This is a genomic window from Catenovulum agarivorans DS-2 (assembly GCF_000568405.1).
GTDB lineage: Bacteria > Pseudomonadota > Gammaproteobacteria > Enterobacterales > Alteromonadaceae > Catenovulum > Catenovulum agarivorans_A.
This window is the reverse complement of record NZ_ARZY01000014.1, coordinates 57,672-101,737: the sequence shown is the minus strand read 5'-3', so window position 1 is coordinate 101,737 and position 44,066 is coordinate 57,672. Positions and strand designations below refer to the sequence as shown.

Sequence of the window (44,066 nt, the reverse complement as noted above, 5' to 3'; positions counted from 1 at the left end):
TCAATTTAGTGGTGGCTTAACCAGATCTCAGATTAACCATGAGCCAAAGCGCTACTAAGATAAATGCACGAATTTCACTTATTTAATTAATTCGAGTACGCAAAATTTGCATCAGTCGTGCTACTTGTTGCGTTTGTTTGGTCGCAACATTGGTTGATTCTGCTGGGTCGACTCTGTGGTCGTATAATTCAACATAAAACGGTTCGGCACTTTTGTCTTGGCTATTCATCCAAGCAATTAAGCGATAGTCATCGGTGCGCAGTGAATAACCCATGACATTTTGCTCGAAGGTTTCTTTATCCCAAAGGTGTGGAAATTGTTGTTCAATGCTTTGTTCCACTTGCACAATTAATTCACCAAAGTAGGTTTCGCGCATGCCCGGACGCAGCGGAAATGCTCCCCATTCACGTAAAGCTGGGGTAGGGAATTGGCTTAATGCTGACTCTTTCCATTTGGTATTTGGGTTGTCTAACAAAGGTTTTAAGCTTGTACCCTCGGTATGGGTTGGCATTGGGATATTGGCCAGTTCAGCCGCAGTTGGGTAGATATCTAATAATTCAACCAAAGCATCTGTTTTTAGAGCTTGGCCTTGCGCACGTGTTTCTGGCGTTGAGATGATAAAAGGTACGCGGGTGGCAATTTCATAGTTGCTTGCTTTACCCCAAATGCCCATGTCACCTAAATGGAAACCATGATCGCTCCACAAAATAATCACTGTATTGTCGTAAACGCCTTGATCTTTTAATGCTTGAATTATTCGGCCTATTTGTTCGTCGACATAACTAACACAAGCAAGATATGAATGTTTAAGTTGCAATGCTAATTCATCTGGAATTGCCTCAGTGTTTGGTACATCAGAAAAGGTTCTTAATTCAAAAGATGCGTGTAAGCCCATGGCTGCGCCATCTTTAGGAGCAACTTGGCGCGTTTGTGCTAACGTCGCCTTCACCGCTTCTTCATCATACATATCCCAATATTTTTTAGGCGCTATCCAAGGTAGGTGAGGTTTGTTCATCCCAAAACCAAAGAAGAAAGGTTTGCCAGCTTTAACTAACTCAGCCAAAGTTCGCTCGCCAAGTTCTGCATTATAGCCGTCAATGTATTCGTAGTCGGGTACATCAGCACCTTCAGTTGCAGGGCCGCGGCCTAAACCATATTTAGCTTGTTCACCATATTTAGCAAACATAAGCTTTTTATATTCATCGCGAAGTTTGTTGTTAGATTCCAATGCATAAATAGGTGGGCTTTGCATATCTTCTGGCATCAAGTGGGTTGCTTGCGGAAAATTCCATGAATTCTCTTCATCTTTATCACCATGATGAAAAATTTTGCCAACATAACTTGCGTTGTAACCATTTTGCATAAAGTGCTGCGGTATGGTTTTTACGTCACGAAACTTGTGGCGAAATTTCACATAGTTGTGAGTGACTTCAAGTGTATCTGGGCGTAGGCCCGTCATAATACTGGCACGCGATGGCCCACAAATAGCTTGTTGCGCATAGGCTCTAGTAAAAGTAATGCCTTTGCTAGCAAGTGCGTCTATATTCGGTGTTTTTGCGATTGGGCTGCCGTACGCACCAATTTCTGGGCGTAAGTCGTCTATTGAAATAAACAGGACGTTGCGGGGTTGTGTTTGCTCAACTGTTTGTTTAACTTCCGCGTCTTGCTTGGATGCTTGTTGTTGGCAGCCAGCAACCAAAGACATACCGACTACTATTGCAATTAACTTACTCAAGTTGTGTTTCATAAAAGCTTTAATCCCAATTATTGGTTTATATTGCTAATATAGCAATATAAACCAATTTATACCTCAGGAAAAGCTTAGTATTGAATTTTTGTTATTCAAACATTAACAGTTGTTGAGCAATACGGCGCCAAGTTGTGTTAGATAATTGAGGTAGCTATATCAAAAATGTTTTTATTATGTTCCGAGGGTGTTCCTTTTATCATTTAAACGTAATATGAATAAAAAGGTAATTTGTTGTTGATCTTTCAATCTAATGCGGTTAGTCTTGTTTTCGAGCTAGAGGGCTCATTAGTCATGTTTTGTATGAACTTGGGGCATGGATGCTCGTTTTATGTGTGTGTTTATCGTGAAGTAAGTTTGCTGGGGTACTCTGTTACCCCGGCTTTTTTGTTTTTATAACCTGCCGTGGTATCTACCGTCTTTCCGTGCAAAAATCTATTTATTGTTAATAAACGAGTAAAAAATAGACTTGATTATTAAATATGTCATGAATGTTAATGTTTTTGATACAAATATACTTGAATATCAAACATGCCATGTTTATATTGTCAATGATATGCACAATACAACTAAACAAAACATGACTAGGTTATAAAAAATGAGCGAAATGGTGTATTACGACCTGAAAAAAGCGGCGAAAATGACGCCAAGCTTGCCAGTTCAGGTTGCTAGAGAATTGGGTCGACGTATTGTTGCTGGCACTTTTGAGCCAGGTACATTAATTGATGATGAAAATAAGTTAGCCGAGCGTTACCAAGTAAGCCGTGTTGTCATCCGTGATGCGGTAAAAATATTGGTTGGCAAAGGTTTACTTGATGTGCGTCGTGGTATCGGTACTAAAGTTCGACCACGTGATCAATGGGTTTTGTGGGACGATGATGTGTTGGCTTGGCATATTACCGCGCCAGCAAATCCACAGTTTTTGCGTCAATTAATGGATATTCGATTAGCGTTTGAACCTAAAGCTTCTCGCTGGGCTGCAGAGCGTGCAACTGACAAAGACATCGTGGAAATTGAGTCTGCCATATTAAAGATGGAAGCCGAAAAAGGTTCGATAGAAAAGTTCATTGTTGCCGACGCCATGTTCCATAAAGCGGTTTTACATGCTGCGCATAACGAGTTTTTAACTGCAATGGAAGGGGTTATTTATTCTGCGTTATTAGTTAGTGTTAAAATTACTAACCAAGACCCACGCGAAAATGAAGATTCTATTCCATTCCATCGCGAAGTATTTGAAGCGATCGCAGCGAGAGACGGTAAAAAAGCAGAGGAGCTAACCGAAGTATTACTGCGTGACGCATGCGAACGTCTAGATAAAGAATTTGACCAATAGCTTCTAGTTTATTTAATCGACAACGTTAAGCATATAACCTGTTTATATGCTTAACGTTTTTCAATTTATATTTATTAATTTAACCTTTCTTTAAACTTCTAGTCTCACCAAAGTTAGCTGATATATATTTAAGTTATTGTTTTTAAATACTAATTTAAAGTCTCTTTATTTATTATTAAATATCCACTGAAACATTTCGGAAACATGTTGCAACTTCAAACATAATATGTTTAAATTTTTCCATCCTATAACATCATATGTTTGAGAGTATGCATGAGTGAACTTGTTTATTACGATTTAAAAAGCAGCGCTTCAATGGCGCCTAGTTTACCTGTGCAGGTTGCCCGGGAATTGGGCCGACGAATTGTAGCTGGCACTTTTGAAGTGGGCAGTTTAATGGATGAAGAAGGCAAGTTGTCTGAGCGCTTTCAGGTGAGTCGGGTTGTTATTCGTGACGCCATTAAAATTTTAGTCAGTAAAGGTTTGTTGGATGTGCGCCGCGGTATTGGCACTAAAGTTCGTCCGCGTGATCAGTGGATATTGTGGGATGACGATGTGTTGGCCTGGCATATAGCCGCTTCGCCTAACCCAGAGTTTTTAAAACAACTTATGGATATCCGCATTGCCTTTGAACCCAAAGCTGCTCGTTGGGCTGCGCAGCGCGGTTCGATGGAAGCCATTTTGAATATTGAAAAAGCAGTTATCAAAATGGAGTTGGAAAAAAATACCACTGAAAAATTTATTGTTGCTGATGCACTCTTTCATAAAGCTGTTCTGTGTGCCGCCAACAATGAGTTTTTGAACTCTATGGAAGGGGTTATCTATTCTGCGCTGTTAATGAGTGTAAATGTAACCAATCGAGACACCCAGCAAAATGAGGCAACAATTGCTATTCACAGGCAGGTATTTGAAGCAATTCAAAAAAGTGATGGTGATTTAGCCGAAAAGCTAACCGAGCAACTATTAAGTGAAGCTGCTGGGCGATTGTGTAAAGATAAAAAATAACATCAGATTAACTAGCTAGAGACTACACTTGGAGCAAGTTGCTAGGCTTTAGTTTTTAAAGGTTCCTCTTTGAGAACTGCTTGGCGTCAGACGAATTTATTCCCGCCTGACGCATTTTTTTAGATTTAGTATGAGGCTATACATGTCGACAACACAAAGCAATGTCACAAGATACTCGCTAATAGCGGCGTTTGGTGGATTTGTATTTGGCTTAGATTTGCTCAATATATCCGGTGCAATACGTTTTATCAGTGCTCAATTTGGTTTAACAGATAACCAGCAAGGTATGGTTATTGGTGCAACCTTTTGGGGGGTAATGGGGGTGCTATTTTTTGCAGGTACCTTATGCGAAAAGTTTGGCCGCAAAAGAGTATTGTTGAGTATTGCGCTTGCCTATACAGTTTCAACACTCATGTCGGCATTTGCCACCAGCTACGAAATGTTATTAGTTGGGCGTTTTATCGGCGGTGCGGCATTTGCGTCGTTAACCGTTTCGGCTATGTATATAGGAGAGGTTGCTCCGGCAGACCAACGTGGCAAATTTGTTTCAGTTAACCAGTTGATGATTGCTTTGGGCATTTTTGTGACCTCGGTGGTTAACTATTATTTGTTACAGTACCTATCGCAAATTGAGTTTATAACCGAAGCTAACGTCTGGCGTTTTATGCTCGGTTCAGAATTGATTGCCAATGTAATTTGGGTTGCTTTGTTGCTAGGTGTGCCTGAATCACCACGTTGGTTGTTGAAAAAAGGCAAAGATGAGCAGGCAAAATTAGCACTAAATAAAATGATGCCTGCAGAGCAAATAGATGCTTTTGTCGTCCAAGTTAAAGAGAGCTTCCACAATCAATCAGACAGCAGCACTTTAACTCAACTTAAAAATCTATTTTGCGGTCGTATGTCTTGGATTATTGCAATTGCGGTTGTTTATGCGGTCGTGCAAGGTGGTACGGGGATGAACGCTGTGTTGTCGTTTGCACCTATGGTATTCGAGCAAGTAGGCATGTCGACTCAAGACAGCTTTATGCAAACCGTAATCATGGCTGTGGTTAATTTAGCCGCGGTGTTTATAGCAATATTTACAGTCGAAAAGTTAGGCCGACGCAAACTGACTCTAGGTGGTTTGGCGTTAGTTGTATTAGCTCACAGCTCTATTTGGTTTGGCTTTAAAGATACAACTTATGTCTTTGATCAAGCGGCATACCAGCGCATTCAAACTGAATTAACTGGCCAAGCAGTAGATTTAACCAAATTAGCTAATATGGTCGGACAAACCTATCAAAACGATGTCGCATTAAAAGCTGCTTTGGCGGAGCGTTTAACTAACAATGAGCTGCCGCTCGCATCTGGTTCAGTGATTAATCAAACAATTAATGGTATCAAACCACTGGCGGTTGTATTTGGCATATTTGCTTTTATCGCTGCGTTCAATTTATCGATTGGCCCAATTATGTGGGTTATTTTCTCAGAAATTTTCCCGAATAACGTTCGAAGTATAGGTCTTGCGTTTGCCGCGCTCGTTCAAACAGTTTCTTCTTGGGCGGTTAGTCAATTATTCCCTTGGAGCTTAAGCAACTTTGGTGCTGCAAACGTATTTTTGATGTACGCGTTTATCGGTTTGGGTGGGTTGATCATCATGTTCTTAATTTTGCCTGAAACCAAAGGTAAATCGATTGAACAGCTTGAAAAAGATTTAGTAAAAAAGGGTAAAGACGAATGCAGCATGCAAACGCAGAATATCTAGTTGTTGATTGGGGCACCACAAACTTTAGAGCGTTTGCGCTAGACGCAAACGGCCAAGTGGTTGAGCAAACTTCATCGAATCTTGGTTTGATGCAGGTTGAAGATGGTCAATTTGCTCAAGTTTTGGAGTCAGTGTTGAGCCAATGGTTGGACAACTTTAAGCATTTGCCAATTTACATGGCTGGTATGGTAGGTTCAGCTCAAGGTTGGGTAAATGTTGATTATGTAGCGACGCCCGTTGATTCGGAAGCACTTGCCGCTAAAACCCATAAATTTGAATTACCATGGGGCGCAAACGGTTACATTATTCCTGGCGTTAACCATCAGAATTCTGCTGGTATATTTGATGTGATGCGTGGTGAAGAGGTTCAACTATTTGGCTTAGCTCAACTTTTAAACAGCGCAAATTTTGATGCGGTTTTTCCCGGTACACACAGTAAACACATTAAGTTTGCCGATGGCAAAATCCAGTCATTTGCTTCGTTCATGACAGGCGAAGTGTTTGGCTTGTTACTTAACAATAGCATTTTAGGACGTGGCTTGCCGAAACAGCAAGATGACGAATCGGCCTTTATGAAAGGGGTTATTGAGAGTCAAACGAGTTGTTTAACCAATCGTATTTTTGCAGCGCGCACGCATAGATTATTTCAGCAAGTTGCGGATGAACATATCGCAGACTATTTATCAGGTCTGTTAATTGGTCACGAAATTCGCCAGCTTAGTGCACATAATGTTCTCCTAGTTGGAGGTGGTACTTTGTGCAAGAGATATCAAACAGCTTGTGAAACTTTAAATAAATCAGCGACAGTTTACTCAGGTGATGAGTGTTTCTTGTCGGGAATGCAACAACTTATTCAGGAATTAGCGAATGCCAAGTAGTTCTTTCAATGTAAATAATCACCTACCCCTTATAGCCATTATCCGAGGCGTGCAACCCGACAATGTGTTGGAGGTTGCAGAGGTTTTAGTCGATGCAGGTTTTAGTTTAATTGAAGTACCGCTCAACAGCCCAGACGCTTTAACCAGTATTAAATTATTGGTTGAAAAGTACCAAGCTGAATTGGGTAAATCTATCTATGTAGGTGCAGGCACTGTTACCACACCCGCGCAGGCACAAGCTGTAATTGATACAGGCGCTAACTTGGTTGTCACCCCCAATTTAAACTTAGAGGTACTTGAGTTAGCTCATCAAGCTAATTGTATTACGTTCCCTGGGGTTGTCACGCCTACTGAAGCTTTTTCAGCTGTGGCAGCGGGCGCAACTGGTATCAAATTATTCCCCATATCTATGGTGGGGTTAGATGGCTATAAAGCGCTTAAATCTGTCCTACCAAAAGACGTTTTATCTTTCCCTGTTGGCGGTGTTGAACCAACAGTTGACAGTATGTTGCCTTACTTAAAAATCGGTGCCAACGGTTTTGGTTTAGGCTCAGCTTTGTACAAGGCTGATATGAGTATTGAACAAATTTCAGATATTGCTAAAGCCTTTGTCAAAGCTTACGAGCAATGTTTGCAACAAATCTAAACTAGCGAAGTCTGTTTCTGGAGTATCACATGAGTAATTTACACAATAAAGCTATCGTGGCGAATGAAAAAAGCCCACATGTTAAACTAAAAGCGATTAATTTTGGTGATTGTACTTGGAGCCAAGGTTTTTGGGCCGATAAAACCAAAAAAGCCATCGATGTAATGATCCCTTATATGGGCGACGTGCTGTGTGGTGATGTTGGCCACGCTTTAAATAATTTTAAAATTGCTGCAGGCTTAAAAGAAGGCAAACACCAAGGCATGTATTGGCATGATGGTGACTTCTACAAATTTGTTGAAGCGAAAATTTATGCTTATGGTTTAACTAAAAATGAAAGCTTATTAAAAGAACTTGATGAATACATTGATATCATAGGTAAAGCTCAAGAGCCAGATGGATACTTACAGACTCAGATTCAATTAAAAGTTGAACCTGAAGCAGAACGTTATGCAAATCGTAAATATCACGAAATGTATAATACAGGTCACTTGCTTATTACAGCATGTGCGCATCACCGTATTACAGGTCAAAACAACTTTTTAGATATCGCAATCAAACATGCTGATTTGCTGTATACCTATTTTTATCCAGATACAAAACATTTCCAACGTTTTGGTTTCAACCAAACTCAAATAATGGGTCTAGTTGAATTATTTAGAACGGTTGGAGATGATAAATATTTGAAACTTGCACAAAAATTTATTGACCGTCGTGGTACCTATGCAATTGAACACGATTCAACTACCGTTGGTTATCCAATTGGTGATATGGTTCAAGAGCGCACTCCACTGCGTGAAGCAGACGAGCCAGTAGGCCATGCTGTATTAGCCTTATACTACTATGCAGGTGCGGCAGATGTTTATGCTGAAACGGGTGAAAAAGCATTAGTCACAGCGTTAGATCGTTTGTGGGAAAGCGTTACCCAAAAGAAAATGTATGCAACTGGTGCGGTTGGTCAAACACACTATGGTGCATCTAGCAACCGTGACATGATTGAAGAAGGTTTCATTGACGACTACATGATGCCGAACTTAACAGCCTACAACGAAACATGTGCAAACTTATGTAATGCGATGTTTAGTTGGAGAATGTTAGGTATTCATGGTGAAGCTAAATATGCTGATATCATTGAATTAGTTATGCATAACAGTGCATTATCAGGTATTGGCCTTGAAGGCAAAGACTATTTCTATGCAAATCCTTTACGTATGTTACATGGTACACGTGATTATGATGCACACGCTGATGTGACTGAAACCCCTAATCGTGAAGGCTATTTAAGCTGTTTTTGTTGTCCACCAAATATCGTCCGCACTATTTCCAACTTGTCAGGTTGGGCTTACAGCTTGGCGGATAATGGTGTATATGTGAACTTATACGGTGGCAACACCTTGCAAACAACCATGTTAGACGGTTCTAGCATTAAGTTAACTCAAGATACAGATTACCCTTGGAAAGGCATCGTTAAATTCACCGTAGAAGAGTGTAAAGCTGAAGCATTTGATATCGCGTTGCGTGTCCCTGGCTGGGCAACTGGTGCTGAAATCACTATCAACGGTGAAAAAGCAACTGTTGAAGCAGTACCTGGTACCTATGCAGTGATCAACCGTAGCTGGCAGGCAGGAGATGTTGTTGTTATCGATATTCCAATGGAAACAACTTACATCGAAGGTCACCCGCGTATCGAAGAAGTGCGTAACCAAGTTGCATTAAAACGTGGTCCGGTTGTGTATTGTGTCGAAACACCTGACTTGCCAGAAAATGCAGGTGTGTTAGATGTCTATTTACCAAGTGATCAAATTCCTCAAGCAGAGCATAAAGACGACTTCTTGGGCGGAGTAACTGTGTTACGTGGTGACGCTTTGGTTCGTAAAGCGGATGGCGAAGGTATGTATCGCAAAATCAACAAATTGGATTGGCAAACACATCAAGTTCAGTTTGTGCCATATTTTACATGGAGTAACCGTGGATTAGCTGAGATGACTGTATTTATGCCAATTGTTTGGAAATAAATCTAAATCTTTACTAATTGGTTGTTATGGTCTTTATTTAAAAGGCTTCAACCGACTAACGGTAAAATGAGTTCTGGTTAAAAAGGCAAATTCTATTTGCCTTTTTTTGTAAATGAAGTGTAAATAATTATATAAAATAAGACTACATATGTTATATTTAAACATCATATGAAGGTGTTGTGGAGTGCTCTTACAGTGAATATTCTTAATCAAGTTAAAATACGCACGCGTATTATCTTACTTGCGCTTATTCCTACGGTTATTGTAGCTATCTTGTCTTTAAAACAAGTTTGGCTTGCGCAAGACAAATTGAGCCAGTTGGAAGATTTGTCGGTGGCAATGGAAGTGGCACGTGAGACAGGCAAGTTAGTTAGGAATATTCAATCTGAACGTGACTACACCTATGGGTATGTGCGTGGTGAACCTTTTGGCAGTGCAGGGGGTAAATACAAAAAGCCTTTATTTGAACAGCGGACACAAACAGATCGAGCAATTCAACAATACCAATCTTTTGTTAGAACAAACCAGGAAAAGATTGCCAAATTAGAAGGTATGGCAGGCGAGATCAAGCAGTTGCTTGATATTGTACCTAACATGCTAGAAACCAGAGACTATATTAACCGCTCTCAATTGCAAGATGAAAGTAAAGCTTGGGTGGTTAATAGATACGGTGCCGGAATTCGCCGTGCGTTAGATGTTATTAATGCGGTTGTTCCATTTGCTGCAAATAACAAAGAACTATCGCTTATTATTGGCGCTTACGCGTCACTATTGCAAATGGATTATATTTATTCATTTGAACGTAGTACTAAGTTGCGAACTTTCTCGCAAGACGAGATGGACTACACCAGTATCGGTAATAACAAAGGTGATTTCCGCCAGATCCAAGATGCGCAAACACGGCTATATGCTTACGCTACCCCAGATATTCGACAAAAATATGCCAAGCATTTAGACAGTGAAAATCAACAAAGGATCAATCAAATTCGTCGCAAGCTATTGGGAATGGGGGGGAATAAGTTTCCGCTTCAACCAGATGATTGGTTTGAATTGTCGACCGACAATATGAACGATTTACGTAAAATCATCAACTATACTGAGCAGCGAATCGAAACTATCAGCTCTGAAGAGGCGGCTGACGCTCAAGACGTTGTATTTGGTCAACTTATTACATTTTTTGTTACTGTTGCACTGATTATAGTGGTTTCGGTATTTATTATTTTATCTATTAATAAGCCGCTAAAATCTCTACTTGATGAGATGAAGTATGTTGCAAAAAGTAAAGATGTTGGCACAACCATTAACGCAGAAGGCTCAGACGAATTAAGTGAACTGACACAAGCTTTCAATTCTTTACAAGCCAGCTTTAATCAAGCCCTTTTAGGCGTTAAATCTGAAGTTAGTGCAATTACTAACTCGACTAATTCAGTCAGCAACGCAACAGACGAAAGTCAAAAGCGGGCTGTCAGCCAAAACCAAGCGACCGACTCAGTTTCGGTTGCGGTGAATGAAATGACCTCAACCATTGAAGAGGTTGCGGGTATTTCTCAACAAACTGCCGATGCTGTTGAAGTCGCGCATACGACTTCGGTCGAAAGCAGCCGTAAGGCGTTAAATAGTCGCGATATCATGGAGAAATTAGTTGGTGAACTGTCTAATACTCAAGAGCAAGTAAATAAACTTAATTCGGAAACAGAAGTAATTGGTTCAGTGTTAGAGGTAATACAAGCTATTGCTGAACAAACTAATTTATTGGCATTAAATGCCGCGATAGAAGCTGCCCGAGCTGGTGATCAAGGCCGTGGGTTTGCAGTTGTTGCCGATGAAGTACGAAGCTTAGCTAGAAGAACTCAAGAATCAACTGAGCAAATTCGTGGACAAATTGAAGCACTGCAATCTGGTTCTCGTGCGACTACATCAAGTATGGAACATCTTAAGCAACAAGGTGAACATGCCGTTGAGGTTGTTGTGAGTAGTTTGCATGCGTTTGAGTCTTTGCAGAGTGAGCTAGATAAGATATCGGGCATGTCAACTCAAATAGCGACAGCATCAGAAGAGCAATCACAAGTTGCCGCTGAAATTAATCAAAGAGTGCATGAAATTAAGGACGACACAGACAATTTAACTCATCAAACTCAAGCAACGGCCGACGCATGTAAAGACTTAAAAACGACTGCGCAAAAATTAGCTGCGCATGTAGCTGATTTTCAAGTCAAAGCATAAAAAATATTGTGTACAAAGTGGCCAAGTGCCACTTTTTTTGCATTAGCTTAAACATATTATGAATATTTAAATGGTACCAATTATGCTTAAATCCTTCTTGATGGTGTTGTTATTGTATTGTCTGCCACATTGGCAGGCCATTGCACAATTGAATCATTCAAATGTGATTTCGATAAAAGCTGGGATATTTGTCGAAACTTTCAAGAAGTATCCGCATTTTATGCAATCGGATATATGCCAACAAGCGCTAGATATCAGCCAAATGCAAATAGATCGAACGTTATTAGACGCAATCTTAATGTGCAGAGCTTTTGAACATCAAAATACACGTTTGCAGATAGAGTTTGTCAGTATGCCAAATGAGCGCAGAGGTATGTTGTTAGTTGAGCAAGGCAAGATGGACACGATGACATCATCAGTGTGGTCGACTGAAACAAACGGAGCAGATGTGTATGTAACACAACCACTACTTGATGTAGGTGAATTTGAAAAAGGCGTTTATTTTGCTATGTCGCATCCGGTGTTTGATTTACCGCCTCAACAGGTCGCTTTAAGTAATTATACTGGTTTGTCGGTTAAAGACTGGACTCTAGACAATCAAGCGCTTTATCAACTGACTACACAATATATAAAAGTTGGCTACTCTCCTGCGATTTTCCAGTATATGAGAAAAGGTAGAGCCGATTTCATCCTATTGGAATTTCCTTCTAGTTATAACCTTAATTGGTGTCACGACGAGGTATGTTTAAAACCTTTGCCCAATGTAAAAGTTGCATTGAATGGTACGCGTCATTTGGTTGTTTCAAAATATTCTGAAAACGGTGCTCAGTTTTTTTATCGATTAGAGCGAGGTTTAACTCAATTGCGAGCTATGGGCGAAATTCGCAAGCTTTATCAACAATCTGGCTTGATTAATTCGCAGGTAGAAGACTGGAAGGTACTGAATTAATTATTGAAAAGTAACTGAAATCAAAAAAATTTATTAATAAATAACTCCCTTAAGTTATTCACTATAAAAAAGAGGCCAATAAATGAAACATATATTAATTACTTGCCTTATGTTTTTACTGCTTAGCAGTAAAGCATGGTCGGCTGTTAATGCTAAACAACCCAATATACTACTGATTTTAACCGATGACCAAGGTTATGCTGATGTTAGTTTTAACGGGTCGCAAGATATACGAACGCCGAATTTAGACAAACTCGCAAATGCAGGGACAACTTTCTCTTCAGCCTATGTTGTGCACCCTTTTTGTGGCCCTAGCCGAGCTGGGTTATTGACTGGGCGATATCCACATATGTTTGGGTCGCAATTTAACCTTCCGCGTCAAAAGCAGGCGGGTGGTTTAGGTGTACCTGTAGAAGAAACTTATATCTCGTCAGTATTGCAACAAGCAGGTTATTACACAGGTATTGTCGGCAAATGGCATTTAGGTGAAACTGCTAAATATCACCCAAATAACCGAGGTTTCGACGATTTTTGGGGATTTTTATATGGCGGGCACGATTATTTCCCAAAAGAGTATGAAAGAAAATACCAAGCTTTCAAAGAGCGCGGTTTAGATTACGCGATTCCCCAATACTTGGTTCCATTGGAACACAATGGTAAAGAAGTTCGCGCAAAAGAATATCTAACCGATGAATTATCGAAACAAGCACAACGTTTCATTAAATCAGCTAATGATAAACAAGAACCTTTCTTTTTATACTTGGCGTACAACGCACCGCATACGCCTTTGCAAGCTAAAGAAGAGGATATGGCTCAGTTCCCAAACATTAAAGATAAAAAACGCAAAACATATGCAGGTATGGTTTGGGCTGTAGACCGTGGTGTGGGGCAAATTGTTGAAACATTGAAAGAGACAGGTCAATACGAAAATACCTTAATCGTATTCCTGAGTGATAATGGGGGTAAAACCAGCCAAGGCGGCAATAACTATCCATTGAAAGAGGGTAAAGGCAGTACACATGAAGGTGGCTATCGTACGCCTATGTTTATGCATTGGCCGGAGCAGGTTAAACCTGGTCATAAATATCGTCACCCTGTATCAGCACTTGACCTATATCCAACTTTTGCAAATTTAGCGGGGGCTAAAATACCTGCCCAAAAGAAATTGGATGGTAAAGATTTATGGCCAGCGCTTAAAAGTAATCAAAGTGTTCGTCCAGGTGAGCCAATTTACGTAATGCGCCATAGATTAGGTTATTCTGATGTAGGTGTGCGTATCGATAACTTTAAAGCATTGCGAATTAACAATGGTCCTTGGCAATTATTCGACGTGGAAAATGACCCAGCAGAAGAGCGCGATCTGGCCAATAAATACCCTGATTTATTGCTAGAGTTAGTCGCCAATATGGAAGCTTGGAGCGTCGGCCATGCACAGCCCAAATGGTTTCATAATTTAGACACTGCAGTTGAATGGCGCACTCATTTTATGCCAAGGTTTAACGAAACTTTTAATTTGAGCCAAGGGTTACAATCACACTAGTTGTCACATTTGTTAATAAATCGGTCGCCCTTTGTGGGCGATTGATTATATTTAAACAAAAAATCTACATTCTAACTTTCTGATATTATTGAAAATAGCCGTTTTTTGTAGTTTTGTAGCCAATTTTAAAAGTCTTAAGTTTGTAAATTTGCGATAAAGCCCTATTGTTATCAATAAACAATATAGGGCACCTTAGGTGAAATTAAATTGTTCCGTTACAAGCATTATTAAACATACGTTTAAGCTATTTATCGTTTCGCTGGTTTGTCTACATACCAGCGTGCTTGCCAAACCCACAAACCAACAACCCAACATCTTATTTATTTTAGCTGATGATGCGGGCTATCAAGATTTTGGTTTTCATGGTAGCAACACCATGAAAACACCAAATTTAGACCAGCTTGCTAAGCAGGGAATTTTATTCAGCAACGCATATGTCAGTGCTGCTGTATGCGGACCGTCTAGAGCCGGTATTTTAACCGGAAAGTACCAACAAAAATTTGGTTATGAGGAAAACAACGTACCAGGTTATATGAGCAAATCAGGTATAACAGGTGACGATATGGGCCTGCCGCTCGACCAGAAAATCATGCCCCAATATCTCAAAGAGCTGGGTTATACCACTGCGCTCATAGGTAAATGGCATCAAGGTAATGCAGACAGGTTTCATCCGATTAAGCGTGGTTTTGACTATTTTTATGGTTTTCGCGGTGGCGCGCGTAGCTACTTTCCATTTGGCGAAGAAAATCCAAATCATAGACCCGAAGACTACTTAGAAGAAGGTTTTGCTAACTTTGCCGAAAGCCCAAAATATTTAACCGATGCTTTAGTAGATAAAACCATTGAATTTATGGAAAAAAATAAAGCGGCTAATCCATTTTTTGCGTTTTTATCACTAACAGCAGTGCATGCACCGATGGAAGCCGAAGAAGCTGATTTAGCACAATTTCCACAGTTGTCGGGCAACCGAAAAACCTTGGCAGCTATGACACTTTCAATGGACAGAGCGATAGGCCGTTTGTTGAATCGATTAGACCAGCTAGGGTTAAGCGACAATACAATTGTTGTTTTTACCAACGATAATGGTGGGCCGACTGATCAAAATGCTTCGAACAATGCGCCATTAAGTGGCACAAAAGCTAACCACTTGGAAGGCGGCATTAGAGTTCCTTTTATCATGCGTTGGCCGAACAAATTGCCAAGCAAAAAGATTTATAAGCAGCCAATTATTACACTCGATTTATTACCAACTTTTTATCAAGCCGCAGGTGGTGATTCTAATGGGCTAACTGATATTGACGGCGTTAATTTGCTACCGTATTTGACCGCTAAAGCGATCGAGCATCAAAATGCTAGACCACACCAAACTCTATACTGGAAAAAAGAAAACAGAGCAGCTATCCGTGATGGTGATTGGAAGCTTTTAAGATACCCTGATCGCCCCGCCGAACTATACAATTTAACACAAGATAAAGCTGAACAAGTTAACTTAGCGTCGGCCCAACCACAAAAAGTCGCAGAGCTATACAAAAAGCTATTTGCATGGGAGCTGACATTGGAAAGGCCTTTGTGGCAATTAAAGCGTCAATACGAAGGCGCTGCGATGCAGCGCATGGATACGTACCGAACCCATATTCCTGATTAATACGTTCTTATAATAAGGTTAATAAAATGAAGCAGTTACATTTTAAGAAAATTTGTTTGGCTTGGTTGTTTTTATTGAGCTGTTTTGGCTTAGCGCATGCGCAACAACAGCCAAACATTGTGGTTATTTTAGCGGATGACTTAGGTTATCGTGATGTTGGTTTTACCGGTGCAAAAGATATCAAAACACCGAATATAGACAAACTTGCGCACAATGGGGTGATATTTAATAACGGCTATGTCACTCACCCTTATTGCGGACCTTCGCGCGCCGGTTTATTAACTGGTCGTCACCAAGCGCGTTTTGGTATGGAGAACAATGTTTCGTATTCGCCAGACGACAAACACATGGGCCTGCCACTGACTGAAAAAACTTTCGCAAAGCGTTTACAGCAAGTGGGTTATAAAACAGCTATTTTTGGCAAATGGCATTTGGGGGGTGCTCCACATTTTCAGCCAAATAAAAGAGGGTTTGATTATTTTTATGGGTTTTTAGATGGTGGTCACCAATATATGCCAGGCGAAGTACACATAGGTGCTGATGGCTACTGGTTGCCAATTATGCGCAATACTGGCGTGGCAGAATTCGACGAATATTTAACAACGGCATTGAGCAAAGATGCGGTTAAATTTATTGAGCGTGAACAAGATAATCCATTTATGATCTATATGTCCTACAACGCGCCGCACACGCCATTGCAAGCACCAGAAAAGACGATTGCTAAATATAAGCATATTGAAGATAAAGAGCGTCGCATATACGCCGCTATGGTAGGCGAAATGGATCAAGGTATTGGTTTATTGGTAGACGCTTTAAAACGTACAGGTCAATACGAAAACACCTTAATCTTCTTCTTATCTGACAATGGAGGTGTGTACCCTGAAGAATGGCTACCTACTTTCGATTGGTCAGACAACAGCCCATTCAGACGTGGCAAAGTTGCGTTGTTAGAAGGTGGTATTCATGTACCATTTGTCGCACATTGGCCAGCAAAAATAAAACAGGGTTTTGAGTTTGATGGGCTTGTTTCAGCACTTGATATTGCAGCAACATCGGTGGCAATTGCTGGGGCGGATAGCAGTGATGGTTTGCTAGAAGGGGTAAACTTAGTGCCTTATATGACACAGCAAAAAACAGATTCACCGCATAAAGCGTTATTTTGGCGTTTAGAAGAAGCCGACCATATATGGGCAGTTAGAACTGAAAAAGCCAAATATATGCGTCAGCCTTTACCAAATGTAGGCCGCTCGTTCTTTGATATGGTTAACGACCCTTACGAGCGCAATAATATTGTTGATCAGAAACCTCAACAACAAGCTGAATTAGCCAAATTGTGGAATATTTGGAATAGCAAAAACATCAACAACATATTGCTGCAATCGTGGGAATACAAAAAAGCACGTAATGATTTTTATGACCAACTATTTGAACAAAATAAGCAGGAAGCAAAAGATAGGGCTGTTTATAAGATCGAATAGCATGTTCACTTCGAATTGGTGACTAACTTGGAGAAAAATGATACAAGTAGCAAGTATAGGGCGGGGATTAACCTTTCTTATACTCTATGGATACTTGTATAAACATGACGTCTACCTTAAAAGTGTTATTGATGCTGCTGGCAAGCTTTGCCAGCTTTTTTACTGCGGCAAATGCAAATGGTCGTGCTGCAGATGGAGATATAGCAACCCGCTATATAGGGTCTTGGCAAGGAGCATTTGACCTAAGCGGGAAACTTTATTCTGTTGACCTTACTATTCAGCGCAATGAGTTGGGACGCTATCGAGGGTTTATTCGATACCAGGGCTGCCAAGCCTTATTGGTAGCGGTACCAAGCATTGAAGCTGACGCGTTGTCTTTTGTAGAACACCGAGTGCGTGGCAAATGCATAAGAAGTGGTTTGTACTTGTATTCTCTGAAGGCGCAAAACAAGACCTTAGCTCTTTATAAGTATTATGTACCCAATTTTCTAACCGATAAAACACTCACCTTTGAGGCATCTCTTTCGCGCAACCCTGAACTGCAAGCAGAGTTAGGTGCTTTGTTGCAATCAAATGCGTATAAACCTGTGGCAACCTTACAAGCTTGGTCTACTAAGCCGGACACACGCTTTAGGTTTGCAAATCATATTGAAATTACTTCCTTTCAAAAGTACGCGAAGCGGTTCAATGGTCTAGTGGAATTTTCAACCAAAGAGGGCAGTTGTGTCGGTGAACTGAAATCAGATGTGGTCGAAACAGATATTTTGCGAGTTAATTTTATAGATGCTAAGTGCGCTGATTTGAATGCTGGTTATTTTTCAGGCTATTCGCCGGGGCGGTTTTTGAACTTGCACTGGAACATGCCAAAAGATAAACAGGCGCTTGCAGATCAATACTATAGTGGGTTGAGGTTAAAACCCGATAAAGTTAAGTATGCTCATAGGACTATGCATAGAAATATGAGCTTTAATGGTAGAATTATTCGCTCGCTTGTTGAGTCTTTTGAACATGAACGGAGTCAACGTCTAATTTTTGACCGTTATATTAATCAAATTGCTTCAGGCGATTATAGCGTGCGTTTTCAGTCAGCAGACATGGTTGGTGGTTGGTCGGGCGTACTCGCCATGGGCAATTATACATTTAGTGTGGAAGCTGCTTTGTGGCCAACTTCACTTTATAACACGAGACATGTTGCAGGTTTATTATGGTTTGTTGAAGCGCAGTGCCAGCTAGGATTTCTACTTAATTCGCCTAAAAAACCTGCCACAGCGAACTTGACGTTTGAATTTGTCCCGTCAAGCCAATGTCTGCTCGAAGATCTTGGCATGGATAGAAATACTTTATATGGTGGCTTGAAACTGAGTTCAGATAAAAACAATTTTATACTTAATCTTCAAGCAATGTCGTCTTCTGCATGCAGTAATCCAGCTTCGAATAAATGTCATCCTGTCGGTTTATTTAGCCGTTCTATACCTAGCTATTCTTTTCAAAAACTAATTAAACAAGCTCGTTATGAACTTATCGATGCTCCTTCATATTATGGTGAATTGGCGATACTAAAGGGAAAACCGTTGGCGCAAGCCGGAAGGAAAGAGCATAACTTGGCGTTGAATAAGTCGGAGCAATACAGGCAGAAACTATTGAAAATTCGTCAAGAGGCTGAAATGGCAGCTCGAAAACGAGAGCAGCGCATATTTGCAGAACGCGAGCGCTACCAGAAGATTCATAAAACAGCCGAGAATATGGTTAACACTGCAGGAGCGCCCCCTAACAATAATAGCTTTGCAGATGAAGAGCAGGTGATAATCAATTTTTTGCAAGTTGCTGCCGCAGTATTAGTGCTGGATAAACTAACTCCTCATGTTACTGAAGCTGATAGGCGACTGCCACAGCAAGTTAGCTCAGGAGATTCAGCCTATGATGCCTGTTATTCAAAGGTCGTCGACCGTCTAAATTTTTGTACTGTTAGTGTGCCCTTTGACGCATGTGATGCGAGTGGTTGTAGTCATCAAACCCAGTGTGATGGAGAAGCAGGTGTTCGTGACCGCTGTGAATACGCAATAGATTCGGATCAGTTTGGCGATATGGGCGCGCCACATTGGTGCGACCCTGAAACAAGCGTATTTAGTAGCGATTACAGAGAGGTGGTAAACGCATTTTGTCGATAAATGTATTCAAGTCGCGGTTTTCGAATTTACCTCGGCTTGATATTCCTTAGGTGTAAACCCAGTTTGTTTTTTAAACACGGTAGAGAAATACGCCGAGTTGTTAAAGCCAACTTCGTAAGCCGTTTCTGTAACACTTTTGCTTTGTAGTAATGATTTTGCCTTATGTACTCTTACATCAACCAAGTATTGCAGTATGGTTTGTGCGGTAACGTTTTTAAACACCTTAGTTGCATGTGAGCGACTGCAGCCTGCATTGTTAGCAACATCATTTAGTCCAATGTCGGTGTCATAGTGAGTTAAAATGTAGGTTTTAATCGACTCAACAAGTTGTTTATCTGCACTGCTTTCATGTTCGTTTTCTCTGGCTGATGCAAGCATAGTTGCTTCATCTAACAATAATTGACTTATTTCAGCCCAACCCGTTGCCTTATCAATTTCAGCTCCTGCTTGCTGAAGACGCTTAATTAAACTTTGTGAATGTCCACAATCAAAAATGGCTGCGTCAAACATCATAAAGAGCAGCTCTTTGGTTCTAACTTTAAAGGTATCTAGGTTGTTTTGGGCAAAGTTGGCTAATGCAGCTGTCAACTTGTTAACTTTGTCATTGATGATGCCTATATGGCCATTAGCAACTGCATCTAATAAAGCTTCTCTTTCTTTAAATGGATAATCTTCGTTAATTTGGTTTGGATAGTAATCAATAAAATTAGTTGGGTGAGGTGCTGTGTATTGTGCGAGTGCCATGGAGTTTTGGTGCAAATAATGTTGTTTAATTTTGCGATTGGTGAGTTGCACATCGTTATACACAGCAAGCATCCAAATAATAGCGGTAAAAGCAGAGCCGCCATAATAAACAGACCAGTTTTCAAAAACCAACCCGTAGGTCATGCAGCAAAATAGTATGAGTACGCCATAAATTAGCAACTGAACATGTTTTTTAATTGTTTGGGCTAACAATAGCAAACATGGTAGCAGTAACTGTGCCGCAATAAGCGCAATTTGAGAGTAATAAACATCGGTTTTGGTGACGCTAGTTAGCACATACCCCGCTCTAATATTGCCGATGTGGCTCATATAAAAAGGTGGAGCAAGTGCAAAGAATATGCTCCAGCTTAAGCCAAGTAAAACACAGGGTAGAACAAATCTATGTAACTTATCGACCTTAGCTTGAATGAGCAATCCGCATAATAGTGAAGGCATCCCAATCGAAAACAGTAAAATGTTCCTAGTCAAGTCAAACCATTTTTTCCCTTCGTCAACAGGCATTAAATTAACTAGTGGGCCAGATAAAAATAAGATAAAGCTGATTAAGAAAAGGGCATACCAAGAATAGGCCGCTCCAATTCTGTCGCGCACTATCGTGAAATAAACCAATACAATTAGGTAAATGTTTGCAGCTGAAAATGGAAGAACGGCTCTGACAAATACTACCCAGTTCAGTGTAATCTCGTTCATTAATAATGTTAACAGTTGTCTTTAAGCATGTGGCTACTTTAGCTTGTTGTGAATGTTACTCGCAACAAGTTTCTGCTTCCATGTAACAAACTAATATGTCATAAGAGATTGATACAAATAAGATAAATATTGTCATTTTTATCTGATACTAACTATAGTTAACTAATAGTTGGTTAGGGTCAATTCGGAAGGCGCGTTATCTGAACGAAATTCAGCAAGAGCAAACTGCAATACTCTCCAATATTCGGGCATTGCAAATTGGTTATTTAATCAATATTCCTCAACAAATCAGTGATACCAACCCAGTTATTTTGGCCTCTTATACTAATACAGATAGGCTATTAAATAAATTTAAACAGCACTACAACGGTGACAGTCGTTTAGTACAACAATACGAATCGCTGTTACAAGACTTTCATCAAAAAGCGAAAAATTTTGTCAATGAAATGAATGGGAATGCTGATCATGTTGCGTCACGGCAAACTTACGTTGAGTTTGTAGATGCAAATGCTGCGCTGTTAGGTTTCCAAAGCAAGTTTGTCACGCAAGGTGAACAAGCAGCAGAACAAACTAAAACTGATACACAGGCAAGCATAGAGCAGTCTAACATCATTTTTTATATTTCATTAGCGCTCGCAACAATCTTATCTGTTGGTTTTATTTTATTAATTTCTAATGGACTCATTCAGAATATTACCAAAGTGGGCCGCGCCGCACATGCGATGTCACAAGGTAATTTAACTGTACAGGCGCAAGTTAAAGGTTCGGATGAAATTGCTATCTTAGGCAACGAGCTAAACTCGAGTATTTCGAGTATGGCCGCTGTGATATCCGAAGTGGTTAATTCTTCAAATGTGGTCACCAGTAATAGTAAAAATGTCCTAAATTCAACTCAAGAGATGGAATCATTTACAAGTGATGTAACTGAAAATACCTTGCAAGTAGTAACCGCAATAGAAGAGATGGCCGTTACCAGTAAAGACATTGCGCAAAACACAACAGAAACAGCCCATGCCGCGGAAAATATGGCAAATCTAGCGGATGAAGGCATTAAAGAATCAGATGCGGCGATAGCTAGAGTAAACGAGCTTGTTGGAAGTTTAGAAAACTCAGCATCTGCCGTACAAAGGTTGCAAGTGGAAACTAAAAATATTGAAGGTATTCTGAACGTTATTCGCGGTATTTCTGAACAAACCAATTTATTGGCACTGAATGCTGCAATAGAAGCTGCGCGAGCGGGCGAGCAAGGGCGTGGTTTTGCCGTTGTCGCAGATGAAGTTAGAACACTAGCGCAGCGATCTTCAGAATCAGTCAATGAAATTGAAAAGCTTATCAATCAGATAGCTATGGTTGGTGAGGAGTCTTCAGGCAAAATGCAGCAAAGCCAGCAATTAGTGACCACAACTAAGGAGCAGATAGCTTCAAGCTTTGACAAAATACGTGTCATCCTAACCCATATAGACGACATTAATGGTAAAGCCCAGCAAATAGCGACCGCTGCTGAAGAGCAAAGTTTAGTTGCCGGCCAAATTAGTGAAAATACCCATGCAGTTCAAGAACTGACAGAAAAATCCGCGGAACTAGCTGGTAAAACTAGAGCATATAGCGATGAAATGGATTTTGTTAGCCAAGCATCTATAGAAAAATTGTCTTTTTTTAAGGTGTAGTTGGGACATCTAAGAAAGAGGCTATTTAACGAGATAATTGGCTTACTCGCCAAATGATTTTGTTTTATAATACAGTCGTTATGTTTAAACTTCGCCTGATTGTTATAATTTTTTCAATATTGTGCATTGCCTTTAACGGGCAAGCAATGGCGCCTATGGCGTATGAAAAATGTACTGAAGTACATTCAGACACTCAAAACCAGCAAAAGCTCAGTCAAGAAACTCATCAAGATATTCAAGACCAACAGCATAATTGTTGTGATATCGACTGCTGCGATACTAGCTGCACCTGTGCGAATGGTTCGTGCCAGTCAGCCGTTTATTTATTCGAGCAGATTAATTCATCCATTCAAGCTAACGCACCTAATCGATTTAATTTAGTCTCTTTGGTGCAATTCCCCAGTTATTCAACACTGCCGTTTCGACCTCCCATTTTGACCTCCTAAGGGTTTTTCTGCCCAAAATTCATCGAAAAATTTAAATATTGGATGTGCAACAGCTTGCTGTTGCAAAATAGCAACGCATATTTTGAGGTCAAAATGCGAAGAATATCAGTTAACGCAGCTATGTTTATGCTGCTGATTCCTAATTTAGTGGATGCAAATGAAGACGAACATCATGACGACCACCATCACCACCATGAAGAGTCGAGCATAGAAACAATACAGGTTCGAGCTTCTAGGCTAGGTCGAATTGTTACAGAATCAGCCACACGAATCGAATTAATTAATGGCGAAGAAATTCAAGAAAAAGCGCTGATGCGCCCAGGCAATATTTCAATGTTGGTCGCAGAAACCGGTGGAGTGCGTGTGCAAACAACTTCGCCGTCATTGGGCAGTGCGAATATTCGATTACAAGGATTGTACGGCCGCTATACCCAACTATTAAGTGATGGTTTGCCATTATACGGTGGGCAAACTGCATCCATTGGTTTATTACAAATACCACCGACCGACTTGGCCAATGTTGAAATAATTAAAGGTTCAGCGTCATCTTTATATGGTGGTTCAGCATTAGGTGGCGTAATTAACCTGATCTCGCGTACACCGTCAAAGCGGTTTGAAGGTGAAGTGTTGGCTAATTTAACTTCAAAAAACGGGCAAGATTTAACCACCTATCTAGCATCACCTGTAACTGACAATTTTAGTGCATCGTTAACAGGTGGTATTCATCATCAACAGATTCAAGATTTGGATGACGATGGTTGGATCGATATTGCGGGTTATGAAAGAGCAAGTATAAGACCAAGGTTTTATTGGCAAGGCGAGCATGATGACAGTTTGTATGTCACCCTTGGGGCCATGAACGAAAAAAGAAATTCGGGCACAACTAATAATGGTCAATTGCCCAACGGCGAACAATATCAATTAAACCAAGATAGCCAACGAACCGATATCGGTTTTGTTTACGACAGGCCCATTGGCGAAGATATGAATGTAAATGTGCGCGGTTCAGCAATGGATCAGCAGCATCAACACCAATATGGCACAGTTTACGAAGACGATGCACATCAAAGCTATTTAATTGAATCCAGCTTGGCTGGTTATACCAACAAAACCGCCTGGCTATTAGGGGTTGCTTATCAATCAGAACAGTTTAGTTCGCAAACTTTTCCTGAGTTTAACTACAACTATCAAGTACCAGGTTTGTTTTCACAAGTCGATTATGAAGCAACAGATGATATTTCTTTATCTTTAAGCGCTCGGTCAGATTGGCACAATGAATATGGTAACCAATTTAGCCCACGAATTTCAATTTTGTATAACCCAGATGATTGGACTTTTAGAGGGGCCTACGGCAAAGGCTTTTTTGCACCTAGTCCATTTATTGAAGACATTGACGAAGTGGGTTTATCTAAGTTGTCGCCACTTCAAGATTTAGATGAAGAGCGCGCTGAAACCGCATCGTTTGATGTCAGTTATGTGGTGGGCGGCAGCGAAGCGAGCATGACGTTATTTGCGTCTAATATAAGTCAAGTGACAGAACTGCAAGATACACAAATAGTGAACGCCAAGGGCGAAACTCAAATTCGTGGTGCCGAACTTTTGTTACGTTACAAGTGGCATGATATTAAATTTACCGGTAGCTACTTATATACAGATGCAACAAAATTATCATCTCATGGCGATGGGCGAATTCCGCTTACATTAACCCCACAACACTCAGCTGGAATGGTGGTTATGTGGGAAGAGCACGGCAGTCATTTATTAGGTTTTGAAGCATATTATACTGGCACACAGCACTTAGCTGACAACCCGTACCGTAATAAGAGTAAACCCTATTGGCATTTAGGTTTATTAGGGCAAATCACTATTGGCCATTTTAGCTGGTTTGTAAATGCGGAAAATTTATTGAACATTCGCCAAACCAAAGAGCATCCATTATTGTTGCCTGAACAAGCCGACAGCGGCCGATGGACGACAGATATATGGTCGCGTAACGATGGATTTACCGTCAATGCAGGTGTGCGATTTAAGTTTTAAGTATGAGTATTGCCGCAGTATTTATCGAACAGCCCTGATAATTTTTGCATGACTGGGTCATCGGTTAGCGAAAGCCTGAAGGTGAGTTGGAGCACTACTGAACGCGTAACGCCAGATTCGAGTTTCAGTGGTACCAGCTCATCGATATTTGCTGTTTCATTTATCAACCAATCTGGTAGCCAAGCAAATCCTAATTGATTTTTGACGCAGGTAGCAGCTTCCATGGCTGAAGATACGGTTAATCTATTTGTTGTTCCTAACCAACCAGAATTAACATTGCTGCGTAGTCCTGCATCTCTAATGACGACCTGTCTAAAGTTTTTAAGCTCACTCAACTTTATGTGTTCACGCGAAGCGAGTGGATGTGCTTTATGGGTTGTGGCATGCATTTCGACAATGTGGGTCCATTTGGTTATGTATCCTTTTGGTATTGTACTGGCAATGCCAAAGTCAACCGTGCCGTCTTCGAGCAATTCAGCGCACCTAGACAAAACCGTCTCGTACAATTGAATGTTTAAGTTTGGAAACTCAAGGGTTAGTTCGTTTAGAATTACTGCCAAAATGGCTCTAGGGAATAGGGTATCAACTGCAATATTTAACGACTTGCGCACTTCAATTTTTTGCGAGATCGCTTCATGTTCTAAATTATCAGCGTGAGTAATTAAACTTCGAGCGGCAGGTAGTAGGCTCTCGCCAAACTGGGTGACAACAGCTTTTCGTCCAATTACATCAAATAGAGGGTTGCCAACTGTCTTTTCTAATTTTTTTATGCTGTGGCTGATGGTCGACTGAGTTTTATACAAAGCATCACCTGCTTGAGCAAACCCACCATAATCAACTACCGCAATAAAGGCTCGCCATTGTTCAAGTGACACCTTGTGCATTTTATTCTCCCTGTTGGATAGTGCGATACATTATAATTTCACCTGAAACAGTAAAGCCAATTCTTTGATATAATTTTTTCGCCATATCTGAAGCTTGCAAACTAACATACTGATACCCCATACTTTTTGCGTAATTTAGGGCATGTAACATTAGAGAATTTGCAAAACCTAGCCCTCGATAGGTTTGCGGTACGGTCAGTTGATAGATGCCGAGCGTATCTGCTGTTGAATGTAAAAGTACAGTAGCAACATAGCACGAGTTTACCGTTAACAGCGCAAGTTCAACTTCTGTGCTTTTTACAACTTTTAGCAATACTTGCGGGTCAATTGAATAGCCAAACCCAGTGCTACATATCTTGACAAATTCTTCGACAAGATTTTTATTAAAGTCATCAATAAATGTTAGCTCTCCTACAGCAATGTCGTCATTGGGTAAACAATAGTCGTTTAGCTTAAGGTCCATCAATTGTAGTTTTGACACCAATGAAAGTCTGCGAGATAAAATATAATCCTTGCTAAGCGGGGTCGACACTACAAGCTTCTGATTCGGGCTTAAATCATGTTTGATTGCATCTATATGATGGTCTTGCGAACCCAGCGAGTCGCTCCAAACCCTGTTCGGCCAACTATTCGAGTACCAATAATTTTGTCGTTTGCTTGCACCATAAAGATGCCAGAGTTTTAGCATGTTGCTGATGTTATTTGCATATCTCGATTTCATCGTACTACCTGTTTAACAAAATGAGTCCAACAATCATAACTCCAGCACCGACTGCACGTTGCGCTGACATAGGGACTTCAGGAAAACCAAATAAGCCAAAATGACTGAAAATTACCGCCACTAACAATTGACCCGTTAGGGCAAAAGACATCATTGGGCCAACGCCCATTCTCGGTATAAGAAAATAGTACATACCGACACCCAAGGCACTTAAGATACCGCCAAACCAGTAATAGAATGGAATTTCTTTTACATTCAATTTACCCAAAAAATCTGTGCTGATGGCCAACATAGCCACTGCACACGCCAAAGCGGCTACACTAAATGCAAACGTGGTTGCGAGCATAGAGCTGCGCAACACAGTACCGAATTGACTATTTATACTGGCTTGCAGAGTAATGATGCCACCGGCCAAGATGGCAAGTACAATCATCATAGTTATAACCTTATACAGAATTGGTTTTGCGGCACTCGGGTTTTCACATATTTGGCACTGGCGTCGCTGCTCGATCTAACGCCCAAAGCGCATATAACGCTTGAAGAAAGTCCTTTGTGCTTTAAACCAAGCACATGGTCAAAACCTGCTTTGTTAAAACCAGCCATAGGACAAGCATCTACTTGCTCTATAGCGGCAACAGTGAGTAAATTTCCCAATGCAATATGCGCTTGGTTTTCTGCCCACTGACTCAATTCAAGTTGTGACATTGGTAGCATTGCCTCTTTTACATGATTTGAAAAACCTGCTAGAGCACCTGCCTGAAGTCCACGTTGATTCTCGACCATATTAAAATGATTATCGATGAACGCTTCGTTAATCTGGGTCTGTATAGCCAAGATAAATAGATGTGAGCTATCCCTAACTTTAGTTTGTCCGTAGGCATGTTGTAATAGCTGTTGGCGTGTAGCTGTGTCTCGTAAAATAATGAGCCGATAAGGTTGTAAACCATAAGATGAAGCAGATAAACGCGTCGCTTCTGCCAGCTTATCTATAGTTGCCGATTCGATAGTTTGCTCGGAGAATTCGCGTACTGCATATCTCCAGTTTAAGGCGGAAATTATCTCCATCATTTGCACTCCAGTATAGAGCCAGCAAATTCAGCATTAAGTAGTGCAATTAGCTGTTCGTAAGTAACTGTCTGCGATACCAAGTTTTTACCGTTAAACAGCAAAGCTGGAATTGTGTTTACCCCAAGTTCGGCGGCCCGTTTCATGTCCGCTTCAATGTCTTCAAGGTTTTGTGGTAACGCCATTAGTTGTTGAATTTTACTCAATGCAAAACCTAGCTGTTCAACTAACCCATCCAATACAATCGAATCATTAATATTTTGATTAAAGAACAGGTGCGCCTTTTGTACTGTGTCAAAAAAATCCCAGTGGCCTTTTTGCCCATATAAGCGCTCAACCGCTTTGGCATACCTTGCGGCTAAATGGCCTGTCGGGTAGTCAAAAGTGGTTGCTTCCATGCCTGCTATGTTGATTAATTCTGGGTTGTCTGAATGATTTTTGCACTGTTTCCAGTGCGTCAATATTTCATTTTTAGCTTTAGCCATTGAACCAAATCGGTCGATCATTTCTTGGTTGTTTCGTTGTAAAACAAATGAACGATGAATTACTTCAACAGGGAAGTTTTCGACAATCTTTCTTAATCTTGGTGATTGTATATAACACCAACCGCACACCGCGTCGTGGAAAAACTCAACTTGAATCATAAAAACCTCTATAGTAAATAACCTAAACTCTGGATAAATAAGTTAGAGTGAGTTTACGGTGCTGAACGGAAGAAAAATAATGATTTAAATTACTCAAACCAATGAAAAAAAATCATGGATCGAATTAGATGTCGGCAGTTATAGGTTTAGCTACAATGCCCAATAGCAAAAGCATTGAGCATTGCACCTTGCAATTATAGGTGGGCTAGTAGTTGATACTAAGCATTTGGAGCATGTAGTTCACCTTTACGTTCGACCAGAGCCATTTCTATCTCTAGCATAGTTTTATCTCTTAGCGGATAAAAATACATTATTACAACTTTTAAAAACGCTAAAAGTGCTGGAATCAGGCTAAAACATAGTAAAATTCCAAGCTTAGCTTGCTCATCTTGAGCTACATTTCCAACAAAACCATAAGCAGCGAGAATCCAGCCAGCCAATGCTCCGCCAACAGCCAGCCCTAGTTTCAAACCAAAAAGGGCAGCTGAAAAAATGACACCTGTATTTCTATGGTGATGCTTATATTCACCATAATCAGCAGTGTCGGCATACATTGACCACTGCAGCACTGGAATGAAACCAACAGCTATACCATTGATAGCTTGAAACACAAACAACAAGGTTAGACTGCTGTCTTTAATAAAATAAAAACTGGCCATGATAATGCAGTTCACTAATGCAGCATAAATGACTAACATGCGTTTATCGATATGTGCACTCAAAAATTTAGGTACTGCAGCGCCGATTACACTAAACAGCAACCCAACTGCTAAGAACAAGGTTGATAGATCAAAAGGACCTAAAACGGCTGTGCCATCATCACCAATCCAATATTTAAAGAAGTGGAGTGTTACAGCTCCGTTAATTGTGAAGTAAATCCCATGGACAATGTATGATAAGGTCAATAATTGCCATGGTCGGTTTTTAAGCAGGCTATTTATATCCTTTTTAATTGTCGGTTTATGTTCAAGTGCTGGTTTAACTCTTTCTTTGCAAAACAAGAAGGTGCACCAAAACAAGATGATTGAAATTATCGCAAACAGAGCCATTGTTAGTCTAAAACCTTCCGCTTCATTGTCTGCACCAAGTGCTGAAACTAATGGGCGAATTAGTAATGTCAAAAGCAAGCCTCCAGAAAATGCACCAACAAATCGATAACCAGATAGCGTTGTTCTTTCATATGAGGATGGGGTCATTACACCAGATAACGAAGCATAAGGAATGTTAATGGCGGTAAAAGCAAGCATCATCAGCGAATAGGTGACGAATGCATAAATGATTTTTCCTTCGTTTGACAAGTCGGGATTTAAGAACATTAAATAGCCGCAAACACCGTATGGAATCGCGACAAAAAGCAAATATGGTCGATAGCTCCCCCACCTGCTTTTCGTTCGATCAGCTATGGCTCCCATCGCCGGGTCTGTTACCATATCTAGTAACCGCGACAGTAAAAATATACTACCAACGACACCAGCAGAAAGCCCCACGGAATCGGTGTAGTAATAAAACAGAAAAAATTGAAAAAACTTAAAAAAGAAATTAACCGCCACATCTCCTGCGGCGTAGGCAATCTTCTCAGATATAGACAGATAAGTATTTTGAATATCTTTCATTATATTTATTTAAACCTCTAAGAAGTACTGGAAGTGATAAACTCCCGATGTTATTCGATACTGTTCAAGTGTATCTGGTCCACAAGCTGCGTTACCTAAACCACGTTGCTTGTAGTCAATATTTACTATTGTTTCTTGGCGTGGTTTTAAGTCAATTGTATGACGTGCATTTTCTAGGTCTTTGTCGGTGAAGTGACTTACTGAAACATTTAGAGGTTCAGGAAAGGTAAACTTCAGCCTAGAGCCATTTTCGTGAGTTAATTCAAGCCATCGGACATCAGTATGGTTACCATGTGATTGCGGTAAGATATAAGGGACATATTGCGCTGCCACAGAACTTGAAAAACGACTAATCCAATTGCCTGATTTACGGTCACAATAAGATTCATGGGGACCCATACCATACCATTCACAATTTTTTATTCCACTAGCCAACTGCATCTGAATACCAATCCTGGGCAGGTCGGTTATCTCAGGTCCAATCTTGACCACAGTGTCAACTTTAATCAAACCATCTTTCAAGAATGTCCAAATTGTTTGTTGGATAACAGAACTGCCACTATGCAATACAATTTCATGGTCAACGGTTATTGAATATATATTTTTTTCAGACGACTGCTTCAAGCCAACCAGTTTTACATCGTAATCGTCCAACCCTAGGCGGCGCCAGTTTGCCAATGGCTTGGGTCGAGTTTCATTTTTTAAGCGCAATCCATCATTGTCTATTGGGCAGCGCCACAGGTTTAAAATTGGCGCAGACGCAAGTAACTCAGTGCTATCTTTATACCAAGAACGCCACAAACCAGTGTTGAGATCCATTTGCAGTTTAGTTCCATTCCAGCAGATTTGACCGTCATTTTTAACTTGAATGGTAGAAGGCGCAATGGTGTGTGGCAATAGCTGATTTTTTGCTCGACATAATGCATGTTGCTCCCATGCGATTTCATCTCCAGTGTTACACCAACTGGTGTTGTGGCTGGCTGTGATGCTAAAGCGAATAAATGATTCTCTTGCGTTAGCATGAGCTTTCTCAAATACATGCTTAGGTAAAATGTATTCGATAGACTGTCTCGGGCCAATTTCAGCTATAGTAAAGCCAGAGTGTTCGCTGTTTGCAATTTCTACACCTTCAGACTCGACAACCCAACTAAACTTTAACCATCTAGTGGTTGTGAAATATTGTTTATTTGTAATTCTAAATACAGCTGGGTTAACTGGGTTCTGTTCAATTGTGACTGGTTGGGCTAACTTTTTGAATTCGAACAGAGCTGGGTGAGGTGTTCTATCTGGCCAAACTAGTCCGTCAATAACAAAGTTAATGTCATTTGGATTGTCATTGAAATCTCCCCCATACGCCCAATACTTTTCATTATTTGTGCTCTGCTTGACTATTCCATGGTCAATCCATTCCCAAATAAAGCCGCCTTGCAGACCAGGCATAGTCTCAAATAATTCGAAATATTCTTTTAAATTACCATTTGCATTACCCATGGCATGGCAATATTCACAGGGGATACAGGGACGAGGGTCGGTATACTCATTTGAAAATTTTATCAATTTTTCTAGTGACGGATACATTGGACAAATTAAATCCGTAGCTAAAAAATGATCTGGTCGATGAGATCTGTTTTCACTAAACTGAGTGTCAAAATTATCGTCCCAGTGCATATCTCTAGTCGCGCCCTCATAATGAATGATTCGAGAATCATCGTATTTTCGGATCCAAGCTGCCAAAGCATCATGGTTACAGCCGTATCCAGCTTCATTACCCAATGACCATGAAATTATGCTAGGGTGGTTCTTGTCTCTTTGTACCATTCGCATACCACGGTCAAGCCAAGCCGCTGCATATCTAGGCTCATCGCATAAGTTGAGTCGAAAGGCATGACTTTCGAGATCGGTTTCATCTATGACGTATAGACCATGTTTATCACAAAGCTGATAAAAATAGCTGTCGTTGGGGTAGTGTGCACAGCGTACTGCATTAACATTGAAGCGTTTCATTGTTAATACATCCAATTCCATAGTTTCGCGTGACAAAGCCTTGCCATCAGTATCGTGGTGGTCGTGGCGATTAACGCCGTTTATTATAACGCGTTGGCCATTAATCAATAATGAACGATCTTTAATCTCAACTTTCCTGAATCCAGTTGATTGACTGACAACTTCAACCACATCATCGTTGTCATCAATCAACTCGACAACTACTTTGTATAATGTTGGTGTTTCATGACTCCACAAGTTTGGCTGCGTTACAGTGCGTTCGGTTGATATCTGCCACCAAGCTTCACGCTCAATGTATGTTTTTGATTCAAAGTTCGTTATCCATTCGTCATCAAATACCGGTTTGTTGCAATAATCTAACAGTGAAACGCGTAAGCGCCAGTTGCCGAAGGGGGTACTAGGAAATTTCAGTCTTGCCTTTAGTGACAAAGTTGCTGACGTGAAATCATCATTCAAGACAGGCTTAATAAACAAGTCTTCGATATTAACTTTAGGTGTTGAGCGTAAAAAAACCTCTCTAAATATGCCTGCCATCCACCAATGATCTTGGTCTTCAATAAATGATGCGTCAGACCATTGGACAACCATTGCAGCTAAAATGTTTTCTCCCTTTTTTAATGCGTTTTCTAAATCGAACTCTGCGGGTAAGCGTGAGCATTTGTTTAAACCTATAAATGTACCATTTAACCAAATTGCCAATACACTTTCAGCAGCGCCAACATGCAGAATTGTTCTGCGTTTGTGCCATTCGTCATTAATGTTAAAAGTGGTGTAATAAAGTCCTGTTGGGTTGTGTTGGGGGACATTTGGGGGAAAGTCGGAAAAAGGCATTTGCACATTTGTGTAATGAGGTTTTCCATAGCCTTGCATTGTCCAATTTGATGGGACTTTTATTGTGTCCCAAGTTGAAAAATCGAAATGTTCGCTTGCGAACCCCTGCGGCGCATGGTTTGGGTTATCTATATAATTGAAATACCAATCTCCGTTTAATGGCATGTAAAAAGGCGAGTTTTCAGGAACTCCCGATATTGCTGACTCAATAGAGCTTTGTGAGATTAGCCTTGGCCTAGATGCAATTCTATGAATATTGATGAGTTCAGGTGCTTGCCAGAAATATGGCGGAATACTATTTGGTAGAGGCATGATGATTTCTTCGAATTAATGTTTAAATAGGATGTACATTTTTATTGGGCAGATCGCAGCACTAGTATCCATTAACTAGTGCTGCACTTATGCTTAATTTAGTAGCTGGCTCTTATGCCAAAGGTGTAGCGTGCGCCAGAGTCCACAAGTGATACAAAGTGATTGTCAAAACGTCCTTTTGATTTAACCTTTTCTCCGGTTACATTCAGACCTTCTAAAAATACCGTGATATTTTCACTAACGTCATAACTCGCGCTCATGTCTACTTGGCTATAATCTTCAACAAAAATTGGGTCGCCGCCTGTCGGGTTTCTCAATGTCTGTAAGAATTCGTCTCTTTGGTTTAAAGCGACACGCATTTGCAAAGCATCTTTCTCATAGAAAACAACAAAGTTACGAGAGTCGCCCAAGCCTGTTAATGCGAATGATTCTTCAAGGTTATTAACATCAATTTCAGTATCACTATCAACCATAGTTATATTGGCAAATACACCTAACCCGCTAAAAATACCTGGCAGCATGTCAAAAGTTTGCTGGTAGGACAGTTCTAGGCCGTCAACAGAAAGTGTTTCAGGAGAATTGACAAATCCAGCCACGTCCCATAACGCTTCGGACCCATCAGGCTCTGTGATATCTTCTCCTGTATTGGGGTTCTTAAAGATTTCTTTTCGAATGCCAGTAACAATAAAATTATCAACACTCTTTCTAAAATATGCAGCTGAAACATAACTTACGTCACTGAAATACCATTCCAAAGACAGATCAAAGTTTGTTGATTCGTATAGGTCTATTTCGGGATTGCCTGAACTAGCTCGAAGTGCACCTGGGCTTAACACATCATAACTTGTCCTTGGTGCAAGAGTGCGCATAGTCGGACGGGTGATCGTTTGTGAATAAGCGAATCGGCCAATTAAATCATCCGTGATGTCTAGCTGGAAATTAAATGCAGGCAATAAATTTGAGTATGAATTTGTTTTATTTACTGCTATTTCGTTTTCTGTGAATACCGCGGTCAATAGTGTTTCATCATTAGGAATTTCTTCCAGCGCAAGCAGGGCAATTTGGCGGCCTTTGGCTGTCATATCTGTTTCGGTGTAGCGCAATCCGAAATTGGCTCGCCAAAACATATCGGCCAATTCGCCGTCAAAGGCTAAGTCGACATACGCGGCTAATACACTTTCTTCAATCGCAAATGAATCAGCCTGTCTCTGAGGGCTAAAACCATTGTTAGCGTCCAAAATTGCCCGAGTAGTACCTGATTCTAAATTAAGTGCCTGGTCACGAGCACTTGCAGCTTCATCAGATTCAAGATAGTCAAAATAAGCATCGCCATCAAACCTTAGCCAACTTGTCGGTACGCCATCAGTATCTTCACCGCTCATAAAACCGTCTGGCGTGAAAGAGGTTAGCAAGTTATCAGGGACATCGATAGGGTAACCGCAATATAAGCATAAGACGCTAGAGTTTGTTCCATAACTGGTGTTTGCTTTTTCTCTATCTAAACTCGCAACACCAAAATTGATGGAAGTAAGTGGTCCTAATTCAATGAAATACGAACCATCAACTTTGATTTCAGAGACATCATCTTCAATTTTTAAACCTTCTCGATTTGCCAAGTGAGCACGACCTAAAGAAGGTGATAATTCCGGAATTCCTGTAACTTTGATGATTCCAGAGTTATTGGTCGAACTAATACTATTGTTAAAACCAATAACTGCAAATATATCATTACCGCCATTGTCCGATTTAGCAGAGCTTTCGGATATATCAAATTGCATTTCTAGCTTGTCTGAGATTTTCCACTCGGCGTTTAAACCAAATCCTTTCGTGGATGTTGGTCTGTTGAAACTTCTAGCGACAAAATCCGTCGCGCCGTTATCGCTGTGGGTTAGTTGGGTGACAGTACCGTTGGCATCAACGGTGATATCTGAAAGCTCACTCATGGTCATCCAATGCCCAATTGAAGTTGCATCAGATTCAACGTTAAAATCCGAATAGAGCGCGTCAGCTGTAATGGTCAGATCTTCCGATGGGGCGTATTGCAAAACGACAGTCCCTCCAGTCCGAGTTCTGTCCTGAAAGTCAACAATTTGGTCGTTGGTTTGTTGTACAAATGAGCTTGTAGCGCCCCCAACGTGCGATAAATCGACGTCGTTTAAAAAACCTCTTGTATTAACTTGATCGACTCTAGCTTTTCGCTCTTGATGTGAAAATGAAATTAGTAGACCAAGGGTATCATCAGCAAATGTACCGCTAGCTAAACCTGAAAACTGAGGTGTAGTTTTACCGGATAATTCCTCATGTAAGGCTTTTGCACTGAACACAAATTTGCTACCACTAATATCAAAAGGTCTTGCTGTAATGAGGTTAACAGTAGAGCCAATACCGCCATCAGTCATATCAGCTGAATATGTTTTATACACTTCTGTCCCGCTGATCAACTCTGATGCTAGCGTGTCAAAACTAAAGTCTCGCTCTTGATTTTCTGTTGCCATTGTCCGGCCATTGACCAATACATTGTTGAATTCCGGACCAAATCCACGAACTGTTATTCTTTGGCCTTCACCGCCACTACGATCAATAGCAACCCCCGGAATTCTTTGTAACGATTCTGCGACGTTTTGGTCAGGGAACTTGCCAATATCTTCTGCAGAAATGGAATCAACAACCCCCCGGGCTTCTCGTTTAGTGTCTATCGCTTTTACTAAACTGCTTTTGATTCCTTTGACTAGAATTATTTCTGTTTCGTTTGGTTCTTGAGCTATAGCTTGAGCATTTATTAGGGCATTACTAACAGCTACTGCCACAGAGAGGTTGATAAATTTTTTGTTATACATTGTTAGTCCTTAGTATGTTTTTTGTTTTATATGGTGCTGAGTAGTAGAGCAGGTTTTACAATTAATGTTTAATTGTTGTACAGCACATGTTTATAGTATGTTTTAATTTTTATTTCTGCAAGCGCTTGCAGAAATAATGTTTAACAAAATTATTAAATATATGTATAATAAGGAAATATAATGTGGTTGCGATGTCATTATTTTTGTTTTGTGATGCGTAGATTCTAAAAGTGGTATTATTTGCCAACGTAAAGGATACTTGTTTAATATTTTCTGAAGAGGTTGAAAGCAAACGTGATAACGTTAAAGCATGTCGCTGAATTAGCTGGTGTGTCTACTTCCACAGTTTCTAGAGTGGTAAGTGGAAAAGATGTCGTATCTAAATCTGTCAAAGATAAAGTAGAAAAAGCTATTAAAAAAACAGGTTATATTCCCAATGTTAATGCACGAGCGTTAGCTAACAAAAACTCTACATCTATTGGATTGGTAACGCCTGATCTTTCGCTAGCATTTTTTGGAACATTAGCTGCAGGCGTGATTGATGCTGCTGATGAACTCGGCGTAACCGTTGATATTTGTAATTCAAGAGGTAAAGATCAAAATAATTTAAATGCGGTAAAAACATTAATCAAAAGAGGTTTTAACAATATTTTGTTGGATGAATCTCATTGCGATGAAAGCAAGATACTTGAACTGTGTGCAGAGGTTCCTGGGTTGGTCCTTATGAATCGATTTATACCACAGATAGCTGAGCGATGTGTCTGTGTTGATAATGTTACTGGTGGTAATATGGCTGCTAGCTACCTATTGGATAATTTGCATAACAATATAGCTTTTATTACCAGTAACTCAGAGATAGCAGACCCTTTTGATCGAATCCATGGCGCGAAGATTGTTATGGCAAAACACGGAATTGATACAAATAATTGTTTAGTTGCCCAAGCAGCGCCAACAATTGACGGTGGTAAGCAGGCCGTTTTAGAGTTGTTAAACAAGTCTGATGAATTTACAGCTATATTAGCTTATAATGATAATATGGCTGTAGGGGCAATGAATGAGTTGCAAGATCGAGGAGTAAGAATTCCAGACGAAATCTCAGTTATAGGGTTTGATGATCTAGCTATATCTACAGTTTGTCGTCCAGCTTTAACAACCATGCACTATCCAATTCGAGAAATGGCAGACTATGCGGTGAAATTGTCATTGGATCTAACTAGTAGCAAGAAAACATTGGGTACCAGCCATAAATTCATTCCAAAATTAATAGAAAGAAGCTCAGTATCAAAAATTTAGTCGCTGTTGTGCATTGCCGAAAATTAGGCCTTTGCGAGCACATGACAATGTTAGATGTAACGAGTTAGGGCAATTGAGTATTCTCTAATTGTGTTAAAATTTCTTTGATTTATTGTTTACATTTAACTGTTGGTGATCAATTATAATTGCGCTTAATACACTTACACAAAGAGGGCTCTATTGATGCTTCAAAAAATCACACTCTGTGCTTCTCTAGCACTATCCAGCACAACTATGTATGCAGCAGACTGGGATGGCGTACCTATTCCAGCACCAGCAGGTCAAAACAAAACTTGGCAAATTCTATCTATTTCAGATGACTTTAACTACGCAGCTTCACCAAATAACAAACCAAGCGCTTTTACTAGCCGTTGGAACGACAGCTACATTAATGCTTGGAAAGGGCCGGGCGATACAGAGTTTAGCTCAGGTCACTCGTACACCAATTCTGGTAAATTAGCTTTACAGGCGGCTGAAAAACCAGGCACAGACAAAGTTTACGCAGGTATTATTTCTTCAAAACAAACATTTACTTATCCGCTTTATATTGAAGCGCGGGCCAAATCAACCAACAATACTATGGCCAATGCGGTGTGGATGTTAAGTGCCGATTCCACCCAAGAATTAGATGCTATGGAAGCTTACGGGAGTGACAGACCAGGCCAAGAGTGGTTTGATCGCCGCATGCATGTGAGCCACCACGTATTTATTCGCGAACCATTCCAAGACTATCAACCAAAGGATGCAGGTTCTTGGATATACAATAATGAAGAGCCATGGCGCGTTGCTTATCATAACTATGGTATGCACTGGAAAGATCCTTGGAATGTTGATTATTATATTGACGGCGTGTTGGTTAGAAGTGTTTCAGGCCAGCAAATGATTGATCCACATAATTACACCAATGGCACTGGCGTGAATAAACCTTTGCACATTATTATTGATATGGAACATCAAGATTGGCGTGATGTTAAACCAACACCAGCCGAACTAGCCGATCCTGCCAGAAGCATTTTTTATGTAGATTGGATCCGTGTTTATAAACCAGTTGATTCAAGTGCTTCAGCTCCAACACCACCAACAAGTGCTACTTCTTTAAAAGCAAGACATAGCAATAAATGTATAGATTTAGCGGCGGGCAATTCTGCCAATGGTACAAATATGCAACAGTGGAATTGTAGCGCAACCAATACTAACCAAGACATCACATTTGTTGCTAAAGGCGGCGGTTATTATGAAATGAAAACTAAGCACAATAAATGTATTGATGTTGCAGGTAAAGCGACAGCCAATGGTGCAAATCTTGTGCAGTGGAATTGTTACAACGGCACCAACCAACAATTTAAATTGTTAGATAAAGGCAATGGTTGGTTCCAATTACAAGCTAAACACAGTGGCAAATGTTTAGAAATTGCCAATTCTGCGACTACAAATGGCGCGAACCTACAGCAGTGGGGCTGTGGCAATGGCAATAACCAGCAATGGAAATTTCAGTAAACTAGCTAGTACCAACTCGTACTAACTTAGTTTAACCCGCAATCAGTTAACTGGTAGCGGGTTTCTTTTTATTCAAGAGGTAGGTTACTTTATAACGAATTCGCCCAGTTATTCGCAGCTTCTTCATCTATTTCTCGCCACTTTTGTACAATAATTTGAGCAACTTCAGCTTTACTGCTCTCAGGAACACCAGCAAACTTGTCAACCAGCCACAATACATCCTGATTTGCGATATTTTGCGCAACACTCGTTAGCAGTTGTTGTTGAACGCTAGCTTCTGTTTCGTTTAGCGCCAGTTGCCAAGCGAATTGCTGATTTTGTGGCTCGGCTACCGCTAAGTCTAAAATAGAGGTTAATGCTGCGGCGCGCTCAGCTGGTTCATCTAATGTTATTGCCCAAGTTAAAGCCGAGCTTAAATCTTGCTTTGCTGTTACATGCGCGTAGCGAGATATCAGTTTGGTTTTCTGCGGATTTTCTGGCATTAACTCTAAATAATATAAAGCTTCAGCGGGTTGTTGCTCTAACATATTTAACACTAGTTTGTTGATAACTGTGTGGTACATATAAGGTCGCTCGCGCCCTTCAATCCAAGCTAATACAGCTGCATATTCAACCTTTGCCCAATTAACTAAAATACTGTCTATTATTTGAGTTTTTAATTGTGGATTGGTTAGGTTTTCAGCTAACGCCAATATCGACGCTTGGTTATTTTCACTCGCACCAACATAGGCAGATACGATTAAATCAGACTTGAGGTTTTCTTCTAGTGTTTGTGATTCGAGCCAAGCTAACACTGAATTTAAGTTATCTGAGCTTGCAGCACTGATCACGTCATAAATTAAATAGCTCGAAATTTCAGCGGGTTGGGCAACTAAATGCGCCAATGCGTTGTTCAAATCTACTGCCCCCCATGCTTTGTATAAATTCATTAAGTGTTCAATTGATGGTGGCTGTTCAGCGGACAATAAATCAATACAGCTTTTAATATGTTGTCGATTATCAAGTGGCAAGAGGGCTTTTTCACAGTCAGAAGGGGATTTAAGGTTAGAAGAGTCATGCACAGTATGTGTTGGTGTTAAGTATTTTACATCATCAAGTACAACTTCACTTGTGGTTGGATTGTTTGATTGTGCTAGCGAATCGGCAGGCTGCCGAAGAAAAAATGAAAACAAACCAACAATGCAAAGCATTACTGCAGATAACGCGACAATCGAACCTTTCATAACCAAACCACAAATTTAGATGATATTTGATTGTACACAATATGTGATTTTATAGCATCAATTCGAAATATTGGTTTTCTACCCATAATTAAATTGAAGGTTATACTCGTTAAACAGTGTTGCTAAATAAAAACGGAAGTAAAAATTATGATTGGATATATAACGTTGGGCTCAAATGATATCGATAGAGCGGGTGCTTTCTATGAGCAGATTTTTAAAATTATGGATGTGAAAAAAATCTTTACAGATGAGCGCAGTATCGCTTGGGCCAAAGATAAGAAGTCAGTTATTTTTACTATTATCCGTCCTTACAACGGAGAAATGGCAAGTGTTGGAAATGGTACTATGGTTGCCCTACAAGCCAGTTCTAAACAGCAGGTCGACCAGCTTTATGCAAAGTCATTGGCGCTAGGCGCGTCGGATGAGGGAGCTCCCGGAATACGCTCTGGCGGTTTTTATTGCGCATATATAAGAGACTTGGATGGAAATAAACTAAACTTTCATTTTAATCCAAATGCCAGTTAATAAACCTGACAGTATTTTAATTAAAGTCACAATATTCTCCCTTGCATAAGGCAAGGGAGAATATTTACGACATCAGCCTTAGGGCTCTGCGAGTTGCTGGAGTTCTCTCTCTGATAGGTTTTGCTGGTAGTTGTTGTAACTTAGCCCTAACCATTGTGGCAAAGTAGCACTAACAAAAATGGATGACCAAGTACCCAAGACAATTCCGACAAATAATGCACTGGCAAAACCCTCTAAACTAGCACCTCCTAACCACCAAATAGCGGCGATAGTTGTTAAGGTGGTTGACGAGGTAATAATTGTTCTACCTAACGTACTTGCCAATGCTTGGTTAATTGTATTGGCAACCGGTTTATCTGGATAAGCGCGAACTAACTCTCTGACTTTGTCACCGATTATAATGGAGTCGTTTAACGAATAACCAATTATGGCCAACAAAGCGGCTAATACAGTTAAATTGAATTCCATGCCAGTATATGCAAACCAAGCAACAGTCAGTAGTACATCATGCAATAATGCTAAGCAGGCCGATAGGGCGAGTCGCCATTCAAAACGTATAATCAAATAGATAGCAACAGCAAATAAACTCATCAATAATGCAAGTCCTCCTTGTTCAATGAGCTCAGCGCCTATTTGAGCACCAACATAGCGGCTATCTAAAATTTGTAAGCCTAAATCTGCGGGTAGTGCACTTTGCCATGCAAGTGGTTGTGCTAAGTTTTCTTGCGGAGGTTGAAACAATTGCCATTGCAGCGCACCTATGTTAGATAACTTAAATTCACCTTCAACATAGGGTGATAATTGTTGTTCGAATGCATTGACCGTTAAATCGCGAGCAATTTGAAACTCAGTAACATAGCCGCCGGTAAAATCTTGACCAAGCTGTAAACCAAATTGGGCGATTAATAAACAGCTTAGTAAAACGGCGACAATACTTAAACTTAAGCCGAATGTTCTAACCTTTTGCCAAATATTATCCATGTTATGCTCCTTTAGTTGCTGCTGAATTAAAGCGATAAAAGCATTGTGACAATTGTGCTGAAACCACAACACCACAAAACATACTGGTGACAATGCCCAGCGCTAGCGTAATAGCAAAACCTTTAATTGGCCCATAGCCTATCGACATTAAAACAATTGCGCTGATCATAGTGGTTAAATTGGCATCAATAATACTGCTTTGTGCTTGTTTATAACCTCGCTGCAGTGCCGCAACCATGCTAGTTCCTTGTTTACGCTCCTCTTTTATACGTTCAAAAATAATCACATTGGTATCAACCGCCATGCCTATGGTTAAAACTAAACCAGCAATACCAGGTAAGGTTAATACCACGCCGGGTAAAAGTGACATTAATCCAATTAAACAAATTAAATTGGCAAACAGTGCAATGCAGGCGATGAGCCCAAGTTTTCGATACCACAACAACATAAAAGCCAAGGTTAAAGACAAGCCAAGTGCCAGAGCTTGAAAACCACTGCTAATATTTTGCTCGCCCAAACTTGGCCCTATAGTGCGCTCGGTAACTATGGTTAAGGGGGCATCTAACGAGCCTGCTCGCAATAACAAAGCTAAATCTTGCGCTTTTTGCCAAGAGTCTAGGTTGGTAATGCTGAACCTTTGTCCCAGCACTTGCTGTATGGTTGCGACAGAAATTGCTTTACTGCTTTGCTGAATTTCGCCATTAGTGTCTGCAATATATTCGCTGTATACAGTTGCCATAGGTTTGCCGACATTATCGCGAGTGAAATGCAGCATTTTATTACCGCCTTGTGGCGATAAATTCAGTTCAACTAGTGGTTTGCCGTATTCATCTCTGCCAGCTTGCGCGCTATCAATATCCGCACCCGTAAATATTGCTAAGGGATTTATATTTACCATGCCATGCTCGGCTTCAACTTGTTTACCAGCAAAGTCTTGCAGTGCATGAAACGACAATTGTGCAGTTGCGCCAATAATGCGTTTAGCTGCAGCTGGGTCTTGTACACCGGGTAGTTCAATACGGATATAATTCTCACCTTGGCGTTGAGTTACCGCCTCGGTTATGCCTAATTCTTCAATGCGAGAGCGCAGCGTTGTTAACGCTTGCAGCATGATTTGTTGGTTAAATTCAGCTTGTCCTGCCTCACTATAATTTAAAGTTGCACGGGGTAAGTTGCCTTGTTGTTTTGTGTGCACATCTAAATGTGGATACTGTTTTAATAGCTTGTTTTGTAGTTGCTGTAACCCAGTTTGTCCCTGTGGCGTAGCAACCAATTGCAACCCCTGAGTTGTATTTTGTTCAATACGAACGCCGTGCAGTTTGTCTTTCACTCGAATCGCTTGCGCTTCTAACGCGATATTTTCCATGCGTTTTTCAAGTGCTTTGTTGGTGTCAACTTTCAGCACAAACAATACACCTCCATTTAAATCTAAACCGAGTTTTATTGGTGATAAACTCAATTTTTGCAGCCAGAGTGGGGCGGTTGCTTGTTCTATTACTGTAATGGATGCGCGCTCGCCAAATGATTGTGCGAGCAACTGCTGCGCAGCAGCTGACTCAGTTTGTTGGGTAAGTTCAACAGTTGTTGTGTTGCTTGAATCAATATAGGCAACCTTGAAGTGGTGCTGTTCTAAAACTTGTTTGACTAAGTCGTTGTTGGGCAAAGTATGCTCGTTTGTTAACGGACGGATACTTAATAGGGTTTTGTTTTGGTATAAATTCGGTAAAGCACAAACTGCCAGTAGCAGTATGACAGCAACAACGCATATACGCTTGAACCGCACTTGCCAAGCAGCTTGTGCATTGGGTGATTTTGTAAACATAATAATAAACTCACTTAGCTGGTGAGCAGTACAAAGGGCTACTCAAAACCAGCTTAAAACTCATAAAAATTTTAATGCCAAAAACAATACTCAAATGAATTGGTTTAGGCGCTGCTTTAAAATAAATATCAGCTAATGTGAGCGAAGGTGAGTTGAGAGCGATAGGTTAAATTTGCCGGTTGGCAATTATCAATCGCACCAGTGCGCGGCCTTGAAGTACATTGATACCAAGGCTGTGTGACAGGTTTTATAAGTTGATATATAACAATACGCGGTATGTCAGGATCAGCTAAAGCATAAATGAGTTGATAGTCAGGTTGCTGCTCACTGTCGAGAAAATAACTCGGGTGGGTTACTGGGTTGCGATGCGGCAACTCAGCTGGGTTTGGGGCTGGTAACTTATGCACCAACCCTGTTTGGTCTAGATTTAAGTTGTCAATTGCAGCAGTAGCGTCAACAGAAATGGAAATGCTTGTCGATTGTGTTTGCAAATTTTCGGCAATAGAAGCCCGACTACCCATATTCAGTAGCATAAACACACATAACAATAAAACGGACAAAAATGTTTTAACCATTTTTGTATCGGCTTCAAATCTCATGCGGTGAAGATATGTCCAATTAAGTGGTTTTTCAAGCGCTAGAGTAAAACAATTGCATTAACAGACTAACACCGCTTGCAAAACCAAAGCGCTAAAACGTGCACAAAATATCGTGTTTTTTATGCGTGTTAGTATTCTAATGTCGAAATTTTCCAAAAATATCGACATGTTGTCTGTTCATGTCGATGCCATCGACATATTAAAATAACAAAGCTGCTTAATTTAACTTTCGGTGCAAC

Annotated in this window: 32 protein-coding genes; 18 read left to right on the top strand and 14 right to left on the bottom strand. The window is 40.5% G+C overall.

Annotated elements, in window-relative coordinates; all coding sequences use genetic code 11:
* Positions 1–82: 82 nt before the first annotated feature.
* On the bottom strand, positions 83–1,747 hold the full coding sequence (locus tag DS2_RS09185) for a sulfatase (RefSeq protein WP_235188572.1): 1,665 nt from the start codon (positions 1,745–1,747) through the stop codon (positions 83–85).
* A gap of 598 nt (positions 1,748–2,345) precedes the next feature.
* Between DS2_RS09185 and DS2_RS09180 the strand changes: the two genes are divergently transcribed.
* From DS2_RS09180 to DS2_RS09125, 12 genes are all read left to right on the top strand, one after another.
* Positions 2,346–3,080: a FadR/GntR family transcriptional regulator gene (locus DS2_RS09180; RefSeq protein WP_035014438.1), complete on the top strand. Its 735-nt coding sequence runs from the start codon at positions 2,346–2,348 to the stop codon at positions 3,078–3,080.
* Between the two features lie 273 nt (positions 3,081–3,353).
* Complete coding sequence (locus DS2_RS09175; protein ID WP_035014437.1) at positions 3,354–4,085, top strand: FadR/GntR family transcriptional regulator; 732 nt, start codon at positions 3,354–3,356, stop codon at positions 4,083–4,085.
* 142 nt (positions 4,086–4,227) lie between these two features.
* A complete protein-coding gene (locus tag DS2_RS09170) occupies positions 4,228–5,829 on the top strand; it encodes an MFS transporter (RefSeq protein WP_035014436.1) in 1,602 nt (533 codons plus the stop codon).
* Positions 5,802–6,707, top strand: coding sequence for a 2-dehydro-3-deoxygalactonokinase (locus DS2_RS09165; protein ID WP_035014435.1), 906 nt, complete (start codon positions 5,802–5,804; stop codon positions 6,705–6,707). Before DS2_RS09170 ends, DS2_RS09165 begins: the two co-directional genes overlap by 28 nt.
* Entirely contained in the window at positions 6,697–7,353 is a 657-nt protein-coding gene (locus DS2_RS09160; RefSeq protein ID WP_035014434.1) for a 2-dehydro-3-deoxy-6-phosphogalactonate aldolase, read from the top strand. Before DS2_RS09165 ends, DS2_RS09160 begins: the two co-directional genes overlap by 11 nt.
* Positions 7,354–7,382: 29 nt before the next feature.
* The gene (locus DS2_RS09155) at positions 7,383–9,368 is read left to right on the top strand and encodes a glycoside hydrolase family 127 protein (protein ID WP_035014433.1); all 1,986 of its coding nucleotides are present in this window, start codon (positions 7,383–7,385) and stop codon (positions 9,366–9,368) included.
* Between the two features lie 195 nt (positions 9,369–9,563).
* The gene (locus DS2_RS09150; RefSeq protein WP_035014432.1) at positions 9,564–11,591 is read left to right on the top strand and encodes a methyl-accepting chemotaxis protein; all 2,028 of its coding nucleotides are present in this window, start codon (positions 9,564–9,566) and stop codon (positions 11,589–11,591) included.
* 82 nt (positions 11,592–11,673) lie between these two features.
* Positions 11,674–12,540 carry a hypothetical protein gene (locus DS2_RS09145; protein ID WP_152537582.1) on the top strand — a complete coding sequence of 289 codons (867 nt, stop codon included), beginning with the start codon at positions 11,674–11,676 and terminating at the stop codon, positions 12,538–12,540.
* Between the two features lie 82 nt (positions 12,541–12,622).
* Positions 12,623–14,080: a sulfatase gene (locus DS2_RS09140; RefSeq protein WP_035014430.1), complete on the top strand. Its 1,458-nt coding sequence runs from the start codon at positions 12,623–12,625 to the stop codon at positions 14,078–14,080.
* A 196-nt stretch (positions 14,081–14,276) separates the two neighbouring features.
* Complete coding sequence (locus tag DS2_RS09135; RefSeq protein WP_419177441.1) at positions 14,277–15,725, top strand: sulfatase-like hydrolase/transferase; 1,449 nt, start codon at positions 14,277–14,279, stop codon at positions 15,723–15,725.
* 26 nt (positions 15,726–15,751) lie between these two features.
* Complete coding sequence (locus tag DS2_RS09130; RefSeq protein WP_035014429.1) at positions 15,752–17,203, top strand: sulfatase; 1,452 nt, start codon at positions 15,752–15,754, stop codon at positions 17,201–17,203.
* Positions 17,204–17,307: 104 nt separating this feature from the next.
* Entirely contained in the window at positions 17,308–19,371 is a 2,064-nt protein-coding gene (locus DS2_RS09125) for a hypothetical protein (protein WP_035014428.1), read from the top strand.
* A 6-nt stretch (positions 19,372–19,377) separates the two neighbouring features.
* On the opposite strand, the gene DS2_RS09120 is transcribed toward DS2_RS09125, so the two are convergent.
* Positions 19,378–20,826 (bottom strand): helix-turn-helix domain-containing protein, encoded by a 1,449-nt coding sequence (locus DS2_RS09120; protein ID WP_035014427.1) that lies wholly within the window; start codon positions 20,824–20,826, stop codon positions 19,378–19,380.
* Positions 20,827–21,077: 251 nt separating this feature from the next.
* On the opposite strand from DS2_RS09120, the gene DS2_RS09115 reads away from it, so the two are divergent.
* The 3 genes from DS2_RS09115 to DS2_RS09105 all read left to right on the top strand — a co-directional run bounded on the left by DS2_RS09115 (position 21,078) and on the right by DS2_RS09105 (position 24,976).
* Positions 21,078–22,493 (top strand): methyl-accepting chemotaxis protein, encoded by a 1,416-nt coding sequence (locus tag DS2_RS09115; protein WP_051479758.1) that lies wholly within the window; start codon positions 21,078–21,080, stop codon positions 22,491–22,493.
* 155 nt (positions 22,494–22,648) lie between these two features.
* On the top strand, positions 22,649–22,939 hold the full coding sequence (locus DS2_RS09110; RefSeq protein WP_152537581.1) for a hypothetical protein: 291 nt from the start codon (positions 22,649–22,651) through the stop codon (positions 22,937–22,939).
* A 93-nt stretch (positions 22,940–23,032) separates the two neighbouring features.
* Entirely contained in the window at positions 23,033–24,976 is a 1,944-nt protein-coding gene (locus DS2_RS09105; RefSeq protein ID WP_035014449.1) for a TonB-dependent receptor plug domain-containing protein, read from the top strand.
* On the opposite strand, the gene DS2_RS09100 is transcribed toward DS2_RS09105, so the two are convergent.
* The 8 genes from DS2_RS09100 to DS2_RS09065 all read right to left on the bottom strand — a co-directional run bounded on the left by DS2_RS09100 (position 24,973) and on the right by DS2_RS09065 (position 35,887).
* On the bottom strand, positions 24,973–25,860 hold the full coding sequence (locus DS2_RS09100) for a LysR family transcriptional regulator (RefSeq protein ID WP_051479757.1): 888 nt from the start codon (positions 25,858–25,860) through the stop codon (positions 24,973–24,975). The two genes, DS2_RS09105 and DS2_RS09100, sit on opposite strands and share 4 nt — an antisense overlap.
* A gap of 1 nt (position 25,861) precedes the next feature.
* Positions 25,862–26,581, bottom strand: a complete 720-nt coding sequence (locus tag DS2_RS09095) for a GNAT family N-acetyltransferase (protein ID WP_035014425.1) — start codon at positions 26,579–26,581, stop codon at positions 25,862–25,864.
* A 4-nt stretch (positions 26,582–26,585) separates the two neighbouring features.
* Entirely contained in the window at positions 26,586–27,017 is a 432-nt protein-coding gene (locus tag DS2_RS09090; RefSeq protein ID WP_035014423.1) for a DMT family transporter, read from the bottom strand.
* A gap of 2 nt (positions 27,018–27,019) precedes the next feature.
* Positions 27,020–27,649, bottom strand: coding sequence for a nitroreductase family protein (locus DS2_RS09085; protein ID WP_081754239.1), 630 nt, complete (start codon positions 27,647–27,649; stop codon positions 27,020–27,022).
* Positions 27,646–28,290 (bottom strand): DsbA family oxidoreductase, encoded by a 645-nt coding sequence (locus tag DS2_RS09080; protein ID WP_035014420.1) that lies wholly within the window; start codon positions 28,288–28,290, stop codon positions 27,646–27,648. Before DS2_RS09080 ends, DS2_RS09085 begins: the two co-directional genes overlap by 4 nt.
* Before the next feature lie 218 nt (positions 28,291–28,508).
* Complete coding sequence (locus DS2_RS09075) at positions 28,509–29,903, bottom strand: MFS transporter (protein WP_035014418.1); 1,395 nt, start codon at positions 29,901–29,903, stop codon at positions 28,509–28,511.
* A gap of 9 nt (positions 29,904–29,912) precedes the next feature.
* On the bottom strand, positions 29,913–33,050 hold the full coding sequence (locus DS2_RS09070) for a glycoside hydrolase family 2 TIM barrel-domain containing protein (RefSeq protein WP_051479756.1): 3,138 nt from the start codon (positions 33,048–33,050) through the stop codon (positions 29,913–29,915).
* Between the two features lie 98 nt (positions 33,051–33,148).
* Complete coding sequence (locus DS2_RS09065; protein ID WP_035014417.1) at positions 33,149–35,887, bottom strand: TonB-dependent receptor; 2,739 nt, start codon at positions 35,885–35,887, stop codon at positions 33,149–33,151.
* Between the two features lie 294 nt (positions 35,888–36,181).
* Between DS2_RS09065 and DS2_RS09060 the strand changes: the two genes are divergently transcribed.
* Both DS2_RS09060 and DS2_RS19830 read left to right on the top strand, forming a co-directional pair.
* Positions 36,182–37,180: a LacI family DNA-binding transcriptional regulator gene (locus DS2_RS09060; protein ID WP_035014446.1), complete on the top strand. Its 999-nt coding sequence runs from the start codon at positions 36,182–36,184 to the stop codon at positions 37,178–37,180.
* Between the two features lie 183 nt (positions 37,181–37,363).
* Positions 37,364–38,677, top strand: a complete 1,314-nt coding sequence (locus tag DS2_RS19830) for an RICIN domain-containing protein (RefSeq protein ID WP_051479755.1) — start codon at positions 37,364–37,366, stop codon at positions 38,675–38,677.
* A gap of 89 nt (positions 38,678–38,766) precedes the next feature.
* On the opposite strand, the gene DS2_RS09050 is transcribed toward DS2_RS19830, so the two are convergent.
* Positions 38,767–39,900: a hypothetical protein gene (locus DS2_RS09050; RefSeq protein WP_035014415.1), complete on the bottom strand. Its 1,134-nt coding sequence runs from the start codon at positions 39,898–39,900 to the stop codon at positions 38,767–38,769.
* Positions 39,901–40,047: 147 nt separating this feature from the next.
* Here DS2_RS09050 and DS2_RS09045 point away from each other — a divergent pair, with 147 nt between their 5' ends.
* Complete coding sequence (locus DS2_RS09045) at positions 40,048–40,425, top strand: VOC family protein (protein WP_035014414.1); 378 nt, start codon at positions 40,048–40,050, stop codon at positions 40,423–40,425.
* 78 nt (positions 40,426–40,503) lie between these two features.
* Here the strand turns inward: DS2_RS09045 and secF are convergent, their stop codons facing one another.
* The 3 genes from secF to DS2_RS09030 form a co-directional block, all read right to left on the bottom strand.
* Complete coding sequence (gene secF, locus DS2_RS09040) at positions 40,504–41,406, bottom strand: protein translocase subunit SecF (RefSeq protein ID WP_035014412.1); 903 nt, start codon at positions 41,404–41,406, stop codon at positions 40,504–40,506.
* Between the two features lies 1 nt (position 41,407).
* Entirely contained in the window at positions 41,408–43,228 is a 1,821-nt protein-coding gene (secD, locus tag DS2_RS09035; RefSeq protein ID WP_035014410.1) for a protein translocase subunit SecD, read from the bottom strand.
* Between the two features lie 128 nt (positions 43,229–43,356).
* Entirely contained in the window at positions 43,357–43,803 is a 447-nt protein-coding gene (locus DS2_RS09030; protein ID WP_235188571.1) for a hypothetical protein, read from the bottom strand.
* Positions 43,804–44,066 lie beyond the last annotated feature (263 nt).

Coding starts and splice junctions, on each gene's coding strand:
- DS2_RS09105 (WP_035014449.1), top strand. CDS start 23,033: ATGCGAAGAATATCAGTTAACGCAGCTATGTTTATGCTGCTGATTCCT.
- DS2_RS09160 (WP_035014434.1), top strand. CDS start 6,697: ATGCCAAGTAGTTCTTTCAATGTAAATAATCACCTACCCCTTATAGCC.
- DS2_RS09180 (WP_035014438.1), top strand. CDS start 2,346: ATGAGCGAAATGGTGTATTACGACCTGAAAAAAGCGGCGAAAATGACG.
- DS2_RS09100 (WP_051479757.1), bottom strand. CDS start 25,860: ATGCACAAGGTGTCACTTGAACAATGGCGAGCCTTTATTGCGGTAGTT.
- DS2_RS09170 (WP_035014436.1), top strand. CDS start 4,228: ATGTCGACAACACAAAGCAATGTCACAAGATACTCGCTAATAGCGGCG.
- secD (WP_035014410.1), bottom strand. CDS start 43,228: ATGTTTACAAAATCACCCAATGCACAAGCTGCTTGGCAAGTGCGGTTC.
- DS2_RS09080 (WP_035014420.1), bottom strand. CDS start 28,290: ATGATTCAAGTTGAGTTTTTCCACGACGCGGTGTGCGGTTGGTGTTAT.
- DS2_RS09165 (WP_035014435.1), top strand. CDS start 5,802: ATGCAGCATGCAAACGCAGAATATCTAGTTGTTGATTGGGGCACCACA.
- DS2_RS09090 (WP_035014423.1), bottom strand. CDS start 27,017: ATGATGATTGTACTTGCCATCTTGGCCGGTGGCATCATTACTCTGCAA.
- DS2_RS09140 (WP_035014430.1), top strand. CDS start 12,623: ATGAAACATATATTAATTACTTGCCTTATGTTTTTACTGCTTAGCAGT.
- DS2_RS09030 (WP_235188571.1), bottom strand. CDS start 43,803: ATGGTTAAAACATTTTTGTCCGTTTTATTGTTATGTGTGTTTATGCTA.
- DS2_RS09075 (WP_035014418.1), bottom strand. CDS start 29,903: ATGAAAGATATTCAAAATACTTATCTGTCTATATCTGAGAAGATTGCC.
- DS2_RS09110 (WP_152537581.1), top strand. CDS start 22,649: ATGGCGTATGAAAAATGTACTGAAGTACATTCAGACACTCAAAACCAG.
- DS2_RS09045 (WP_035014414.1), top strand. CDS start 40,048: ATGATTGGATATATAACGTTGGGCTCAAATGATATCGATAGAGCGGGT.
- DS2_RS09125 (WP_035014428.1), top strand. CDS start 17,308: ATGACGTCTACCTTAAAAGTGTTATTGATGCTGCTGGCAAGCTTTGCC.
- DS2_RS09065 (WP_035014417.1), bottom strand. CDS start 35,887: ATGTATAACAAAAAATTTATCAACCTCTCTGTGGCAGTAGCTGTTAGT.
- secF (WP_035014412.1), bottom strand. CDS start 41,406: ATGGATAATATTTGGCAAAAGGTTAGAACATTCGGCTTAAGTTTAAGT.
- DS2_RS09095 (WP_035014425.1), bottom strand. CDS start 26,581: ATGAAATCGAGATATGCAAATAACATCAGCAACATGCTAAAACTCTGG.
- DS2_RS09130 (WP_035014429.1), top strand. CDS start 15,752: ATGAAGCAGTTACATTTTAAGAAAATTTGTTTGGCTTGGTTGTTTTTA.
- DS2_RS09185 (WP_235188572.1), bottom strand. CDS start 1,747: ATGAAACACAACTTGAGTAAGTTAATTGCAATAGTAGTCGGTATGTCT.
- DS2_RS19830 (WP_051479755.1), top strand. CDS start 37,364: ATGCTTCAAAAAATCACACTCTGTGCTTCTCTAGCACTATCCAGCACA.
- DS2_RS09085 (WP_081754239.1), bottom strand. CDS start 27,649: ATGATGGAGATAATTTCCGCCTTAAACTGGAGATATGCAGTACGCGAA.
- DS2_RS09070 (WP_051479756.1), bottom strand. CDS start 33,050: ATGCCTCTACCAAATAGTATTCCGCCATATTTCTGGCAAGCACCTGAA.
- DS2_RS09145 (WP_152537582.1), top strand. CDS start 11,674: ATGCTTAAATCCTTCTTGATGGTGTTGTTATTGTATTGTCTGCCACAT.
- DS2_RS09155 (WP_035014433.1), top strand. CDS start 7,383: ATGAGTAATTTACACAATAAAGCTATCGTGGCGAATGAAAAAAGCCCA.
- DS2_RS09120 (WP_035014427.1), bottom strand. CDS start 20,826: ATGAACGAGATTACACTGAACTGGGTAGTATTTGTCAGAGCCGTTCTT.
- DS2_RS09175 (WP_035014437.1), top strand. CDS start 3,354: ATGAGTGAACTTGTTTATTACGATTTAAAAAGCAGCGCTTCAATGGCG.
- DS2_RS09050 (WP_035014415.1), bottom strand. CDS start 39,900: ATGAAAGGTTCGATTGTCGCGTTATCTGCAGTAATGCTTTGCATTGTT.